This is a genomic window from Helicobacter pylori, assembly GCF_017594925.1.
In the GTDB taxonomy this organism is placed as follows: Bacteria; Campylobacterota; Campylobacteria; order Campylobacterales; family Helicobacteraceae; genus Helicobacter; species Helicobacter pylori_DP.
Window position 1 is genome coordinate 1 of sequence record NZ_JAALNT010000010.1, and the last position, 55,482, is coordinate 55,482.

Below are 55,482 nucleotides of genomic sequence, written 5' to 3' on the forward strand. Positions count from 1 at the left end.
GTGCTAAATTTAGGTTTTTTAGCATCTTTTTTGTCGTTTTGAGCCACGACTAATTCTGTGCTAAATTTAGGTTTTTTAGCATCTTTTTTGTCGTTTTGAGCCACGACTAATTCTGTGCTAAATTTAGGTTTTTTGGCGTCTTTTTTATCTTTGTGAGCCACTAATTGAGAGCTTAACTCAGGTTTTTTAGCGTCTTTTTTATCTTTGTGAGCCACTAATTGAGAGCTTAACTCAGGTTTTTTAGCGTCTTTTTTATCTTTGTGAGCGTATGCAGAACTCACTGCCAAAACTGATAATAAAACACCTGTCAAGATTTGCTTTTTCATACGAAACTCCTTGTGATGATCTTAAAAGCGAGAGAATTATATTTCTCAAAAGTAAACGAATAGAAACCAATCAAATTTTTGATTGGTTTGGTGGTTTTGCTACCCTAAAAAAACTATAATACAAAAAACTTGATAAATTATCTTTGGTTTTAGAAAGTTTGACAAAAATTAAGATTGCGGTTATACTGAAAAAACAATATGAAATCAAGGAGTTTGTATGCAACAGCGTCATTTAGGCCCTTTAAAAGTGAGCACATTAGCTCTAGGGTGCATGGGCATGACTTATGGGTATGGGGAAGTCCATGATAAAAAGCAGATGGTTAAACTTATCCATAAGGCTTTGGAATTGGGTATTAACTTTTTTGACACTGCAGAGGCTTATGGGGAAGATAATGAAAAGCTTTTAGGCGAAGCGATCAAGCCTTTTAAAGACAAGGTTGTGGTAGCGAGCAAGTTTGGGATTCACTACGCAGATCCTAATGACAAATACGCAACCATGTTTTTAGACTCCAGTCCTAACCGCATTAAGAGCGCCATTGAAGGGAGTTTGAAGCGCTTAAAAGTAGAATGCATTGATTTATACTACCAACACCGCATGGATACTAACACGCCCATAGAAGAAGTGGCAGAAGTTATGCAAGCTCTTATTAAAGAAGGAAAAATTAAAGCTTGGGGGATGAGTGAGGCAGGGTTATCTAGCATCCAAAAAGCCCATCAAATTTGCCCTTTAAGCGCGTTGCAGAGCGAATATTCCTTGTGGTGGCGCGAACCTGAAAAAGAGATTTTAGGTTTTTTAGAAAAAGAAAAAATTGGATTTGTCGCTTTTTCGCCTTTGGGTAAGGGGTTTTTAGGCGCGAAATTTGAAAAAAATGCCACCTTCGCTAGTGGGGATTTTAGAAGCGTTTCTCCTAGGTTTAATCAAGAAAATCTAGCCAAAAATTACGTCTTGGTGGAATTAATCCAAGATCATGCACACGCTAAAGGCGTTACACCAGCCCAACTGGCTCTCTCATGGATTTTGCACACGCAAAAAATCATTGTCCCTCTCTTTGGCACCACCAAAGAATCCAGGCTCATAGAAAATATAGGGGCTTTGCAGGTTTCTTGGAGTCAAAAAGAATTGGAGATTTTCCAAAAAGAATTGACTGCAATCAAAATAGAAGGGGCCCGCTACCCTGAAAGAATCAATGAAATGGTGAATCAATAAAAGTATTGGGTATTTATAATTGCATTGGCTCTTTTAAAAGAGATTGAGCGTTATTTTCTGTTTATCAGTGTGTTTTTATCCCCCTAACAAACTTTTTAAGGTATTTTAACAAGGCTTTGTTTTAATAAAAAATTGATTATAAAAATTTGAAAAATACCAAAAAGCGTTTTTTAAGATTGAATACAAAAGAGCTTGTCGTTAGTCAAGCAAAATTTCTTGTAAGGCGGTCTATGAATTAGGGGATTTTTAAAGAGCATTGCTACAAAACACCCCCCTAACCCCTTAAGAAAACGAATTCCACCATGAAATAAAATCTAAAACGATTAAACGAAGCAACCAAAACCCCATTTTTAAAAATCAAAAAGTTTTAGTTACCCCTATTTGACAAGAATAGAGCGAAAAATCAATTTCATAAGCAAACTAAAAACGAAAAAAGATAGCTAAAGGGATAAAAAGGGAGGATAAACCCACTCAAAAAGTCTTTTTAAACCCAAAAGAGAAAAAATTTAAACAGCACCTATAACACCCCCTAAAAATAAGAGAGCGTTATTACAAAATCAGCCCTTACGCTTTTCTACAATTTCCTTAGCGATATTGCTAGGCACTTCGCCATAATGATCAAACTCCATAGAGTAAGTCCCACGCCCTTGAGTGGCTGATCGTAAATCCGTAGAATAGCCAAACATTTCCACCAACGGCACAAAAGCATTCACGATTTTCAAACCTAATCTATCGTCCATAGAATTGATTTGCCCTCTTCTTCTATTCAAATCGCCAATCACATCGCCCATGTATTCTTCAGGGACTTCCACTTCCACTTTCATCATAGGCTCTAGTAAAACCGGGTTAGCCGCGCGACTCGCTTCTTTAAACGCCATAGAGCCAGCGATTTTAAACGCCATTTCTGAAGAATCCACATCATGGTAGCTCCCATCATAAAGGGTAACCTTAAAATCCACCACCGGATAGCCTGCCAAAACGCCATTTTGCATCGCTTCTTGGATACCTTTATCCACCGCAGGGATATATTCTTTAGGGATCACGCCCCCAGAAATTTCATTCACAAATTCATACCCACTGCCAGGCTCTTTAGGCTCAAGCTTGATAAACACATGCCCGTATTGCCCACGACCACCGCTTTGCTTAGCGTATTTATGTTCTTTGCTCACGCTGGAACGGATAGTCTCTCTAAAAGCGACTTGCGGCTGACCGATTTCAGCTTCCACCTTAAATTCTCTCTTCAATCTATCCACGATGATTTCTAGGTGCAATTCACCCATGCCACCGATGAGGGTTTGCCCGGTTTCTTCTTGAGTCATCACCCTAAAGCTTGGATCTTCTTCAGCGAGCTTGCCTAACGCCACGCCCATTTTTTCTTGGTCTGCTTTCGTTTTAGGCTCCACAGCGATATGAATGACTGGCTCAGGAAATTCCATCCTCTCTAAAACGACCGCATTCTTTTCATCGCAAAGCGTGTCCCCAGTTAGCGTGTCTTTTAAGCCCACAAACGCACAAATCTCACCCGCATAAACTTCTTTAATGTCTTCCCTCTTATTGGAGTGCATTTTAAGGAGTCTTCCCACGCGCTCTTTCTTGTCTTTGGTGGAGTTATATACATAGCTACCGGACTCTAGCTTGCCACGATACACGCGCACAAAAGTCAATTGCCCCACAAAAGGATCCGTCATGATTTTAAACGCCAAACCGGCAAACTCGCCATCATCGCTAGACTTCACAAAAACTTCTTCTTCGCTCTTTGGATCAATCCCCTTAATATCCACAACCTCTGTGGGCGCTGGCAAGTAATCAATGACTGCGTCTAATAAAGTCTGCACGCCTTTATTTTTAAAAGAAGAACCACAAAGCATAGGGATAAGGCTCATGTTCAAACAACCTGTTTTAATGCCTTTTTTGATTTCTTCAACGCTTAATTCCTCACCACCCAAATACTTTTCCATTAAGGCTTCATCTTGCTCAGCTACGGCTTCTACAAGCTTTTCTCGGTATTGTTTAGCCTTTTCTAACAAATCGCTAGGGATTTCTTCCACATCGTATTTGGCCCCCATGGTTTCATTATTCCAAACGATCGCTTTCATTTGGACTAAATCAATCACGCCAATGAAAGTGTCTTCAGCCCCAATAGGGATATTAATAGGCACAGGATTAGCTTTCAAGCGAAGCTTAATCTGGTTTTCTACATTATAGAAATTCGCCCCAATCCTATCCATTTTATTGACAAAAACAATCCTAGGCACGCCGTATTTATTCGCTTGACGCCACACAGTCTCGCTTTGAGGCTGCACGCCCCCAACCGAGCAAAACACCGAAACCGCGCCATCTAGCACGCGCATGGATCGTTCCACTTCAATAGTGAAATCCACATGCCCTGGGGTGTCAATCAAATTGATTTGGTGATCCTTCCAAAAGCAAGTCGTTGCCGCAGAAGTGATAGTGATCCCTCTTTCTTTTTCTTGCTCCATCCAATCCATTGTCGCCGCGCCATCATGCACTTCGCCAATCTTATGACTCACGCCTGTATAGAATAAAATCCTTTCAGAAGTGGTGGTTTTCCCAGCATCAATGTGAGCGGCGATACCGATATTCCTGATCCTATTTAATGGGGTTTTTCTAGCCATTCTAACTCCAATTACCAGCGATAGTGCGCGAACGCTTTATTCGCTTCTGCCATTTTATGCACATCTTCTTTTTTCTTAAAAGCCGCACCCTTATCGCTAGCCGCATCCATAAGCTCGTTAGCCAGTCTATCCACCATCATCCTTTCATTGCGTTTTCTGGTCGCTTCTAAAATCCAACGAATAGATAGCGACTGCTGGCGGCTCGCCCTCACTTCTACCGGCACTTGATAGGTAGCCCCACCCACTCTTCTGCTGCGCACTTCCACTAAAGGACGCACTCTTTCTAGGGCTTTTTCAAACACTTCAATCCCTTTTTCACCGCTTTTTTCTTCAATCTTATTAAAAGCTTTGTAGATGATTTTTTCCGCTACGCTTTTCTTGCCGTCGAACATCATCTTATTGATAAACTTGGTAACCACCTTGTTCCCATAAACAGGATCGCCCAAAACCTCCCTAACGGGTGCTTTTCTTCTTCTCATGTTTTTATTTTCCTCTTATTTTTTCTTGTTGTCTGTTGCTTTCTTGTCGGTTGCTTTAGCTTTTTTAGTCCCATATTTAGAGCGTGAAACCGTTCTTTTATTGACCCCTGCAGTGTCTAAAGCGCCACGAACGATGTGGTATTTCACACCGGGTAAATCCTTAACCCTACCCCCACGCACTAACACAATGGAGTGTTCTTGCAAGTTATGCCCTTCACCAGGGATATAACTGATCACTTCAAATTTACTTGTCAAACGGACCTTAGCGACCTTTCTTAAAGCCGAGTTAGGCTTTTTAGGGGTAGTCGTATAAACCCTAGTACAAACCCCTCTTCTTTGAGGGCATTCCACTAATGCAGGTGATTTCGTTTTTTTAACCACCTTTTTCCTTTCTTTTCTAATCAACTGATTGATAGTAGGCACTATTTTTCCTTATTCTAAAAATTTAAAACTAAAAGTTCCCCCATTTTACCCTAATTTTTCTTTTAAAAATCTTAACCGATTTTTTATATCAAAATTTAGAGTTATCCTCAAGCGCTCTTAACACGATTTTTTTATTCTTATACATGCCCGTTCCCACAGGGATCATCCTCCCCAACACCACATTCTCTTTCAAATCCTCTAAAAAGTCTTTTTTCATCGCAATACTGGCTTCTGTTAAAACTTTAGTCGTTTCTTGAAAAGAGGCCGCTGAAATGATGCTATCGCTCCCAATAGCCGCTCTGGTGATCCCTAAAAGCACCGGTTCAGCAATCGCCGGCTCGCCTTTTAAAGCGATCACACGAGCGTTTTCTTCTTTGAAGAGTTTTTTACTGACCAAATCCCCTTCAATAAACTTGCTATCCCCGCTGTCTAAAATACGCACTTGCCTTAACATTTGAGACACAATGATTTCAATGTGTTTGTCCGCAATGCTTACCCCCTGCCTGCGATACACTTGCTGGACTTCGCTCACAATGTATTTATAAAGCTCTTTTTCGCCGCTGATCCTTAAAATATCATGGCTTGAAACCACTCCGTCCGTCATCGCTTCTCCCGCATGCACAAATTCATCGGCATGCACTAAAATTTGCTTGCCCTTATCCACAAAATAATCTGTGAGACGACCATCTTTGGAAGTTACGATGATGTGTTCTTTATTACGGATAGATTTGCCAAAACTCACAATCCCATCAACCTCAGAAAGGATCGCCACATCTTTAGGTTTAGGCTTTCTCGCTTCAAAGAGTTCAGAAACCCTTGGGAGACCCCCGGTAATATCCCTGGATTTAACGGTCGCTTTAGGGATTTTCGCTAACACTTCAGCCTGCTCCACGCTAGAGCCATCGCTAATGGCAATAGAAGTTTTTGGCTCTAGGAAATAACGCACTTCTTCGCCATTAGCCCCCTCTAAAAACAAACTTGGTTTGTACCCGCTTGGAACGTAATCATTCACCACTAGGCTTGTGATACCGGTATTTTCGTCTTCTTTCTCAGCGACCGTAACCCCTGCGATAATATCCACAAAACTCACCTTACCCTTAAAGTCCGCAATGATAGGGGTGTTGTAAGGATCCCATGTGGCGATCGTTTTGAAAGTGTTAGTCGTGGGTTTAGAAATCACGCTATTAGCGCTCACTTCACTATTATCATCAATTAAAATCTCAGAACCCCTAGCGATATAATGGCGAGCGGCTTCCCTGCCATTATCATCAGCTACTACCGCAAACAAGCCTTTTTCGCTCACAATATCACCCTTTTTGATCCCATGGGTGCGCTCTAAATGGTTAGCCTCTAAAACATAGTATTTGATCACGCCTTTTTCTTTGGCATACACATCTTGTGCGATAGGGTCATTATCTTTAACCAGCAATTCGCTCGCATAAGGGATGCGATTAGGCACATTCCAACCCTCTTGGATAATATCAGCGATACTTCCCCCCTTATGCACCTTATGCCCATTAGCATAAGGCAAATACACTTTCCCTTCAATCTTACCGCCAACGCCGGCTAATTCGCTTGGCTTGACAATATCGCTTCTCCTTAAAACAAATTTAGCTTCTTGATCGCCATTTTTCACGCTCACAACGACTTCTTCATAGACCGTTTCAATGCGTAATTCCCCATCAAAAGGCGCTTTAATCTTAGGTTCTACCACTAAAATAGAAGCGTTACGGCGGTTGGCGATAATGTTTTTACCCTCTTTATTCGTGTAAGTCCTAAGGTTGTAGAAACGCACAAAACCTTCTTTGCTCGCCACGATCTCACGCTCATCCTGACTCCTGCTCGCTGTCCCGCCCACATGGAAAGTCCTTAAAGTGAGCTGCGTTCCAGGCTCCCCGATAGATTGTGCGGCTACCACGCCCACCGCTTCACCCGGATAGCTCATCTTGCCTTCGCCTAAATTCAAGCCATAGCATTTCGCGCACACGCCCTTTGGCGCTTTACAAGTTACTGGGGTGCGGATCGTAATGGATTTAATCCCAGCTTCAACCACCTTTTTAGCGCCCTCTTCATCAATCAAAGTGTCCGCATAAAGCAAAATTTCATTCGTAATGGGATCGATCACATCTTCTAATAAAACGCGCCCAAAAATACGCTCTTCTAAAGGTTCAATCAATTCACTCCCCACCGCAATATCCGTGATTTCAATCCCTTCATGCGTGCCGCAATCATCAGACACCACCTTAACATTTTGCGAAACATCAATGAGCTTTCTTGTCAAATACCCCGCATTGGCGGTTTTTAGTGCCGTATCCGCTAAGCCCTTTCTAGCGCCATGCGTAGAGTTAAAGTATTCTAAGACATTCAACCCCTCTTTAAAGTTAGAAATAATGGGCGTTTCAATGATACTGCCATCCGGCTTTGTCATAAGACCCCTCATCGCTGAGAGCTGACGGATTTGCGCCGCACTACCCCTTGCGCCGCTATCTGCCATCATGTAAATAGAGTTAAAGCCCTCTTTATCTTGTGCGATAGCGGTCATCATTTCTTTACTCATTCTGTCATTGACTTCAGTCCAAGTGTCAATGATTTTATTGTAACGCTCTTGGTCAGTAAGCAACCCTTGATCGTATTGTTGCTGGATTTTTTTAACCTCTACTTTGGCTTTTTCCACCATTTTTTGCTTGTCTTTTGGCGTGATAATATCTTCCATAGAGATAGAAATACCAGCCTTAGTCGCATACCTAAAGCCAAGCGTTTTCAAATGATCCAAAAAGGTTGCAGTAATGCCGATACCGCCGACTTTATGCACATAATCCACAAGCATGCCAATATCTTTTTTATTCATGGGTCTGTTCCACAAATCCGTAGGGATAAAATCAGGCAAAATGGACTTAATGATCATGCGCCCCGCGCTCGTAGCGATAATATTCCCTTGATCTAAAACCCTAATCTTTGCGTGGATGTCTAATTCTTTCGTATCAATAGCGGTGATGATTTCATTCACGCTAGAAAAAAGCTTATGCTCGCCCTTGACCCCACTCTTTTCTAAAGAAAGATAATAAAGCCCTAAAACCATATCCTGGCTAGGAATGGCTACGGCTTTACCGCTAGCGGGTAAAAGGATATTCATAGAGCTTAGCATGAGCACCTTGCATTCAGCGATCGCTTCTTGGCTTAAAGGCACATGCACCGCCATTTGGTCCCCGTCAAAATCGGCGTTAAACGCTGAGCACACTAACGGGTGCAATTGGATCGCTTTGCCGTCAATCAGCTTTGGATGGAACGCCTGAATGGATTGTTTGTGCAAGGTAGGAGCCCGGTTGAGCAGCACCGGATACCCCTCTGTGATTTCTTGCAAGCACTCCCACACTTCATTGCTCTTTTGTTCAATCATGCGTTTAGCTTGTTTGAGCGTGGTGGCATAACCTCTCTCTTCAAGCTTGGATAACAAATGCGGTTTGAATAACTCTAACGCCATGTTTTTAGGCAACCCGCATTCATCCATTTTAAGGTTAGGCCCCACCACAATCACGCTTCTGCCTGAAAAATCCACGCGCTTGCCTAAAAGGTTTTGCCTGAAACGCCCTTGCTTGCCTTTAATGATCTCGCTGAGCGATTTTAAAGGGCGTTTGTTAGCCCCTTTAACCGCATTGGTGCTGCGGCCGTTATCAAAAAGCACATCCACAGCTTCTTGCAACATCCTTTTTTCGTTGCGCACAATGATTTCTGGCGCCCCAAGCTCCATTAAGCGTTTCAAGCGTTGGTTACGATTGATGACACGACGATACAATTCATTCACATCGCTGACCGCAAACTTCCCGCCATCTAGCGCGACTAAAGGCCTTAAATCCGGTGGCAATACCGGTAAAACCGTGAGCATCATCCATTCAGGCCTGTTACCAGAATTTAAAAAGCTTTCTACCACTTTCAAACGCTTAATGAGTTTTTTCTTTTTCGCATCAGAATTGGTGTCTTTCACTTCTTCTTTCAAACTCTGCAATAAGGTGATCAAATCAATTTCTTCTAACAAATCCTTGATCGCTTCGCCGCCCATTTGCGCTACAAAGCCCCTGTCTTCGTATCTTCGTGAGATATTTTGATACTGCTCTTCATTCAAAATATCGTATTTCATCACAAGCTTAGTGCCTTCATTGTCATAAGCGGCTTCGCCTGGCTCTTTAACGATATAAGCTTCATAATACAACACGCGCTCTAAATCTTTCATCTTAACGCCCAAAAGCGTGCCGATACGGCTAGGCAAGGAATTGACATACCAGATGTGCGCTACAGGAGTGGCCAATTCAATATGCCCCATTCTAAAACGCCTGACTTTGGAGTGCGTGATCGCCACGCCGCATTTTTCGCATGTACCAATGTCTTTGAAGCGAGGCTTTTTGTATTTACCGCACAAGCATTCATAATCTTTAGTAGGGCCAAAGATTTTCATGCAAAACAAGCCGTCTCGTTCGGGTTTTAAGGTGCGATAATTGATCGTTTCTGGCTTTTTAACTTCCCCATAGCTCCAAGAATGGATTTTTTCAGGGCTGGCTAGCGTGAGCTGGAAAGAGCTAAAGTCTTTAGGCCTGTCATCTTCTTTAATGACAATGGGTTTAGGCGCTCCATCTTCATCCACATCGTCCCCAAAAATATTAATATCCAAAGCGAGCGATTGCAATTCTTTAGTCAAAACATAGAAAGTCTCAGGGATTTCGCTCTCGCCCACTTGCTCACCTTTAGCGATAGCCCTATAAGCGTTCTCTCTGCCTCTAATATCATCAGATTTAATGGTGAGCATTTCTTTTAGAGTGTGTGCTGCGCCATAAGCTTCTAGCGCCCATACTTCCATTTCCCCAAACCTTTGACCCCCAAAGAGCGCTTTACCCCCAACAGGCTGGTGCGTTACTAAGCTATAAGGGCCTGTGCTTCTGGCATGGACTTTTTCATCCACTAAGTGGTGGAGTTTGATCATATACATGTAGCCCACATTCACGCGCTCCCTCATTTTCTCGCCTGTGCGCCCATCATACAGATCCATTTTGCCATCCATAGCGATCTTGGCTAATTCAAACAGCTTGTAAAATTTTTCTTGCGAGATGCCTTCAAACACAGGGATAGCCATCTTAACGCCCTTGCTCCAATCTTTAGCGTATTCCAAAAGCTCTTCATCAGAGCAATTTTCAAGGACATGGATTGTCAAGGGGTCTTTTTCATTAATGGCGTTAGCGATTTCTAGCATTTTAGCGCGCAATTCTTTGGCAAAATCTCTGGTTTTATCCTCTAGCATGCTAGCGATTTGTTTCCCAAATTCTTTCCCCACTAAGCCTAAATGCATTTCTAAAATCTGCCCGATATTCATGCGGCTTGGCACGCCTAAAGGGTTTAAGACAATATCTACAGGCTCGCCATCAGCGGTATAAGGCATATCCGCAACCGGCACGATATTAGACACAATCCCTTTATTCCCATGCCTTCCTGCCATTTTATCGCCCACTTTAAGCTTCCGTTTTGTAGCGATATAGAGCTTGACTTTTTTGATCACGCCATTAGGCAAAATATCATCTTTTTCTAAAATAGAAAGCTTTTCTTCATGCTCTTCACCCAAAACTTTCTTTTGCTCTAAGAAATTATTTTTAGTGATTTCATAGTGGTTTTGCACTTCTTTAGAATACTTTTTGACCAAACTAGCCAAAGTGAAGCGGTTGATTGAAGCGATTTCTTCTTTGGGGATTTGATCGCCTTCTTTATAATCCTTACCATTATGGCTGAAAGGCTCTTCTAAAATCGCTTGAGAAAGGAGCGAACTAACGCGCAACAATTCTTCTCTATTGAGCATGGTCAAGCGGTCAAAATGCTCCATATCAAGCTTGGCTTTTTCTTCTTCATACGCGCTCAAAACCCGCGCGTCTTTCTCATAGCCTTTTTTAGTGAAAACTTTCACACCAATCACCGTGCCTTCCAAACTGGGGGGACAATACAAACTCTTATTGACCACATGACCGGCTTTATCCCCAAAAATAGCCCTTAAGAGCCGCTCTTCAGGCGTGCTTTTAATCTCGCCTTTAGGAGAAGTCTTGCCCACTAAAATCATGCCAGCGCTCACATAAGTGCCGACTTTAACGATCCCGCTTTCATCAAGATGAGCGAGCGCTTCTTCTTTCACATCAGGAATATCAGCGGTAAATTCTTCCACGCCATGCTTAAGCTCCCTAGCGTCCACTTCTTTTTCATAAATGTGGGTGGAAGTGAAAATATCATCTTTAGTGATGCGCTCACTCACCACGATCGCGTCTTCAAAGTTATAGCCATTCCAAGGCATGAACGCCACGTGCACATTTTTCCCTAACGCTAACTCGCCTCTGTCCATGCTAGGGCCATCAGCGATGATTTGCCCGGCTTCCACTTTATCGCCCACTTTAACGATAGGGACTTGATTGAAACTAGTGTTTTGGTTGGTACGCAAGTTTTTTTGCAAAGAATACGCATCAATATAGGCTTCTTCTTTGCCTTCGCCTAAAATGTAAATGTTTTTAGAATCAATTTTTTCTACAACGCCTGCGCGATTAGCCTTGATCGCTCCCCAAGAATCCCTAGCGATAATTTTTTCAATCCCTGTGCCTACAATGGGAGCGTCGCTTCTTAACAAAGGCACGGCTTGGCGCTGCATGTTAGTCCCCATTAAAGCGCGGTTGGCGTCATCATGCTCTAAGAAAGGAATGAGCGATGCGGCGACCCCTACTAGCATGCTAGAGCTTAAATCCATTAAGGTTACTTTGCTTTTTTCGTTTAAAACAATCTCGCCTTCCACGCGCGTTTCAATCAAATCGCCTAAAATATTACCCTCTTCATCAATGGGGGTGCTTGCGGGAGCGATGATGTGGCTGTCTTCTTGAATAGCGGTCAAATAAATCGTCTCGCCCACCACTTTGCCATCCACAACCTTTTTATAAGGGGCTTCAATAAAGCCTAAATCATTCACTCTTGTGAAAGTGGAAAGGGTGTTGATCAAACCGATATTTTGACCTTCTGGGGTTTCAATGGGACAGATTCGGCCATAATGCGTGGGGTGCACATCCCTGGCTTCAAATCCTACCCTATCTTTCACCAATCCCCCTTCACCGAGCGCTGAAAGGCGGCGCTTGTGCGTAACTTCACTCAAAGGGTTGGTTTGATCCATGAATTGCGAGAGCTGACCGCCCATGAAAAATTCCATGATGGTGCTGGTGATCATTTTAGAATTAACCAAGTCATGGGGCATGAGCGAATCAAAAGCCCCGCTCATGGTAGTGAGCTTGTCTTTAATGGTCTTTTGCATTTTCACTAAGCCTGAATGCAATTCATTGGCCAACAATTCCCCTACCGCCCTGATCCTACGATTGCCCAAGTGGTCCCTGTCATCAATCTTGCCCTGATTGTTTTTGATTTTCATGAGATATTTAACGGTAGTGATAATATCTTCATGCGTTAAAGTCGTGATGTAATCAGGCACATGCAAGCCTAACTTGTGATTCATTTTCATGCGCCCCACCATGGTCAAATCATAGCGTTCTGGATCAAAGAAAAGTTTTTTGACAAACTGCTTAGCCACTTCAGTCGTAACGGGATCGCCTGGTTTCATAACCTTATGGATACGAATCGCCGCTAGAGCGTTTTCATCATCAATTTTTTCCGTTTGCTTGAGCAATTTCAAAGACTCATAATCGGCCAAAAAAGAATGGATAATGGAAGCGTCATGCCCTAACGCTAGATCGTTGATGATCACAAATTCTTGCACGCCTAAATCGTGGATTTTTTCTAATTTGTTTTTATCTAGCTGAGTGAGCATGTCCAATAAGACTTCTTTCCCCACCATAACAGGCTCAGCTAAATGACGATTGAGTAAAATATCCATAGGGTATTCCACCCATTCTAGATGGTTTTCTTTAAGCTCTTTAATCTTTCTTGAAGTGAGCTTTTTTCCTGCTAAAAGAATAACCTTGCCTTGAGGATCTTTCAAGTCAAATTCCATTCTTTGATTGGCGTCTAATGAAGCAAATGGGATCAAATATTTATCGTTTTCATAACGCACTTTCACAAGCGGGTAGAACATTTTAATAATGTCTTGTTTTTGATAATCCATCGCCCTAAATAAAATAGTAACAGGCACTTTACGGCGTTTGTTGATACGAGCATACAAAACATCTTTAGAATCGTATTCAAAATACAGCCACGAACCCCTATCAGGGATGATTTGCCCTGTGTAAATGAGCTTGTTTAAAGAAGTGCTAGATTCTTCTTCTTTAAAAATCACACCGGGGCTTCTGTGGAGCTGATTGACGACCACGCGCTCCACCCCATTGATAATAAATGAAGTGCGTTCTGTCATCAAAGGGATCTCACGAATGAAAATGCTTTGCTCTTTAATATCCTTAATGCCGTTCTTTTCGCCACTTTTGGTGTCTTTTTCCCACAAGATCAAGCGCACTTTAATTTTGAGAGGGATAGAGTAGGTAATGCCCCTCTCCATCGCTTCTCTAACAGTGTATTTAGACTTGCCAAATTCGCAACCTGCGTATTCTAAAGTGATGCGGTTATGCTCATCTTGGATAGGGAAAATGGATTTAAAAACCTTTTCAATCCCGCTCTCTTTGCCATCTTTGGAATACAAGAAAGAATCATAGCTGTCTCGTTGTAATAATAATAAATTAGGGACTTCTAAATCTGTCGGGGTTTTTGTAAAATCAGCTCTCAAGCGGTTTTTTAGGGGAATTTTTTTTGACATATTTCAAGCCTTTGATCAAAAATTTTGAGTTATTTAATGCATTAATTCAAGTAAGCATTGCAAAAGGATCTTTAAAACTTAGAACCATCCATGATAAAAATACCAAAACCCACCTGCAATACTAACCACTTTAGGCCACACGCTCACAAACAAAATCATGGAGCAAAATCATCTGCCACGCTAGAGCAGAGAAAGGCGCAAAGGCCTTTCTGTTTTTAAGTCTTACTTGACTTCAACCTTAGCGCCTACTTCTTCAAGTTTCTTCTTGATGGTTTCAGCTTCTTCTTTATTCACGCCTTCTTTAAGCACATGAGGGGTTTTTTCGGTAGCATCTTTAGCTTCTTTCAGGCCAAGTCCGGTAATTTCACGAACCACTTTAATCACCTTGATTTTTTCAGCACCGCTATCAGCCAAAATCACATTAAATTCGGTTTTTTCTTCGCTCTCAGCCGCTGCACCGCCAGCTACAGCCGCACCCGCTACGACCGTTGGAGTCGCGCTCACGCCAAATTTTTCCTCAAACATTTTAACCAATTCAGAAAGCTCTAAAACGCTCAATGAACCAATATACTCTAACACTTCTTCTTTTGAAATTGCCATAATCCAATCCTTCAAATTTTTTTAAATTAAAGCCATCATAGGCTCTTAGTTTTCTTCTTTCGCTTTACGCAAATTGTCTAAACCGGTCACAAAATAACGCACCGGAGCCGTCCAAACAGAAAGCAACATTCCCATAAGCTCTTCTTTGCTTGGGAGTTTTGAAACCGCTTCCACATGAGCTACGCTAACGCTTTCTTTATCAAACAAGCCCGCTTTCAACACAAAGTGATCTTTATGCTCTTTTTGGAAGTCAAACACGAGTTTAGAGAGAGCGATTTGATCACCGCCCCACAAAAACACATTGGTTTCTTTCAAATCCAAATCAGAATAGCCAGCCTCTTTCATGGCAATATGAGCGAGAGTGTTCTTAATCACTTGCACTTTAATGCCTTGATTGCGAGCCTTATTCCTTAAAGCTTCCAACTTTTTCACGCTAAGACCCTTATAATCGCAAATTAAAAGGGCTTTGGCATCTGCAAATTGCGATTTTAAGTTAGCGACTAGCTCTACTTTATGCTGCCTTTGATGTTGTTTTTGCATCTTTTCCTCCTTTCTAGACTAGACCTCTGCAAGATTATCTTTTTAAAAAAGAAATTTTAAGCTTTTTAGCTCTTACGATCTTCAGCCTAAGATTAAAAACTCCTAACGCTATTTAATATCCATCAATTCCTGTGCGTCCAAACTCACTGAAGGCGACATGGTGAGTGAAAGAGCGGCGTTTCTAATATACTTGCCTTTCGCACTACTGGGTTTTAGGCGGTTGATCGTTTTAACCAACTCAAGCATGTTTTCTTTGATTTTTTCTTCAGGAAAACTCACCTTACCAATAGGGGCATGAACATTGCCCTTTTTATCCACCCTGAAATTCACTTGACCGCTTTTAGCGTTAGTAACCGCTTTAGCAATATCCATCGTAACGGTTCCGGTTTTAGGGTTTGGCATCAAACCTTTAGGGCCTAAAATCCTACCCACTTTACCGACAACCGCCATCATATCAGGCGTTGCAATCACCATGTCAAAATCAATACGACCATTTTTGATTTCTTCAGCCAAATCGTCTCCGCCAACGACATCAGCCCCGGCGTTTTTGGCTTCATCTTGCTTAATGTCTTTTGCAAAAACGGCCACTCTTACTTTTTTCCCTGTTCCATGAGGAAGCACCACCGCACCGCGCACCATTTGATCCGCATGCCTTGGATCAACCCCTAGCCTTAACGCTACTTCCACGGTTTCATCAAATTTGGCTGAAGCGAGGGATTTAACCACCTCTACGCCCTGCTCTACGCCATACGCTTTATCGTTTTGAATTTTAGAAAAAAGTTTTTCCAATCTTTTAAATACTTTTTTTGCCACGATTCTAATCCTTAAAAATTTCTTTCAATTCCAACAAAACCCAATCAATCCACAACTTCTACGCCCATGCTCCTAGCGCTGCCCATAACGATTTTTTTAGCCGCTTCCATGGTGCTTGTGTTTAAATCTTCCATTTTCAATTGCGCGATTTCTTCTACTTGCTTGTGGGTGAGCTTTGCAATTTTATTTTTGAGTGGGTTGTCAGAACCTTTTTCAACCCCAGAAGCTTTTTTGATCAAATCCGTTACCGGAGGCTTTTTAGTGATAAAGGTAAAACTCTTATCTTGATAAACCGTGATAATGACCGGGATATTAAAACTCCCCATGTCTTTAGTTCTCTCATTAAAAGCCTTACAAAATTCCATGATATTAACCCCTCTTTGACCCAACGCTGGCCCTACGGGAGGTGAAGGGTTTGCCTTACCGGCAGGGATTTGAAGCTTGATTTCTCCGACTACTTTTTTAGCCATGTTTTCTCCTTAAAGTTATATAATTTTTTCCACTTGCGAATGCAAAATCTCTATTGGAGTGTTCCTACCAAAAATAGAAACATTGAGCTTGAGCTTGCGGTGTTCCACATCATACTCTTCCACCGTAGCGGTAAAGTTCGCAAAAGGGCCTTCCACCACGCGCACCACTTCGCCTTGCTCAAAAAAGATTTTGGGCTTGGGGGCCGCTCGGTTATTCATTTTTTCTAAAATATGCCCAATATCCGCTTCACTCAATGGGGTTGGCTTTTTATTTTCTCCAATAAAACGGCTCACTCTTGGCAAAGATTGTATCTTATGCCACAAAACCGTATCCAAATCCACCTTAATAAAAACATACCCAGGATAAAGGCTTCGTTCCGTTACTTTCGTCTTGCTTTTTTTAGAAACCTCTATAATATCTTCAGTAGGCACAATGATCTCTTGTATCCTATCTCTTATATTATGATCGTTCGCTAGATTCTCAATCGCTTTCTTAACGGACTGCTCGCTCCCTGAATAAGTTTGTATAGCATACCAATCCATCATTATTCTCCTTATTTAAAGCCACCAACCTATAGAACACTAGAGATAAAAGCCCCCAGAGAAAAATCCAACAAAGCTAAAAACAGCGTGATAGCACTCACCACCACCAAAACAGAAACAAGCGCGTTGCGTATCTGCTCCTTAATAGGAAATATCACTTTAGAAAGCTCTTCTCTAGCTAACTTATATTGCATGAGCCATTTATCCATAGTTTCTTTTCGCCCTCACTTAAACTTAATACATTTATACATTAAAAGAATTTTCAATTTTATCCAAAATAGCTTAAACTAAAATTAAAAAATTCAAAAACAATCCAATTGAAACACAAATTTGATAGAATAAATTAGTAGATGGCAGGCCAGGAGGGACTCGAACCCCCAACAACCGGTTTTGGAGACCGACGCTCTACCATTGGAGCTACTGACCTAACCTCCCCTCCTTTTAAATCACAACACAAAAGAAAGAACTAGCTCTTCAATTTGATTTCTTTATGAAGAGTGTGTTTGTTTTCCCTTGGGCAGAACTTCTTAAGCTCCAGTTTTTCAGTGTTAGTTTTAGCGTTCTTGGTTGTGCTGTAATTGATGTCTTCACAATCAGAACACTTCAACCCTATTTTAACTTTCATAATGACCCTTTATGGTAACTCTTTTTGCTAATATTATTCAATAATATTGCTCACAACACCAGCACCAACGGTCCTACCGCCTTCACGAATCGCAAATTTAGTTCCCAACTCTAACGCAACAGGGCTAATCAATTCTACAGTGATTTTCACATTATCGCCAGGCATAACCATTTCTACGCCTTCAGGAAGGGTGATAGAGCCAGTCACATCAGTTGTGCGCACATAGAATTGCGGGCGGTAGTTGGTGAAAAATGGAGTGTGTCTCCCACCTTCTTCTTTAGAAAGGACATAAATTTCTCCCTCAAATTTCTTGTGCGGAGTGATAGAACCTGGTTTGCATAGAACCATACCGCGTTCTACTTCTTCTTTTTTAGTTCCTCTCAAAAGCACGCCCACATTATCGCCGGCTTCACCTTTTTCCAACTCTTTCCTAAACATTTCTACACCGGTTACAGTCGTTTTTTGTGTAGGTCTGATACCAACGATTTCCACTTCATCGCCTACTTTCACCACGCCTCTTTCAATCCTACCTGTAACCACAGTCCCTCTACCCGCAATAGAGAACACATCTTCAACCGGCATCAAGAAAGTTTTTTCAGTGTCTCTTTCCGGAGTAGGGATATAGGCATCCACTTCAGCCATAAGTTTAAGCACTTTTTCACCCCATTCACCCACATTACCAGCCTTTGCTTCTTCTAAAGCTCTTAAAGCTGAACCCGCTATGATAGGAGTGTCATCGCCAGGGAATTCATACGCGCTCAACAATTCGCGCACTTCCATTTCCACAAGCTCTAACAATTCTTGGTCATCTACCATGTCTTGTTTGTTTAAGAAAACAACGATGTGAGGCACGCCTACTTGACGAGACAATAAGATATGCTCTCTGGTTTGAGGCATAGGACCATCAGCTGCAGAAACAACCAAAATCGCTCCGTCCATTTGCGCCGCACCGGTGATCATGTTTTTTACATAGTCAGCATGTCCTGGGCAATCCACATGCGCATAGTGTCTGTTTTCAGTTTCATATTCAATGTGAGAAGTAGCGATAGTGATCCCTCTTTCTTTTTCTTCAGGGGCGTTATCAATATTGTCATAGTCTTTCATTTCTGCAAGACCTTTCAAAGAAAGCACCGCTGAAATCGCTGCACTCAAAGTCGTTTTACCATGGTCTACATGCCCAATGGTTCCAATATTAACATGCGGCTTAGTTCTATTAAACTTTTCTTTTGCCATTTGTATTTCTCCTTAATTTTTTGAAATGGATTTTAGAATTATACTAAACAAAATCCTAAGTATTCCTAAATGCTACTACAAAATTTAAGACATTTTTGTCTTATCGCCATTCAAGAGATTATAAACTGGAGCCTATAAGCGGAATTGAACCGCCGACCTCTTCCTTACCAAGGAAGTGCTCTGCCTCTGAGCTATATAGGCGTCTCAAAAACTAAAACGTTATCCTAAAAATGGAGCGGGAAACGGGACTCGAACCCGCGACCCTCAGCTTGGAAGGCTGATGCTCTAGCCAACTGAGCTATTCCCGCATCTAAAAAAACAAAATGGTGGTGAGACGTGGATTCGAACCACGGAAGACATAGTCAGCAGATTTACAGTCTGCCCTCGTTGGCCACTTGAGTATCTCACCAAAAACTTTACAAAATAACATTTTAACTGGAGCTGGCTAAGGGACTTGAACCCCCGACCTGCTGCTTACAAGGCAGCTGCTCTACCAACTGAGCTAAGCCAGCAACTAAAATAATCAAAGACTTGGGATTATAGCAGTTTTATACTTGACTTGTCAAGAAATGATGACAGAAAGCTAAATTATTCGTATGGCACAGAGCATGGTTAAAATTTAGCTATAATCTAGCTCAATTTGGCTTAACACAGCTCAAAGCTTATTACATATAAAAGAATTTATGGACACTTAAATTATGGCGAAAAAAAAACATAAAATTTCTACTTTAAAATACTTTTTGCGCTCTTTAAAGCAAATCTACATGCTCATCACTTTCAAGGAAAAAATGGTTTTTTTCCTGCTTGTGCTGATGGCGGTTTTTTCTTCTTTTGTGGAAGTGATGTCTCTAACCCTCCTAATGCCTTTTATCACTCTCGCTTCCGATCCTAATAGGGCTTTAGACGATAAAGACTGGAAAATGGTCTATGATTTTTTCCATTTTTCATCTCCCGTTCGCCTTATGTATTTCTTTAGTTTTTGCTTGGTGGGGATTTATTTGTTCAGGATGTTTTATGGGGTGTCTTTCACTTATTTGAAAGGGCGTTTTTCCAATAAGAAAGCTTATCAAATCAAGCAACAACTTTTTTTACAGCACATTAAAAGCAACTACCTCTCCCACCTTAACCACAACTTGGATTCTTTAAGAGACATTATCAATAATAAAGCGGACGGCATGTTTATGAGCTTTAACGCTTTTTTGAATCTACTCACTGAATTAACCGTGATCGTTTTTTTCTATTCCACGCTATTAATCACTAACTGGAAGTTAACGCTTGTATTCACTCTAATCATCTCTATACAAATTTTTATCATCACTAAAAAAATCACCATTCTTATTCAAAAAAAGGGCGAGATAGCGGCAAAATCTAGGGCGCAAACGCTTAAAGTTTTTTCAAAATTTTTCAGCAATTTCAAAATCACTAAACTCAAAGACAACCACGAAGAAGCCCACAAGCTTTTTGGAGAAAATAGCCGTAAAGCCCATGACACCGAGATCATTCACGCCACTTTACAAGTGGTCCCCAGGTATTCATTAGAAACGGTGGGCTTTAGCTTGTTGATTTTAGCTGTCGCTTACATCTTATTCAAATACGGCGAAGCTAAAATGGTGCTCCCTACCATTTCTATGTATGCTCTAGCGCTTTATCGCACACTCCCTTCTGTTACTGGCGTTTTGAATCAGTATAATGAAATCGCTTACAACCAGCTTGCGACTAACATTGTTTTTAAAAGCCTTACTAAAACCATCGTTGAAGAGGATTTAGTCCCTTTAGACTTTAATAAAAAAATCACTCTCCAAAACATCTCATTCGCTTATAAGTCAAAACACCCGGTTTTAAAGAATTTTAACCTCACCATTCAAAAAGGTCAAAAAGTCGCTCTCATAGGCCATAGCGGGTGCGGGAAATCCACGCTGGCGGATATTATTATGGGGCTTACCTACCCTAAAAGTGGGGAAATTTTTATTGACAACACCCTTTTAACCAACGAAAACAGGCGCTCATGGCGTAAAAAAATAGGCTATATCCCCCAAAATATTTACCTTTTTGATGGCACTGTGGGGGATAATATCGCTTTTGGGAGCGCTATAGATGAAAAACGCTTGATTAAGGTGTGCAAAATGGCTCATATTTATGATTTTTTATGCGAGCATGAGGGACTTAAAACCCAAGTGGGCGAAGGGGGCGCTAAGCTTAGCGGCGGTCAAAAACAGCGCATAGGCATTGCAAGAGCCTTATACGATAACCCTGAAATTTTGGTTTTAGATGAAGCCACTTCAGCCCTAGACAATGAAACCGAGAGTAAAATCATGGATGAAATCTATCAAATCGCTAAAAATAAAACCCTAATCGTTATCGCCCACCGCTTAAGCACGATTGAACGCTGTGAAGTCATCATTGACATGAGCCAACACAAAGACAATCTCGGCTAAAGCTGGCTTTACTCTTTTATAAAGTTTTGTAAATCAAACCCTTTAAAGCTCTCCAAATACTTCCCTTGATAGCCGTTTTGACCCACTAAATTTTTCAAAACCTTGCTGTTGTAACCCAAAAACGCCACTTTATTAGCTTGAGCGCTTTCATAGTCATTGACGCTATCGCCTATCATTAGCATGCGGCTTGGGTTATAGGCGTATTTTTGAATGATATTAGCGATAATCTTGGGTTTATTGGGCGGACTCCCTTCAACGCTCTTAAAATACTTAATGATCCCTAAAAACTCGCACAACACTTGCAATTCGCTATGCAAGGCCGCTGAAGCGATATGGAAAATATAATTTTTATAATGCTTATCAATAAACGCCATCACTTCGCTATTCAAATGCTCCCTATCAAAAAGCTTTTGCTCTATAATAGTGCCAAATTCTAGGGCTAATCTATCCACTTCTTCTTGAGCGATAGGGGTTTTTAAAATCTCGTTATAAAAATATTGGATTTTTTCATTCCTTGAAATCCCCCCACTTTGATAATGATAAACTTCAAATTGCTTCAAACTCTCTTGATTCTTGTTGCCATGCTTTTGAAACAACGCCTTAAACCCTTCATATTTTAAATGCATGCTGTCAAAAATCACGCCATCAAAATCCCATAAAACCACTTCAAGTGCCATGATTTCCCCTTTTTTATAGGCTTATTTTGGTTTCATTTTACCTTATTCAAGCGATATTTAAGCGATTATTTTTATCATTATTGGAGTATCTTGGATTGGTTTTAATCAAATACCGCCCGCTAAAGCCTTATTTAAAAACTCTAACGCTCTTTAGACTTTTAACTTAAAGCTCGTTTTTAAAGGTTGGGCTATTTTGACTCTTATTTGATAAGAATATGCAAACACTCTTTGGTGTGCGCGGCTTTGTGGGTGCGTTTGTTATCCGCTTTAAAACGCATGTAGGTTTTGGTCATTAAGGAGTAAGCGCCGTATTTTTTTAAAATATTTCCAATCTCTATCTCGCTCATAAGCCCTTCATTGTTATAGCTTAAAAAAATATATTTGAATCGTGCTTTTTTGATCAAGTTTTCAAAAGCGTTTAAGATTTGAGAACGAGAGCAAAAAGAGGATTTCTGATAACTGGGCAAGCCGGTTTTGCCTTTTGGAGCAAAGGGCGTATAAGCAGCAATCGTGTTTAATAAATGATAATTCGCCCCGTATTGCCTCGCATTATAAGGGGGGTCTAAATACAAAATATCCCCTGAAATCTTTCCAATCAACTCGCTAGCGTCTTGCTGATACACTTCATTAGTGCTTAAACTCACATCAAAATGAGCACCTTTTAAGATGAGTTCTTTTTGAGCGCTTTTTTTAAGGCGTTTTAAAAAAGCCCCATAAACTGAAGCGGTGTTAGCCACCTTGTCCGCGCTCTCTAATAGCGATGCGAGCAAAAAATAATACGCGCAATTATCAATGTTTTGAGAAAGTTTAAGCTCTTCAATTTTTAAACGCACCGCATCAATTTTTTGAGCGTTTGTTTCGCTAAAATACTGCCTTGAACTCCCCCCTAAAGAATAATGCGAATAAATAAAACCCTTTTTTAAAGCAACGCTATTGAGCCCATTAATAAGCTCTTCTTGATTAGGGATTTCTTGAATGTTGCCGATATAATTTTGATTCAAAACAAAGCTATAATATTCCAAATCATTAGAAATAACCTTATTGACGGCTTTTTTAAACGCACGCCCCACAATGCCCGTCCCAGCGAACAGATCACAAAAAATCGTGCCAGAGAGATCATTGCCCGCAACCGCATGGATATTTTCCTTAATAAAGGGAATGAGCTTGTATTTAGAGCCGATGTAGTTCATTACAACCGCTATAAAGTAGTTTTTTGATGGTATCCATTTTGATACCCCTCATAATAGCCTTTTTGATACCCTTCATTGTATATCCTATCATTACAAGTTTTCTTGTATTGTATGGGGTCATATTGATAATAGCCCACACAGCCGTCATATTCAGCCTCCCCTTCATAGAAAGAATAATGATTGCCAGGAATTTTTGTTGCATCAAATCTATAGCCAGTCTCTTTGCATTCTTTACAAATTTGGCGTTTCTTGTCATTACAAGCTTTGCATAAAGCCTGAAAATCATCAAAAGCTTGTGTGCTTAAATCAGAAACTCTTGAATCATCCTTGCGGCCGTCTTTATGATCCACTTCTATTTGAGTGTTTTCAGAGTTGCCACGCACACCACACATCGTGCAACATTGTTGCTTATAGTGGTTTTTAATGTCTTGACGGATATTTTGGTTAAAAACACATTCAGTATTATAGCCATTCAAGCGTATTCTATCAATAGAATTTCCTAGAGTTTGCCCTTTATCAAACTCCAAATTAAATTCTTTAGCTAAAGATGAGTTGTTCCTACACCAACTCCCCCCATTACCTAGCTGTAATCCTTGATATTTCCCTACAAATTCTCTAACGCTTACCCAACGACTCACCCCATTTTTATCAGGTTGTGCGAGTTCCAAAAATAATTCTTTTTTACTTTTACTCATTTTAAAAAACCTCTCTATAAAAAATTCTAATCAATTTACCTCAAAATAACCCGCATGGCGCAAACTCCAACCGCTTATTTAAAATTAACGATCCTTTGTGATGGTTTTGGCTTTAGCGCCTACAGCCGTAGAACCCGTAGGTAAATCTGAAAGCACCACCGCATTAGCCCCAATCCTCACATCATCGCCCACATAAATCGCGCCCAAGACCTTAGCCCCTGCCCCCACTACCACTCGGTTGCCTAAAGTAGGGTGGCGCTTGCCCTTGAACTTGCCCGTGCCACCCAGAGTTACGCCATGATAAATGGTAACATCATCTCCAATCTCTGTGGTCTCGCCAATCACCACACCCATGCCATGATCGATAAAAAGCCCTCTCCCAATCTTAGCGCCAGGGTGGATTTCTATCCCAGTGATAAAACGCGCTAACTGAGAAAGCGTGCGCGCAATGAAGTAAAACCTCCGCTTGTGCAACGCATGCGCTAGGCGGTGGCAAAGCAGTGCATGAATGCCCGGATAAAGCAAAAGAACCTCCCACTTATTCCTAGCTGCCGGGTCTTCTTGCAAGACACGCTCCAGGCTATAAGACAGATCTAGCATGACAGAGTCTCCGGTTAGAATATATTTGGATCAACATGACTTAAGCAGATTTTTCTCATCCATTCCAATAAAATTTGATGCAAATTTTTCTTGCCATTATACCCAAACTCACACTCCTTTTAATGGAGTAAAATTAATAGAGTAAAACGCTCTCTTTTTTAATTTTTTTAAATTCTTTTAACAACCCTTTAAAAAAGGTTTAAAGAACCCACTAATCCACATTGATTTGGTATTTATTTGGGATAAAACTATTTAAAATGAAAAAAATAAAAAGCAGATTGAAAAAAATTACTTAGTGGTGCCGAAGGTCGGACTCGAACCGACACGGGATTGCTCCCACCAGATTTTGAGTCTAGCGTGTCTACCAATTCCACCACTTCGGCGTGTATAAAGCAAAGAGTGAGATTATACCCACTTATTCCTTAAAAAAACTTAATGGTACACTGGGCGAGACTCGAACTCGCACGAGATTGCTCCCACCACCCCCTCAAGATGGCGTGTCTACCAATTCCACCACCAGTGCTAAAAATTTAAAACAGATATTATAGCTAAATCATGCTTTTTAAGCAATAATTTAGCCCATCAAAAAACCCTTAACTTAAGAATGGGTTACTATAAATAGCGATAATAGCAAACACTAGAGTATAAATCACTTGCGCTTCAATCATCGCCATGGCCACAAACATGGTTGTGAGCAATTTACCGCCCACTCCTGGGTTTCTCGCTGTGCCTGTAATGGTCGCTGCGGCCGCATTCCCCATGCCGATCGCCCCACCAAAAGCGGCAATCCCTAAACCGATCATCGCCCCTAAGATAGAATAAGATTTAATCATATCCATCCCACCCATTCCACCATCATGAGCGAAAGCAACGCCCGCTAAAGCCAGAAAAAATAACGCTAAAAATTTCATTTTCGCACTCCGTTTCAAAAATTGGGCTTGATTTTCATTTCGAATCGTTCCTCTACTTTCAAAAATACAAGCAAGGATTTATTTTAATATAAACTAGCTTAAAAACGCTTTTAAAATAATAAATTTTTATTAAATTATTAGAAATAAGGAAGTTTTTAAAAAACAAATTTGCTTTAAGCAATAAGTTATCCTTAAAAACTTAAAACAATCCATTAGTAGTATAATGATGTGGTCAATAAATTAGATACAACAAAGGATCACAATGCCAAAAGATAACAATAAAGAACTCACTCTACTTGAAAGGGTTTTGGGTAGCAGAATAGAAGTTCTGCCGACTTTGCCAAGAAAACAAACACTTGATAGCAATTATCAACGCATGATTTTAATTAAATCAAATGAGCTATACGATAAGCTAGGTCATATCATCAATCATGGCCTTAGCTCTTTGCCTATTTTTACAACAAGTGTTCCTTTAGATAAATTAGTGTTATATAAAGATGGAAAGGTTTCATCTATGTTAAAAGGTGTCAAAGGGTTTGGGGGCCATGAAGGTTTTGAGATAGTAGGTGCTATTGAGCTAACTACAGGGATTATGAACCATATTGCCCCTATTCTTAATTATAAACTAGCAGAAATCTATTATGAAGCATATGCCGAAACTAATCGTCTTTTTGACGAAAACCAAAGGCTACTCACACAACAAAACATCTTTGTTGCCCAACAAGTTAATGCCTTAAAAGCTAAAACTAAATTTCTCCAAGAAGTTTATAAGGATATTTCTCAAATTTCTAAAAGTGATATTTGGAGACAATCAACATGCACAAATTTACAAAGAATACACATTGAATTAAATGAAATTTTTTATAATTTTATATCCCAAATAAATCAAGGGCTAATATTAAAGAACTTTAATGATGTAAGTGGTAACCACATTTGTGCAAGATACGCTCTTTCTCATTATATTTTTGCGTTGGTTTTAGAATATGTTGCTGCAGGACTCATTGATAATGAGAGCATGAAATTTTTAAAAGCCAAAGTTGAAGAAGCTTTTGATAGTTTTAACAAAACAACAAGTGATTTGGAAAGAGAATTAAATTTTATCCAAAATAGCAATTTTCAAACACAAAAATATATTTGGAATAATCCGTTTCTTGGTTGGTGGTATGATAGCTGGAACAATCAACTACAACCACAACACAACCCTTATCAGCAAAACGAATTAAATAGGTTGAATAATGAAAATATAAATATAGAATATATTAAAAATAATGTTTTAAGTTATTTTGATATAAAAATGGATAGAGAAGCTCTCTTTAATTTAATTGAAGCTCCTAAACAATACCTTCAAAATATTGTTATCACCCACGAAGAGTAATAAAAAGAGTGTATATATTTTAGCCAAGTCCTATGTATTAGATTGGTTTTACATAGGACTATGGATAATTTAAGAGATGGATTAAGCCAAATCTAAAGCGATTTTACCCTTATTGAAACTAATCACCCTACACCGAATACTATCGCCTTCTTTTAAAACCACTTGACACCTGTCCATGTTTTGTTTTCTTAACAAGCCTTCGCCCCCCTTAGGCAAGCTTAAAAACGCCCCAAAATCCACAATTCTTTTCACTTGAGCTTCTAGCACCTCATCAATAGCGTATTGCTCCAATTCTTGATCTAAAGAATGCAAGTAGTTTAAAATAAATTCCTTAGTCTTTAAAACGCGCTCTTTATTCCCCATGATTTTCACTTCACCGCTTGGTTTATTCAAATCAATTTTAACCTCAAACTTTTCCACTATCTCTTTAATCACACGCCCCCCTTGACCGATAATTTCTACAATTTTATCGGGCACGACATTAAAAATCTCCGTTGCAGGTAAATGGGAAAAATTGATCACAATCTTTTCTTTCGCTTCATGCATGATTTTTAAAATATGTTTCCGCGCTTCTTTAGCTTGAAGTAAGGCTTGGTATAAAATTTCTAGCTTGATACCGCTCATTTTGGTATCCATTTGCATGGCCGTAATGCCTTCTAAATTCCCAGCAATCTTAAAATCCATATCGCCTTCGGCGTCTTCTAATCCGCTAATATCGCTTAAAATAGCGTGATCTTGCCCTTCGCTCACCATGCCCATAGCCACCCCAGCGACTAAATCATAAATTTCCACACCGCTTGCATAAAGGGCTAAAGACCCTGCACACACGCTCGCCATTGAGCTTGAACCATTGCTTTCTAAAATCTCAGAAACCAATCGTATCACCTGCTCTTTATTTTTAATACTCGTTTCTAAGGCCCTTTTAGCCAAATTCCCATGCCCTAATTCGCGCCTTGAAGTCGCGCCAATAGAACTCGCTTCGCCCACGCAAAAAGGAGGGAAATTGTAATGGAACATGAAGCGCTCTTTGATAGGGGCTTTATGCTCCAAACTCTCATGGGTTTGAGCGTCATTATCCGTGCCTAAAACCCCTACCACTAAGCTTTGAGTTTGCCCCCTAGTGAATAAAATGGAGCTATGCGCCATAGGGAGTAAATCGCTCTCTATCAAAATGGGCCGCACTTCTTCTAACGCGCGCTTATCCGGGCGGATTTTATCTTGAATAATCATGCGTCTTATCTCAGTTTTTTTCACTTTTTCTAAAGACCATTCAATTTCTTCTAAACTGAATTCTGAGTGGGCTTCGCTGATTTTTTTAGCAATTTCATTGAAAACATTTTCTCGCTCGCTCAAAGCAGAACTTTCAATGCCTTTGATGATTTCATCAAAATACTGATTTTTCAATAAATCTAACAGCCTTTCATTAAAGACTATTCCTTGGCTCTCTTTGAAAAGCAGCTCGTTTTGGTGGGGCGTGAAAATCTCTTCATAAAGCGTGCAAGTTTCTTTCAAACTTTTTTGAGCCAATTCTAAAGCTTTTAGCATTAAAGGCTCTTCTAAAGCGTTTAATTTTTGCCCCAAAGAGCGCATTTCTATCATGTTCAAACTCTCTTTTGTGCCAGACACAAACAGATCCAAACTGGATTGATTCAAAAGGCTTGTGTTAGGGTTAATGATAAATTCGTTATCCACCCTAGCGATCCTGCAAGCGCTCACGCTTTTAATAGGAGCGATATGGGCCAAAAAGAGAGCGGCTGAAGCGGCGTTTAAAGCAGAGACTTGCAAATCGTTTTCAATATCATGGCTTAAAACCATTAAAGTGATTTGGGTAGGGTAGCGGTAATCTTTAGGGAATAAAGGGCGTAAAGTCCTGTCTATGAGCCTAGAGGTTAAGATTTCAAAATCTTGCGCCCTGCCTTCTCTTTTGACAAAACCGCCCGGGATCTTTCCGGCTGCATAAGATTTTTCTAAAAACTGCACCACTAAAGGCAGAAAATCTTCACTCACAGGCTCTCTTTCTGTGCACACGCTCGCTAAAATGATGGTTTTTCCTAAGCGATACATTAGAGAGCTAGTGGCTTGTTTGGCCACTTGTTTGAGAGCGAACTCTTCGGTTTTGTTACTAGAATTGATGGTGATAAAATCCATATTTAATGTTCCTTTTTTAAATTAGGCGCGTTGTTAGCACCTAAGTATTTTTCAATTTCTTCATTGCTCAATCGCTTGAGTTCTTTATAATGATGCTCCACAGAGACAAAACATTCAGGGCGATACACGCTAATCACCCCATCGCACAAGCTTTCTAAGCCTTGAGCGACATTTTGCGCGAGAATGGGGGTTAAAATGTAAATGTCTTGGCATTCTTTTTTCAAGCAAGTTTGCACGCCTAACCCTGCTCTAAACCCGGTTTCAATCCCCCTATCTACGATAAAAATATTTTTATCTTTTAAGCTTTTGATCGCGTTGCCTTTGCGATACTGATAGATGTGAGACAAAATGTCTTCTTCATAAGCTCGCCTGGCTTCCCCATAAACATAATCTAAAGTGATGTCAAAGGAATTGATTAAGCTTTCATTCATCACTATATCCATGCTTTCACTCACTAAAGCGATTTCACACTTTGAGTTTAAAGGGGCTAGGATAGGTTCTAAAAAAAGTATATCATAAGTCGCTCCAAATTTTTGCGCTAAAGCGTGAGCTAGATACAGAGCGTTAAAACTCAAAGCGAGCATGATGGAATCTTTTAAATCAATGTGGCGCGTGTGGATTTCATTAATCAATTTGTTTAAAGCGTCTTCTTCATTGATAAAACGCATGCCCTCTATATCGGTGATATGGCTAAAATCCGTATTCAAATCTGTTCCTTTTCTTACTTACGCTGTAAAGAGCGGTAAGTTACATTGGTTTTAGTGATCGGTGAAAAGTCTAATTCTAGCTTAACATAGTTATTTTCAAACACTCTTATAGGTTGGTTGGGATCGCCGGTGAGAATGGGGCGTCGTTGGTTGACGAATTGAAAGCCAATCCCAAAACAACGGATTTTTTTGTAAATCCCCACATTCCAATTTAAAACCACGTTATTTCTAATATCATAACCCACATCCGCGCTCATGGAAAAGTAACCAAAGTCGTTGCTAAAACCCGCCTTTAAATAATCCGCAGGATTTTCTATAATGCTATTAATCCCACTGCTAAAATTGTTTCTTAAAAAATAAGAGAGGTTAAAGCTTAAAAACTTGCGTTGGTAATTGGCGTTCACGGAGATTTCTTCTAAGCGGTTTTGATAAAACGAATAAAAGACATTCCCAAAAATATTCAATCCCGTTAAGGGCGAAAACCCGATCTTGCTCTCTAGGGGCATTCTAAAGGGCGAAACTTTATCGTCAAGATTGATGAGTTGCGATATTTTAAAATACAACAACTCTTGCCCCCCTAAGCCATAAAGGTATTGCGTTAGGGTTAAATCCACCGTCTTGTTGCTCGCATTGATAGGTAAAATACTGCTAGGATTCCACACCGAGTCATACAAACGCCCTTGATAATCATAATCTCTCAATAAAGGCGAAGTGTAGCTGTTTAAAGCTTGCGCGCTTAAAGCATACATGTTTTGAGAAAATAAGCCATTTTTAAAGGTGTAATAAGGGATGTTGAAAATCGCTTCCAATTGGATCGTGTGGAAAAGCTTGTTGTATTCTCTGGCTAAATCCATATTGACATACATGGAAAAATTTGAAGACACAAAGTTCCCAAATTCCCTTGATTCATTAGGGATCGTAGGCACGAAGGAATTTTTAGATTGCATTAAAGCCACATTAGATAGTTGGAGATCGTTCCAAAGCCCTAAAGACAAATATTTTTTAAACAAAGAAAATTGCAAGCCCACCGGCACATTCAAAGCGTTTTGCACATAGCCATAACCAATCTCTCTTGCGGTGTTTCTAAACTGATAATCCACTGAATACAATAAATTCCTAAAATACAAAGAATTTAAATATTTATGGTACTGCAAATTAGGGACAGATTGGAAAGTGCGGTTGTTGTTGATTTTATTCAGGTTTAAAAAATACTTGATATTCAAGCCGTAATAATTGTTTTCTGTTTGCAAATAGTAATTCGCCCTAGACATGTGCGTGGCGTCTGTGATGCGCTTATTGACCTTTTCAAAACGCACATAGTCCAAATCGTTCATGTATAAAAAGTCAATGTAATGCCCGTTGTCAATATTAGATTTAAGATGGAAGTATTTTTGTAAAGTGTCCCTACTGGAGCTTAAAAATTCAAAACCATAGATATTTTGATTCCTCAAATCATAGCGTTTGACGTATTGGGTGTAATTCCTAAAATAGCGCGCATTGAATAAAAACCTGTCGTCTTTAGAGTTGATGTAGCGCACTTCAAAATTCAAGCCAAACCCCCTTTTATAGCGGATTTGTGGGGTAAAGGTCATATCCCATGAGTTTTTGGGGGCTAAATAAAAGGGTTGCAAATAAATAAAGCCGTCTAAGTTGGAAGTGCCAAATTCAGGGTATAAAAACCCGGTAGTTCTTTTATTGCTAGTGGACATGAAAATATAGGGCAAATACAATACAGGAATATCGCCGACATAGATCTTAGGATTCCACATAGACAAATGCGATTTTTGCATGTTGAATGAGCCTGAAGTCGCATTGACATGCCAAATGGGGTTATCAATACTGCACCCTGAAGCACTCATGTTTTTAATCTTATATTTTTGATCCTTCCCGCTAGCAATATCCGCACTCACCCAAATCCCGCTCACGCTGTCTTGGACATAAAAGGGGAAAATGATCTCATATTTTTCATTCAAACTCAATTTCACATAATCGGTTTTAACGAGCAAACCCTCGCCCCTATAAACCTTGATATTGCCTTCTAATAACGCTTCTTTAGTTTTGGTGTCATAACGCACCTTGTCCGCTAGAATATACACGTCATAATTCAATAAGATCGCATTCCCTGAGGCGGTTATCACATTGTCTTTGGCGCTCACTTTATCCGCAAGGATTTCAAAAATCTTATGGTTTTGTTTGTCAAATCGTTGCATGGCGATTTCTTTAGCGTCTGATACGCTCAATAACAAAAAAAACACCAAATAAAACCAACGAATCATTTTAAAACAACACCAAAAGACTTTTGCTTTTTTCTTCATGCCACGCCCTATGATAGGGGTTTTTAAACACCACAAACCATAAAAAGGGGCATAGAAAAACCACGATTTTTAACCCTAAACGCTTCAATAAAATAGCCCTACTGGGGCAATCTGCTAAATAAATATCAATAATTTTAATCCTAAAAACCAGTTTAGCCAAACTCATCTTGCACAAACACACAAAAAAGATTTCATAAACGCCATACAAGACGATAAAACCCATCGCAACAAACGCGCTGTGATAAATGGGGTTAGTCAGCCAATATAAAGAATGCAAGAAATCGCACGCGCCTAAAAGATCGCTCAATAAAAACGCCACTAACAAACTATCGGTTAAAAACGCTAAGATGCGCCAATACAAGGGGCATAAACGCATTTTTTCACGCATAAGGAGTGTTTCTATGATTTCAGTTTCTTCTTTTTCTAAATTTGGAGGGCGCATTCAAAAACAAACAGGACAAACTCTTTGGTTTGTCTTAAACTTTAACCTTTAAGAATATTCTTTCAAATCTAACACCTTAAAACCAATATCCTTGCGATAAAACATGCCTTCAAAATGCACCTTTTGAGCGATCTCGTAAGCATGGTTTCTGGCCTCTAATAACGATTTTCCTCTACCAATGGCAAAGATCACCCTCCCCCCACTGCTTTCAAACACGCCATTATCCTGCTCCACCTCCCCTAAAATCAAATGGCCCTTTTTTTCATCAACCGGATCAATATAAAGGGTTTGTTTGGGCGAAGAGCTAGTGGGGTAATTCCTAGAAACAAGCGCCACACTCATCACAAATTCTTTAGAAAACACCAATTCAAGAGAATGTAATTCCCCTTTGGCTGTAGCCAAACACAAATCTAAAAGCGAGCTTTCTAAAAGGGGTAAAATCGTCTGGCATTCAATATCTTTAAAACGCACGCTAAAATCCAATAAATACGGCTCTAAAACGCCCTTTTCTTCTATGATTACAATTTCAGCGAGTAAAACCCCTTTAAAAGGCGTGTTGTCAGCCTGAAGTTTCTCTAAAGTGGGTTTAAAGATATGATTTTTTATTTTCTCTTCTAATTCATTAGAGAAAAAGTTTGCAGGAGCGATGGCCCCCATACCTCCTGTATTGACCCCATTATCCCCTTCTAGTAAGCGTTTGTAGTTTTGGCAAAAGGGCAACAAGATAAAATCATCGTTGGCTATGAGCGCTGTAACTGAAAGCTCAAACCCCTCTAAAAAAGGCTCTATGATCACAGGTTCATTGCTTTGTTTGAAAGCGTCTTCAAGGATTTTTAGCGCTTCTTCTTCTTGATGGACAATGCTTGTGTTTTTATTCAACGCTTTAATCACTAAGGGGAAAGAAGCGTTTTGAATGTGATTGAGAGCTTCTTTTAAATCGTTTGTTTCAAAGTAAGACGCGCTTTTGATACCGCACTCTTTAACAAAAGCTTTCATGTAGCTTTTAGAAGCTTCTAACTTAGCCGCTTCTTTAGAAGCCCCAAACACTAAAATCCCCGCTTTTTCTAACCTCTCTGTAAGCCCTAAAATCAAAGGCTCTTCTTCTGAAATGATAGCTAAATGGATCTGTTTTTTAAGGGCTAATTCCACGATATGCTCGTAATGTTCGCATTCCAGATTCTCGCCTAAATCTTGAGTGCCACCATTACCCAAACAAAAATACAAAGCATTCACTCGCTCATCTTGCTGAAGCCTTTGAGCCAAAGCATACTCTCGCCCCTTATTCCCCACAATTAAAACATTATAGTTATTGTTATCTTTCATGTCTTCCCTAAAATGTGGTTGTTTTTAAACCCAGATGACCGCTACTTTTACATGTGCATAAGTTCAACAAACCTACACTAATAAGGCTAGGAGGATCTTCTTAGGGGCAGATTTAAAAAATGCCATCACACAAAAACCACTACCTTAGCCTAACTTACTTTTTCAACGAACTTGCCATCAAATAAGAAACACGAATCATCCAGGCGATTCTTAAAATTATACTTAAATTTTAAAGAAATTCCATGCAAAAATATTCAAGCGATCCGTGATAGTTTTAATTGACGTTTAGGCACTTTAAGAGAAACTGACTGATTTATTTCAACCTTTCTTTATACGCTACCTCCAAACTGCTATACCCTTTTTTCAATTCTCCCACACCCCCAAAAGCCACCACTTTAGCTTCTTTTAAAAAAATCGCGCTGTCTAAATACTTTTCCACATCCACCACCAAATGCGTAGAGACTAACAAGCTTGCGTTTTGGCTAAATTCCTTAGCGATGAGTTCAAAAATCTCTTCTCTTGCGATAGGGTCAATCCCAGCCACCGGCTCATCAAAAAGATACAAAGAAGCGTTTCGCGATAGGGTTAAAATCAGTTGCAATTTTTCCCTCATGCCTTTTGAAAGGGCCTTGAACTCTCTTTTTAAAGGCACGCTGAAGCGTTTTAGCAAATTTAGGGCTTTTGATGAATCAAAATCGCTGAAAAAATCCTTGTAAAAAGCGATCGCTTTTAGAGGCGTTAATTTAGGGTCTAAAAAATCGCCATCGCTTAAAAACGCTACGCTTTTTTTCGTCTCTATGCCGATCTTTTGATCTAAAATTTTCACTTCCCCTTGATAGTTCAAATTCAATCCGGCTAAAATCTTTAACAGAGTGGTTTTACCCGCCCCATTAGGCCCTAAAAGCCCTATAAATTGCTGTTTGGGTAGTTTCAAATTGATATTGTCTAACGCTTTTAAACTCCCATAGGTTTTAGTCAAATTCTCTATTTCTACTAGCATTTTAATTCCCCGAATTTGCGCACTCTTTTGTAAAAATCGCTAATGATGTTTTCTAAATCTTTAGGGGTGAAATCAGGCCATAAAATCGGCGTGAAAAACAATTCCGCATAGCTGGACTGCCACAATAAAAAATTAGACAAGCGCATTTCCCCCCCTGTTCGTAATAATAGATCCACTTCAGGCAAATCATGCGTGTCTAAACGATTGGAAATTTCATTTTCTAGGCTTTCTATATTATTTATATGGCTAGGCGGGCTTTCTAATAAGCTTTTAAACGCCCTTGAAAGTTCGTTTTTAGATCCGTAATTGAGGGCTAAAACTTGCGTAAAATCCTTAAAATGCCTGGTATCGTTTTCAAGCTGCAAGATCATGTCTCTCAATTCTTTAGAAAAGCCCTCTAAATCCCCTATCGCCCTAAAGCGTATGTTATTATCCAAGTAAGTGGATCGCTCATCTTTAAGGTATTTTTTAAGCATTTTCATTAAAAAATCCACTTCACTTTTGGGGCGTTTCCAATTTTCCGTAGAAAAAGCGTATAAAGTCAAGCATTCTAACTTATGATTAGCGCACCAGATCGTAATGTCTTTTAGGGTTTTTACGCCTTTTTTATGCCCATAAGCCCTAGCTTTATTCTTTAATTTAGCCCACCTGCCATTACCATCCATAATAATGGCAAGATGTTTGAGAGTGTTATCCAATGCCTTTACCCTTTAAAGAAAGTCTTTAATTATACACCATTAAAGCGTGCAAGCATCCACTAAATAAGCGATATGCTGCCAAGCGAATTGGGTTTTTTCACTCAAACCAATTTCGCAAGTGCTAGAAGTGGAAAAGCCCCTTTTAAGATCATAGGATTGGTAAAACGCTTGAAAGCCGTTTAAAGCACTCTCGTTTAGTTCAGGGGTGAAAAAGCCCTTATTCCCCGCAAAGCCGCAACAACCCGTCTCTTTATGGATAACAATCTCGCCCAAAGTGCATTTTTTAGCCAAATTGAATAACAACTCTTCTTTATTTTCTAGCTTTAAAGCGCACATCGTGTATAACCCTATGTCTTCGTTAATGGGGTTGAATTTTAATTTTGGGCTCAGAACTTCTTCAATATAGACGCTCAAATCATAGACTTTCAAATCTTTATAAGCTTTCATTTGCTTGAAAAAATGCGTCGAACATGCGCTATGGTCTAAAACAATGGGGATTTTTCCCTCATCGCTTAATTGTAAAAAAATCGCATGGTTTTTTTCATTGTTTTGTTTGGTTAAGTCGGTGTAATTGATAAAGGCTTTCCCGCAACAAAGCGCATCCAATCCATTAGGATACACCACCGAAACTTTGGCTTTTTGGCATAAGGATTCAAACACTTCTTGAATGCATCTTTTATCCGCCATTTTTGTTGATGGAGCGAACGAGCGGTTGATGCAGGTGCTGAAATAAATGACTTTTTCTCCACCCTTAAGCGTTTTATTTTCTAAAGGATAGGCGTTGTTTTTGGGCATGTAATGAAAGGCTTTAGGGAAGGGTTTGATGAACTTTTTAATCCCTTTGGTTAGGCTCACCAAGTTGTGAGGGCCTATGAGTTTTTGAACCACGAAAGCGCTTTTTAAAGAAAAACGAGCCGCGCTTGTGGTCGTTTGCATGTTATTTAAGATCTTTGAAGCGATCTTCTCGCCTTTAGGGTTCTTTTGATAATGATTTAGGGCGATCTTTCCGGTATCAATTTCTAAAGGGCATAGCATAGAGCACATATGGCACACCGCGCAAGTGGCGTGGGCTAAGTATTCAGACTCTTTTAAAAGCTCATCTAATAAAACTTGATCTTCATCATGACCATGACTCACCCTTTCTTTCAAACGCTCTACCTCTCTGTGGATAACGATTCGTTGTCGTGGCGTTAAAGATAAATCTTTACTGGGGCAAATCCTTTCACAAAACCCGCATTCCATGCACATGTCCAAATGCTCTTCAATAGGGTAAATGCTCTTTAAATTTTTAGTGTGGATTTCTTTATCGTTTGTGATGATCACATCAGGGTTTAAAAGGCCATTAGGATCAAACAATTCTTTGATTTGTCTGTGGATCTTATAGGCTTTTTCTCCCCACTCCATTTCCACAAAGGGGGCTACCATCCTGCCTGTGCCATGCTCGGCTTTAATAGAGCCAGAGCTTTTGCTCACCATTAAAAACATCTCAGAAACCAAATTTTCAAACGCTTTTCTTTCAGCTTCATTTTCTAAAATCGGCGTAACGACAAAGTGCAAATTCCCGCTTAACGCATGCCCAAAAATAATGCCATTATCCTTAAAGCCATGTTTTTTTAAAAGCCCTTCAATCGCTTTTGCCCCTTCTACAAAATCCTCTTGACTGAAACACACGTCTTCAATGATCACAGAGCTTTGGCTTTTCCTTTTTGACGCTGCGATAGGGAAAATGCCTTTTCTGATCTTCCACCACGATTGATAAACATTAGGATCACTGCTGATTTGAGAATCTAAAACGACCGGTATCGCGTTCAAGGCGTTTAAAATCGTTTGCATGTTGTTTTCTAAAATTAAAGGGTCATCGCTTTCGCTTTGAATGAGTAAGCATGCGTTAGGCTCTTTGATTTCTAAAATCACGCTAGGCATGCCCTCTAAATTTTTCACGCTCTTTAAGGACGCATAATCCATAAGCTCTGCTGAAGAAATCATTTCAGGTTGTTTGGCTTTTAAAGCGGCTAAGATTTGAGCGGCTTTGGCGCATTGCTCTAAATTTTCATAAAACAATAACGCGCAAGTTTTGTAAGCGTAGTCTTTCACGCATTCTAATCCCACGCTTGAAATAAAGCCTAAAGTCCCCTCAGAGCCTATGAATAAATGGCTAATGATTTCAATAGGATCTTCAAAATCAATGAGAGCGTTTAAGCTATAGCCGGTGGTGTTTTTGATCTCGTATTTTTTCTTAATTAAAGCGTGCAATTCTTCATCTTTTAAAATCTCTTTTCTTAAATTCAAAACCCCTTCAATCAAATCTTTGTGTGCGTTTTTGAAATTCTCAATACTCTTTTGATTGGCCGTGTCTAAAAGCGTGCCATCAGCTAAAATGACTCTTAAGGATTTTAGGGTTTTATAGCTGTTTTGCTCCACCCCGCAACACATCCCGCTAGCGTTATTAGCGACAATCCCCCCTATCATAGCGGTGTTTATCGTAGCGGGATCCGGGCCTATTTTTTTATGGTAAGGTTTTAATAAAGCGTTCGCATGGCTTCCTATGACTCCGCATGAAAGCTGAATGCTTTGAGCGTTGTCTAAAATGTGAGCGTCTTTGAAAAAATGCGCCACCACCACTAGCACCCCATCACAGCTCGCCTGCCCTGATAAGGAACTCCCAGCCGCTCTAAAAGTCAATGTAACGCCATGCTTTTTAGCTAAAACACAAAGCTTTTGAATTTCTTCTTCATTTTTCACCCAAGCGACTATTTTAGGGATATAACGATAACATGACGCGTCAGTGCCATAAGCCAAACGGCGTAAATAATCCTTAAAGATCCGTTCGTTTAAAAACCCGCTCGCTTCGGTAAAAAAAGCATGATAATTTTCTTCCATGTGCACTCCTTAAACATGCCTATTTATCAAATCATTGTAACATAACCTTACTTTAAAAATTAAGGATAAACATGCTTGAAGATTATGCGATCAGTTTAGAAGAAGTCAATTTCAATGATTTTATCGTCGTAGATGTGCGCGAGTTGGACGAATATGAAAAATTGCATTTGCCTAACGCTACGCTCATTAGCGTCAATGACCAAGAAAAGCTCGCTGATTTTTTATCTCAGCACAAAGATAAAAAAGTGTTGCTCCACTGCAGGGCTGGTCGCAGGGCTTTAGATGCGGCTAAAAGCATGCATGAATTAGGCTATACGCCCTATTATTTGGAGGGCAATGTCTATGATTTTGAAAAATATGGCTTTAGAATGGTCTATGATGATACCTCTTTGAGCGGCAAAAAAAACTAGGCATGAGGGAGATTGTATGGGTGCATTCTCAAAGAATCGCCCCTTATAAGACTCTCATTTTAAACGAATTGCGCTACTATCCCTTAGAATTGGATTTAACCCCTTTTAACGCCCTGATTTTCACTTCTAAAAATGCGGTGTTTTCCTTGCTAGAAACCCTAAAAAACAGCCCCAAACTCAAAACGTTACAAAACATTCCTGCTTACGCTTTGAGCGAACCCACCGCCAAAACTCTACAAGATCACCATTTTAAAGTCGCCTTTATAGGGGAAAAAGCCCATGGCAAGGAGTTCGCCAAAGAAATCCTTCCTTTATTGGAAAAAAAAAGCGTTTTGTATCTCAGGGCAAAAGAAATTGCCTCTTCTTTAGACACCATTCTTTTAAAGCATGGCATCAATTTCCAACAAGCCGTTGTTTATGAAAACAAGCTCAAACATTTGACCTTAAGCGAACAAAACGCCCTAAAGCCCAAAGAAAAGAGCGTTCTCATTTTCACCGCTATAAGCCACGCAAAAGCCTTTTTGCACTATTTTGAATTTTTAGAAAATTACACCGCTATCAGCATTGGCAACACGACCGCTTCTTACCTACAAGAGCGAGGCATTCCAAGCTATATTGCTAAAAAGCCTTCCTTAGAAGCGTGTTTAGAACTGGCTTTAAATTTGAGGGTTAAGGAATATTAAAAATATCTTATTATAATGCTCTCCATTGATTTTTAAAGGATGATACATGAATCTTGTCTTTTTATGGGCCGCTTTAGGGGGGGCTATAGGGAGTTCGTTGAGGTATTTTGTGGGCAAAATAATGCCCAGTAAATTTTTAATGTTTGAAAGTTTCCCTTTAGGGACTTTTAGCGTGAATCTCATAGGGTGTTTTGTCATCGGCTTTATGGGGCATTTGGCCGCCAAAAAAGTTTTTGGTGATGATTTTGGGATTTTCTTTGTAACCGGGGTTTTAGGGGGTTTTACAACCTTTTCTTCTTATGGATTAGACACTTTAAAACTCTTGCAAAAATCCCAATACCTTGAAGCCATTTCTTATGTCTTAGGCACTAACCTTTTAGGGCTTATTGGGGTGGCTATCGGTTGGTTTTTGGCTAAAAATTTTGTAGGCATTCATTAAAAAACGCTTTCTAGCGTTTTATTAACGCTTGATTAAAGCAGAGCCTACAATCACAACAGCCACAAAGCTATTTCATCGGCCATGAAAAAATCGCTCGCTATCAATCGGTTATCTTTAATGAAAGCCTTATTTTCTTCAATCAAAAACTTTACTTTATTTCCATCTAACAAACTAAGCTCAACCCCCAATTCACACCTTAAGCCTAAAAACAGCTTTTCTAAGCACTTGTCTTGTTTATTAAGCGTCTCAACTTGGCGTTTTAAGGGGTCTTTGATGTAGTTTTCTATGAGTTTTTTTGCAAAAAAACGCTCATTCGCCACGCAGCCTACAGCCCCAGCCCCACACCCTAAATAATCTTTAGCCCCCCAGTAAGCTAAGTTGTGCTTGACTTGATAATTTCTAGCGTAATTAGACACTTCGTATTGCTTGAAAGAAAAGCCCTCTAAAATCTCTCTCACCACATTGTCAAAATTCACGCATGAGGGTTTTTTGGCGTTTTTTTCTAAATTCGTGTTTTTTTCAATACTCAAAGCGTAAGCGCTCAAGTGGTTGATAGGGAGTTCTTTAGCGAGCTTTAATTCTTCTTTTAAGGAGTTTTCATTGTCTAATGGGGTGTTATAAATCAAATCAATGCTGATATTTTCAATCCCGCTTTTTAAAATAGTTTCTATCACGGGGGCGATATTTTTGGAATGTTGGCGCTCTAAAAACAACAATTTATCTTCCCTAAAACTTTGCACCCCTAAACTCAAACGGTTGATCCCTAAATCTTTTAAGCCTTGACACCAAGCTTTAGAAATCAATTCAGGGTTAGCTTCAGTGGTGATCTCACAATCCAAGCTCAAGCGCGCATTGCGATAAATGCTTTCAAAAATCCTTTCAAAAGCCTTCACGCTTAAAGTGTTAGGCGTACCGCCGCCAATAAAAATACTTTCAATTGGTTCGTCAGTTTGGCTTAAGGCATGCTTTAAATCCAGGCATAACGCTTGCGTGTATTCTTCTTTTAACCCATGCTTGTTTTCATAGGAATTGAAAGCGCAATAACCGCATTTATTTTCACAAAAGGGGATATGAATGTATAAAATCATATTTATTTCTCCCATTTTCATTTTATTTTTTAAGCAAAACTTAAACTTGTAATTGTATCATTTTAAGATCATTTTGATAAGTAGAGGAGACAAACGATGAAAAAGGTTATTATGGCTTTAGGCGTTTTAGCGTTCGCAAACAACTTAATGGCAACCGATGTTAAAGCTCTTGTAAAAGGTTGTGCCGCTTGCCATGGGGTTAAATTTGAAAAGAAAGCTTTAGGTAAAAGCAAAATCGTCAACATGATGACTGAAGCAGAAATTGAAAAAGATCTTATGGATTTCAAAAGCGGTGCTAATAAGAATCCTGTCATGACCGCGCAAGCTAAAAAATTAAGCGATGAAGACATCAAAGCTTTAGCCAAATACATCCCCACTCTCAAATAAACCCTCTTAATTTTAATAGCGTTATTTGGGCGCTATTAAAATGGGTTTCAAGCCCTTTTTTCTTAATTTTTGATTTTAATGGCATTCTTAACCCTACTTAAAGCCAGCATACACTATAATACCATCTTAATCAAACAAGAAAGAGCTAAAATAAAGACCTATGCTACATAAAAAATATCGTCCTAACGTTGCGGCCATTATCATGTCGCCAGACTACCCTAATACATGCGAAGTTTTTATCGCTGAGCGCATAGATATTGAAGGGGCGTGGCAGTTCCCCCAAGGGGGCATTGATGAGGGAGAAACCCCTTTAGAAGCGCTTTATAGAGAATTACTAGAAGAAATTGGCACGAATGAAATAGAGATTTTGGCGCAATACCCTAGATGGATCGCCTATGATTTCCCAAGCAATATGGAGCATAAATTCTATTCGTTTGATGGGCAAAAGCAACGCTATTTTTTAGTGCGCCTAAAGCATGCGAACAACATTGATTTGAACAAACACACGCCAGAATTTAGGGCTTATCGATTCATCCATCTTAAGGATTTGCTTAAAAAAATCGTTCCTTTCAAACGCCAAGTGTACCGCCAAGTCATTGCTTATTTCAAAAGAGAGGGGTATTTATAGGGTGTTAATCGTTCAAAAATACGGCGGCACGAGCATGGGCAGCATAGAAAGGATCCACAATGTCGCTCAAAGGGTTTTAGAAAGCGTTAAATTAGGGCATCAGGTGGTGGTGGTGGTTTCAGCGATGAGCGGCGAAACCGATAGGCTTTTAGAATTTGGCAAGAATTTTAGCCATAACCCTAATAAGCGGGAAATGGATAGGATTGTGAGTGCTGGGGAATGGATTTCAAGCGCGGCTTTGAGCATGGCGTTAGAGAGGTATGGGCATAGAGCTATTTCCTTGAGCGGGAAAGAAGCGGGCATTTTAACCAGCTCGCATTTTCAAAACGCTGTGATCCAATCCATTGACACCCAACGCATCACAGGGCTTTTAGAGAAAAACTACATTGTGGTGATCGCTGGGTTTCAAGGCGCTGATATTCAAGGTGAAACAACGACTTTAGGGCGTGGGGGGAGCGATTTGAGCGCGGTCGCTTTGGCCGGGGCTTTAAAAGCGGATCTGTGCGAAATCTATACGGATGTGGATGGCGTTTATACCACCGATCCGCGCATTGAAGAAAAGGCTCAAAAAATCGCGCAAATCAGCTATGATGAAATGCTTGAACTGGCTTCTATGGGGGCTAAAGTTTTATTAAACCGCTCGGTGGAATTAGCCAAAAAACTCAGCGTGAAGTTAGTGACTCGCAATTCGTTTAACCATAGCGAAGGCACGCTCATTGTCGCTGAAAAAGACTTTAAAGGAGAACGCATGGAAACCCCTATAGTGAGTGGGATCGCATTGGATAAGAATCAGGCTCGTGTGAGCATGGAGGGCGTGGAAGATCGGCCTGGCATTGCCGCTGAAATCTTTGGCGCTTTAGCGGAGTATCGCATTAACGTGGATATGATAGTCCAAACGATCGGCAGAGACGGCAAAACCGATTTGGATTTTACGATCGTTAAAACCCAAATAGAAGAAACCAAGCAAGCCTTAAAGCCTTTTTTAGTGCAAATGGATTCCATTGATTATGATGAAAATATCGCTAAAGTTTCCATAGTGGGCGTGGGCATGAAGTCGCATTCTGGGGTAGCGAGTATCGCTTTTAAAGCCCTAGCCAAAGACAATATCAATATCATGATGATTTCTACAAGCGAGATTAAAATTTCGGTTTTGATTGACATTAAATACGCTGAATTAGCCGTTAGAACTTTGCATGCGGTGTATCAATTAGATCAATGAAAAATTTCTACGACTGGATCAAGGAATTTGTGCGTGATCAGGGGGAATTTATCGCCCAGCAAAGCGGGTGGTTGGAATTAGAACGATCAAGTTATGCCAAACTCATCGCGCAAACCATCTCGCATGTGCTTAATGGCGGATCGCTGTTAGTGAGCGCGGATTCTTCTAGACACTGGTTTTTAAATTACATTCTTTCTAACTTAAACCCTAAAGATTTAAAAGAGCGCCCCTTATTGTCCGTCATTGATTTTAACGCTTCTTCTTTCTACCCCAAAAACGATGCGAATCTCTCTCTAGCCACCATAGAGATGACTTATCAAAACCCCATGTTTTGGCATGTTGGGAAAATTGAAAATGAAGGCTTGAAAACCTTACTATTGAGTAAAATCCCTAGTTTTTTATGGCTTTTTGAAGAGCTTAAAGAAGATTGCTTGCTTTTAAAAGAGCATGATAGTTTGTTAGATTATAAATTATTGCAACTCTTCAAACTCTTTGAAAACGCTCTTTTTAGCGTGCTATACAATAAGGTTACTTTGTGAAAAACCTCAACCGCCTTATTTATACAGACAATCTTGAAGAGAGCCTAGAAGAGACCGCAAGCCTTTTTGAACACCACATTAAATTCTACACGGAGATTATTGAAAAAGACAAAAAAGTGATCAAAACTTTTAATAAGGATTTTAAAATTGAGCATGCTAAAGAAGTCCTATCCAAAGCCCATCTCAAACACAGCGAACTGAACGCCTTTTTAATCGCCGCTCCCAGTTATGGTATAGAAGCCCAAAACGCGCTCTTAAAAATCTTAGAAGAACCCCCGAATAACGTTTGTTTTATCATGTTTGCTAAAAGCCCAAACCATGTTTTAGCCACCATTAAATCCCGCCTGATCAAAGAAGACAAGCGCCAGAAAATCCCCCTAAAACCTTTAGATTTGGATTTATCAAGGCTGGATTTGAAAGATATTTATGCGTTTTTAAAAAATTTAGACAAAGAAAATTTTGATTCCAGAGAAAATCAGAGGGAAAAAATTGAAAGCCTGTTAGAGAGCGTTAACAGACATAAGATCCCCTTAAACGAGCAAGAATTGCAAGCCTTTGATTTAGCGATCAAGTCTAACAGCTCTTATTACAAACTCAGCTACAATCTTTTACCCCTACTTTTAAGCCTTTTATCCAAAAAGAAAACGCCATGATTGTAAAACGCCTTAACCCTGATGCGCTCAAAAACGCTCTGCAAAAAATAGGCCCAGAAAAGATCGCACAAAACCATATGCACCAAAAAGGCGTTAGCTTTGTTTTTGAAATCCAACACCTGCCCTTAAGCGCTGCGCTCATTTTAAAGCAAGAGGCCATAAGCGTTGGGGGCGATTTTGCCACGCCAAGAGATTGTATTTTAGCTAAAGAGCCTTTTTATGATGGGGTGCTGATTGTGAGCGCTAAGCAATTAGAACGCCTTATTGTTAAGTGCCATTCCCAACCCTTTGGGCTTAAACATTTAGCGCAAGAATTAAAAAGCCACCTCAAAGCTAAAAAGCCTAACGCCCCACAGATCATGGCAATCTTGAATCTCACGCCGGATAGCTTCTATGAAAAGAGCCAGTTTGATAGTAAAAAAGCGCTTGAAGAAATCTACCAATTGCTAGAAAAGGGTATCACGCTCATTGATATAGGCGCGGCCAGTTCAAGACCGCAGAGTGAAATCATTGATCCAAAAATAGAGCAAGATCGCTTAAAAGAAATTTTATTAGAAATCAAATCCCAAAAACTCTACCAATGCGCTCAATTCAGCATAGACACCTACCATGCCACAACCGCCCAAATGGCTTTAGAGCATTATTTTTCTATCCTTAATGATGTGAGCGGTTTTAATAGCATTGAAATGCTAGAAGTCGCAAAAGATTACAAGCCTACTTGCATTTTAATGCACGCTCAAAAAACCCCCAAAGACATGCAAGAAAATGTTTTTTACCACAATTTATTTGATGAAATGGATCGCTTCTTTAAGGAAAAATTAGAGGTTTTAGAAAAATACGCATTACAAGATATTATTTTAGATATTGGGTTTGGATTCGCTAAATTAAAAGAGCATAATTTAGCCTTAATCAAGCATTTAAGCCACTTCCTCAAATTCAAAAAACCCTTATTGGTGGGAGCGAGTCGTAAAAACACGATCGGGCTTATCACCGGGCGTGAAGTTCAAAACCGGCTCGCTGGCACTTTGAGTTTGCATTTAATGGCGTTGCAAAATGGGGCGAGTATTTTAAGAGTGCATGATATTGATGAGCATATAGATTTAATCAAGGTGTTTAAGAGTTTGGAAGAAGCGGATTGAACCCAATTTTTGGTTTTGATCCTGCTGAGTGTTGGTGATAAAAAACGCTCAAAAGCGTTTTTGATGATTAATGCCCCATTTAGCCCTAGCATTCAAAGAACCACATCCATAGACGAAGGGTTGTTGTAAGCGTTTTGGTAGCGTTGCAAAAAAGCGTTATGGTTGGTGGCGTTAAAGGTTTGAAAGGCTTTTTTGTGCAAGCCATTCACCGGTTGCTTGGGGGCGCTTTCCACTTCTTTAGAGAATTTCCCGTTATAAAAATCCGTCAAGCTATAAAGCGACTGGGCGGCAAGGCGTTTTTGGCTCTCATCCATTCCGGCCGTAGCCCTTAAAAAAGCCTCATACTCTCTATCGCTCATCAATTCTAACACCAAAAAGCCGTAAGTCTCTCGCTTGTCAGGGTTAAAGGGGAGGTTTTCTGTTGGAGCGTCCTTTTTTTCTCGCTCTATTTTTTCTGCGCCTTCAATAGGAGCTAGGTCTTCTTTAGGAGCGCTTTTAGCGTTTAAAAGCCCATAGAGGTTAGAATCAAACTGATTGATAGAAGAAACAGCCATGTGAATTTCCTAAAATTGGATTTTACGCTAATGTTAAGCAAAATCCATTCCCTAATGAGACTCATAAAATTTAAAAAGCTTAAAAGAGTTTTCTAATGGTGGCATTCAAACCCTTTAAAAAGGGTCTAGGAGTTTATTTTCAAAAAGGATTCGTGTTTTTTGTGTTTTCATATTTCTATAAGGAGCTTAAATGGATAAACAAAAGGTAAAACTCCTAGAGCATTGTTATACCATGATTTTATCAATCAATGCAACTTTTATGCTTTTAGGGCTTAAAAACTTTAATCCTTAATTAGAGATTTTAGGTTAAACTACCCTAAAAATCTTTATTGATGGGTAAAAAGCATGCGCAATACCATTTTATTTGGCGTTTCAATGATACTCTTGGCGAATTTATGCTTTGGGATCATGAGCGCGTTTGTTAAAATCACAGCGGATTATTTTTCCCCTATGGAAAATGTGTTTTACCGCTCCATTACCATGACGCTTTTGCTCTTGCTTATTTATCCTTTCAAACCCTACCGCTTGAAGAGTTACAAACAAGGCGGTTTTAAAAAACTCGCCTTTAGGGTCGTTGTGGGGGGCTTAGCCATGCTAGCGTTTTTTTATAATATTGAAAAAATTTCGCTCGCCACAGCGACGGCTTTCTCGCAATGCGCGCCCATTTATACGGTACTCCTTTCCCCTTTGCTTTTGAAAGAAAAGCTCAAAAGAAGCGCGTTAATTTCTGCATGCATTGGGCTAGTGGGGGTGGTGTTGATCTCCGATCCTAGCGTGGAAAATGTAGGACTAGTTGAAATTATTATGGGAATATTGAGCGGGATCTTTGTGTCTTTAGCGTATATCACTTTAAGGGATTTGAGGGAATATTACGACAAGCAGGCCGTGATTTTAGCGTTCGCCTTTGGCATGAGCCTTCTTGGGTTAGCGGGCATGTTTGTTGATATTCCTTTTTTATCCACAGGCATTCATATCCCTAGAAAAGAGGATATTTTATGGATTTCTTTAATAGGGATTAGCGGGACTTTAGGGCAGTATTTCTTAACTTATGCTTACATGAACGCGCCCGCTGGGATCATCGCCCCCATTGAATACACCCGCATTGTTTGGGGGCTATTGTTCGGGCTGTATTTAGGCGATACATTTTTGGATCTTAAAAGCTCTTTGGGGGTGGCTTTGATCTTGTGTTCAGGCTTACTCATTGCTTTGCCCGCTCTTTTAAAAGAATTAAAAAAAATTTAAGTCATGCAACTAAGCCCCCTACAAAGCGCTCTGTTATATTTCCGCTATTTTATTTATCCGGAAAAAAAAACAAGGAGCTTTGATTTAAGCGATTTAATTTTTATTGTCATGGCTTTTTTAGTCCTAGCTTTGGGGCTGTTGATGAGCGAAGAAATTTCTATCAGTTACAATGAAGCGAAAGACTTTTTTTATAGCAACGCATGGTTTGTTCAAATCGCTCAAAAAAGCACCGCCATTTTAGGCCAAAACGATTTGGCTTTGAGATTGCCTTTTTTGATCGCTCACGTCATCAACATGTTTTTATTCTACATCATAGGGCGAAAGATTTTAAAAAAGCCTAAAGACGCTCTTTATGTGGTATTGACTTACGCTTTATTGCCTGGGGTGAATCTCTTTGCGATTTTACTAGCTAAAAGCGTGCTGGTGTTAAGCCTTGGGCTTTTGATTAGCTATTTGTATATCAAAACCCAAAAAATCCCTTATTTGATCCTTATCGCTTGCGCGTTTTTAGACGGTGCGTTCATCCCGCTTTTACTAGGGGTTTTTGCCTACGCTTTAAGAAAACGCTATTTTAAGAGCGCGATCTTTGCTTTGGTGGGTTTAGGCGTGAATATCGCTCTTTTTAGTGGGGATTTTAATAAGGGCTTGCCTAGCGGGTATTTTATAGACACATGCTTAGAACTCATGCTTTTGTATTCGCCCTTATTGTTCCTCTACTACCCTTATACGCTCTATAAAGCCCTTTTGGATAAAAAGCCATCGTTACTAGCCTTTATGAGCGCGAGCGGCTGGCTTTTCCCTTTGCTTTTGAGCATGCGCCAAGAGATAGATTTAAGAACTTTCGCCCCCTTAGCGTTAATCGGCTTACCCTTGTTCATTAAAAGCGTTTTGAATAGCCTTAGGGTGCGTTTAAAGGAATTTAGGGGGCAGTATTATTTGCGCGTTTTCAGTCTGTATCTTTTAATGCTCACTGAAACGCTTTTTTTATGGGGGAGTAAGATTTCTGGAGCTAATGAAAAATTATTAAACCGGCATTTCTTAGCCAAAGAAGTCGCTACAGCCTTGCAATTAAGGGGCATCCATCAAATCCGCACTAACGATAAACAACTCGCTTTAAGACTCCAATTCTATGGCATTAAAGAAGGGGGGAGGTTAAGACTGATTAACACTAAAATTTCTAAAAAACGCCCTGATATTACAATCATCTACGCTGATAAAATTCTACAATCCTATAGTTTGGTGCGTCATTAAATTAATTCTTTAAAAAGCGTTTTATCTAAAAAACGATAAAATACACTCTAAAAATAAATAAAATATGCGAGAAAAATCATGAGACTCAAACTAACCCATATAAACCATATAAGCCATAAGATTGCTAACGACTTTATCCATTCAAAACTATTAGAATTAAAAGCCCCTAGAGAATTATTGTGCGAATTGATAGAAGGGATTTTGGAAAAAAGCGTTAAAAAAGAAAACGCCATAGATGAGCAAGCCAGAGAGCTTTTAGAAGAAAACACCGATGAGATAGAATTCATGCGGATGGATGAAAGGCAGCTTTTTTGGATGATTAAAAGACAGATCGCTCAAAAAGAGGGCTTCCATTTGTTTTGGGAGGAAAGGTGTAACGATTTATCGCACCAGATTTTGAATAAAATCTTAGATGAAGATTTGATCATGTTTAGCGTGTCAGAGAATTTGATAAGAAACTTGATTTACAAATCCATTGACACCTATTCTAAAGCGTATGAAAGCATTGAAAATGAAGTGCATGAAAAAATCAAGCATTACAAACGCAAACTCCCCGTAGGGAGCGATGAATACGAGTTGGTGTTTGAAAGGCTCTATGAAGAAGAATTAAGGCGCAAAGGCTTTTTATAATGGTCTCTCTCTATTTAGAAAACGGGCTTTTTTTGCAAGCGCAAAGTTTTGGGGCTAGCGGCACGCAAGTGGGCGAGCTTGTTTTTAACACTTCTATGAGCGGCTATCAAGAAGTCATTAGCGACCCTAGCTATAAGGGGCAATTCGTGGTTTTTAGCATGCCTGAAATTGGGGTTGTGGGCGCTAATTCTAAAGATGATGAATCCTTTTTTTCATGCGCAGGGGTTTTAGCGCGCCATTACAACGAATTTTTTTCTAACTCAAGGGCGGATTTTAGCTTGAGCCTTTATTTGAAAGAGCGTGGCGTTTTAGGGATTTGTGGCGTTGATACTAGGAGTTTGATTAAAACCTTACGCCATTATGGGTGCTTGATGATGGTCGCTTCCACAATAGAGCATGACAGAAACAAGCTTGAAGAAATTTTAAAAAACGCCCCTAGAATCTCTCATTCCCCCCTAGTGTCTAGCGTTTCTACGCCAAAAATCATCACGCACCAGCACGCTACTTTTGATTTCAAAACCCTAGATTACAAGCCTTTTGATGAAAAAACCTCTCATAAAATTATCGCTGTGTTAGATTTTGGGGCTAAGGGCAACATTTTAAACGAGCTTCAAAATGTGGGGTTAAAAGCCCTTATTTACCCGCACCACACTAAGGCTAGCGATCTGATTAAAGCCTATGAAAAAAAAGAAATTAGCGGTATTTTTCTTTCTAATGGGCCAGGCGATCCTTTGAGCTTGCGGCAAGAAATTGGAGAAATCAAGCGACTCATTAACGCTAAAATCCCCATGTTTGGCATTTGCTTAGGGCATCAATTGCTCTCTATCGCGCAAGGCTACCCTACTTACAAGCTCAAATTTGGCCATCATGGGAGCAACCACCCCGTTAAAAACCTAAAAACAAACGCCGTTGAAATCACCGCACAAAACCACAACTATTGCGTCCCTGAAGAAATTGAAGAAATCGCTATCATCACGCACCGCAATCTTTTTGACAACACCATTGAGGGCGTGCGCTATAAAAACGCTCCCATTATTTCTGTCCAACACCACCCAGAAAGCAGCCCAGGTCCCAAAGAGAGCCATTATATTTTTAAAGAATTTGTGGAATTGTTAAAGGATTTTTAGGGGTTTTTAAAACAGCGCTTATAGAGGCTGAAAAGTGCTTTAAAAATAGATTTAAATCTTTTTATCAAAAAATCTCACATTTACTCTAAATTAGTTCTCTTGCAATAGCATTCTCTCGCAATAATTATTATTGTTATTGCGACAAAACTTTTAGAAGGAGTTATTATGGGAAGTATCGGTAGTATGGGCAAACCTATTGAAGGGTTTTTAGTGGCAGCCATTCAGTTTCCTGTGCCAATTGTCAATAGCCGTAAGGATATTGATCACAATATTGAAAGCATTATCAGAACCTTGCATGCGACTAAAGCGGGGTATCCGGGAGTGGAACTTATCATTTTCCCTGAGTATAGCACGCAAGGTTTGAATACCGCTAAGTGGCTTAGCGAAGAGTTTTTATTAGATGTCCCGGGTAAAGAGACAGAGTTATACGCTCAAGCGTGTAAAGAGGCGAAAGTTTATGGTGTTTTTTCAATCATGGAACGCAATCCTGATTCTAACAAAAACCCCTACAACACCGCCATTATCATCAATCCGCAAGGTGAAATCATTTTAAAATACCGCAAACTATTCCCATGGAATCCCATTGAACCATGGTATCCTGGGGATTTAGGAATGCCTGTGTGCGAGGGTCCGGGCGGATCAAAATTAGCCGTGTGCATTTGCCATGACGGCATGATTCCAGAGCTCGCTAGAGAAGCAGCCTATAAAGGGTGCAATGTGTATATCCGCATTTCAGGCTATAGCACTCAAGTCAATGATCAGTGGATTTTGACCAACCGCTCCAACGCGTGGCACAATTTGATGTATACCGTGAGCGTGAATTTAGCCGGCTATGACAATGTCTTTTACTACTTTGGTGAGGGGCAAATCTGTAACTTTGATGGCACGACTCTCGTTCAAGGGCATCGCAACCCTTGGGAAATTGTAACCGGGGAAATCTATCCTAAAATGGCAGATAACGCCCGCTTAAGCTGGGGCTTAGAAAACAACATTTACAACCTAGGCCATAGAGGGTATGTGGCTAAGCCGGGCGGAGAACATGACGCAGGCTTAACCTATATCAAAGACTTAGCCGCTGGCAAATACAAATTGCCTTGGGAAGATCACATGAAAATCAAAGATGGCTCTATTTATGGCTACCCTACCACCGGTGGGCGTTTTGGGAAATAATCCCTAACCTTGTATTTTTGCTAGAACCTGTTTTTAAAGGTTCTGGTTTTTCCCCTATTTTAATTTTTTCAATCAATTTTTACGAATAGTCTTCTATTGTAGAGCATGTAAGACAACCCATAATAAGCACAAGCGACCAAAAAAGCGCATAGCCTATGCAAAAACCATGTTATTTTTGATAAAGACCACCACCACATTGCGGCTGATAGAGCGTTAAAATCTGTAATAATGCCATAGCCACAATAGATCATTCCCGCTAAACATGCCAATTTATGAGCATGGCAGTAAGCGCTAATCCCAAAACCACCACCAAGATTGATAAAAGAATACGAGACCAAGACCCCATGACAACTCCTTAAACATCAAATGTTGTATTATATCGTTTTTTTTTTTTTGTTTGTCAAGGGGGTTTATCAGTCAGTGGATAGTGTTTTAATATTTATAAAACAATAGCGTTTATAACGATGCAATTTTAGCCCCTAATTTTAGCGCCCCTAACAAGCCTTCCACATTCAGCCCCAACCCCACGCTTAAATTCTTGCTTGAGCTTTTAATATAGAGCCTATGAAAGTCTTCTAACCGCACACAGCCTGCACTTTCTCGCCACAAACCGCTCTCTAAATATTTTTCTATTTCATTCCAATCAAACGCCTTTAAACGCGCTCTAAAAACCGATAGATCCAGCCATTCTAGTTCGGGAGAAATCAATGCAGAGCAGGTTAAAACCTCTATTTCATTGCCATTTTGGAGTTTTAAAAATTCAAGGGCTTCTTGTCTGTTTTTAGCTTTTCGTTGCATGCGATTACCCACGCTCACCACGCTATCAGCCACCACGATAGCGCGGTTGTTTGCGAGCAATTCTTTAGCTTTTTCTAATTTCCCCTTGCACGCTAAATAGACAAACTCCCTAGGGTCTGTGGTTTTTAGGCTTTCTTCATCAAAATAGAGCGCTTTTTGTTCAAACCTAATCCCATGCTCTTTTAAAAGATTCGCCCTAGCGCCAGATTGAGAGCCTAAAATAAGCTCCATGCTATCCCTCTAAAGCTTTAAGAGCGGTATTTTTCGCCAAACTGAGCGCGGCTTGCAAATTTTCAATATCCTTGCCTCCAGCGCTCGCAAAATCGCCTCTTCCGCCCCCTTTGCCCCCTAAAATTTGCGCCACTTCATTAGCCCACACATTCGCTTTTATGGGCGCGTTTTTCACCCCGCATGCGAGAGTTATTCGCTCATTTTCTTTTTTAAACACCATAGCGAGCAATCTTTCATGCTTACTTTTCAATCGATCAATCATTTCTTTAATGTCGCCTTGTTCCACTACGCCTACCACTAAATTCACGCCATGGATTTTTTCAACCGGTAAATCCATAGAAACGGGGGCTTTTTGGCTGTTTTTCACGCTCTCTTTAAGCTTGTTAATGCCGGCTATCACATCGTTATTTTTCAATAAAGTCTTAGCGTTTTTAAGCTCTTTATTCTCTTCTTTAGCCAGTTGGTAAAAGGCTTTCCCACACACCGCTTCAATGCGTCTGACCCCACTACTCACCCCGCTCTCTTTTACAATCCTAAACCCCCCAATCAGCCCGGTATTTTCCACATGAATGCCCCCACACAATTCAATGGACGCTTCTTTAAAGCTCACCACCCGCACATTTTCAGCGTATTTTTCACTAAATAACGCTAACGCTCCCTTATCTTTGGCCTGATTTAAGGGCATATGCTCCACCTGGCTAGTTAGGTGCTTGAAAATTTGAGCATTGATTAAATCTTCTACTTTTTCTAACTCTTCATCATTGAGCGCTTTAGCATGCGAAAAGTCAAAGCGCAATCGTTTGGATTCCACTAAACTCCCTGCTTGACTCACATGCGAGCCTAAAACTTCTCTTAAAGCGCTCTGCAATAAATGCGTCGCGCTGTGGTGTTTGGCGATTTCAAAGCGTTCATCGCTCACTTGCGCGATCACTTGATCGCCTTTTTTTAGCGCTTTTTTGATTTCAAGAAGCGAAAAATTAAGCCCAAAAAAGTTTTTTGTATCTAGCACCAAAGCCGCTTCTTCATTGTCTTTTAAAAGCGTGCCCCTATCGCCTATAGCCCCCCCACCTTCTGCATAAAAAGGGGTTTTTTCTAGCAACACCCAGACTTCTTGGTTAGGGTTTGCTTCTGTTATTTCTTTAAAATCGCTATCAAAAAACCCTAAAACTTTAGCAGAACATTCCGTCGTTTCATACCCCACAAAAACATTAGGCGCATAAGCGTTTAAAATAGCGCTAAAATCAGCGTTGTTTTGTTTGCCTTTCCATGAAGCTTTAGAGCGTTTCACTTGCTCTTGCATGCAATTTTCAAAGCCTTGCATATCCACGCACGCCCCATGACTTCTTAACATGTCGTTTGTCAAGTCTAAAGGGAAACCAAAAGTGTCATAAAGCTTGAAAGCGATCTTGCCATCAAAGATTTTATTTTCATTCAAATGCGTTAAAGACAAGTTAAACAATTCCATGCCCGATTCCAAAGTCTCTAAAAAGCGCTCTTCTTCTTCACAGCATTCTTTCATTACCATTTCTTTAGATTCTTTCAAATACGCATGCGTGTTAGAAAATTGCTCGCACACCACGCCCACGACTTTGTATAAAAACGCTTCTTTCAAGCCCATTAAATACCCATGCCTTAAGGCTCGCCTTAAAATGCGCCTTAAAACATAACCACGGCCTTCCTTATTGAAATGCACCCCTTGAGCGAGCAAAAACGCTACCGCCCTTGCGTGATCGGCCACCACCCTAAAACTTGGTTGGAAATCGCTCGCATAATCCAGGCTTGTAAGCTCACTGATTTCTTCCATTAAGGGTGCAAATAATGAAGAATCAAAATTATTGAGCTTGTGTTCTAATAATGCTTGCACCCTTTCTAATCCCATGCCTGTATCAATGCTAGGCTTTGGCAAGGGGGACAAAACGCCATCATTAGAGCGTTCGTATTGCATGAACACCAAATTCCAAATTTCTAAAAACCTATCGCCCTCGCCCCCAAAATAATCCTCGCTCCCCTTAAAGTGTTTTTCGCCCTGATCAATGTAGATTTCACTGCAAGGCCCGCAAGGCCCGCTATCGCCCATTTGCCAGAAATTATCTTTATCGCCCATTTTTTTAATCCTATCAAAAGGCACAAACTTTTCCCATAGCTTGACGGCTTCATCGTCTTTTTCATGCACGCTGATATATAAATCTTTAGGCTTAAACCCTAAATTTTTGGTTACAAATTCCCACGCAAACAAAATCGCTTCTTCTTTGAAATAATCCCCAAAAGAGAAATTCCCTAGCATTTCAAAAAGCGTGTGGTGTCTTGCGGTATAACCGACATTTTCCAAATCGTTATGCTTGCCACCCGCTCGCATGCACAATTGCGAACTTGCCGCTCTAGGAATGCTAGGGCGTGGCACAATCCCGGTAAAAATATCTTTAAATTGCACCATACCGGCATTAGTGAAAAGCAAGGTAGCGTCATTAGGCACTAAAGGCATGCTAGGATAAACGGCATGCCCCTTATTGTGGAAAAATTGTAAAAATTCGTTGCGAATATCCATGGGTATTCCTTTTTGTTGTTTTATCGCGCATTTTAAGGCTATTTTATAGCTCTTTTAAGTTGTTTTTTTAAAAAGATAGTTTATTATACTTTAAACATCCAAACTTAAAGGAGAAAACCATGTTCCATGAATTTAGAGATGAAATCAGCGTGTTAAAAGCGAATAATCCGCATTTTGATAAGATTTTTGAAAAACACAACCAGCTTGATGATGACATCAAAACCGCTGAACAACAAAACGCTAGCGATGCTGAAGTCAGCCACATGAAAAAACAAAAATTAAAATTAAAAGATGAAATCCACAGCATGATCATAGAGTATAGAGAAAAACAAAAATCTGAGCGTGCTTAAGGTTTAGTCATCTTTGTGAAAACACGCTAAAACGCTTTTTGAGGGGCGTTTTCGCTTTACCGCTTAGTTAGACTTATTAGTTAAACTTAACGCTTTGATTTTGATTAAAGCATTAGGTTGCTTTCAGCTTTATTCCCACCATAAGCTTTATTAATTTTTAATGTTCTTTACATTTTTGAAAAATGGGTTTTTAAAACTTTAGTTTTATCGTTTTGGCTCTCATTTTATAATAAAACTCATTTTATTGAGTTTTATTTTATTCTCTTAAAAAGATAGGAAGTATTTGAAACCATTCTCCCCCTTTTAATCTCCAACTTAAACCCCCTATATAAAGAAGCGCTTTTTAA

At 39.9% G+C, this 55,482-nt stretch carries 48 protein-coding genes, 7 tRNA genes and 1 pseudogene; 18 read left to right on the plus strand and 38 right to left on the minus strand.

The genetic code is table 11. The features are described from left to right. Positions 1-326 (minus strand): flagellar protein (locus tag G6069_RS04735; RefSeq protein WP_197293543.1); only part of this gene is annotated, 326 nt, incomplete at its 3' end. Positions 327-543: 217 nt separating this feature from the next. Between G6069_RS04735 and G6069_RS04740 the strand changes: the two genes are divergently transcribed. Further along, the gene (locus G6069_RS04740; RefSeq protein WP_197293544.1) at positions 544-1,533 is read left to right on the plus strand and encodes an aldo/keto reductase; all 990 of its coding nucleotides are present in this window, start codon (positions 544-546) and stop codon (positions 1,531-1,533) included. A gap of 557 nt (positions 1,534-2,090) precedes the next feature. Here G6069_RS04740 and fusA read toward each other — a convergent pair. From fusA to G6069_RS04825, 17 genes are all read right to left on the minus strand, one after another. Beyond that, on the minus strand, positions 2,091-4,169 hold the full coding sequence (gene fusA, locus G6069_RS04745) for an elongation factor G (protein ID WP_079369656.1): 2,079 nt from the start codon (positions 4,167-4,169) through the stop codon (positions 2,091-2,093). A gap of 11 nt (positions 4,170-4,180) precedes the next feature. Further along, entirely contained in the window at positions 4,181-4,648 is a 468-nt protein-coding gene (gene rpsG / locus G6069_RS04750) for a 30S ribosomal protein S7 (protein ID WP_001254357.1), read from the minus strand. Positions 4,649-4,663: 15 nt separating this feature from the next. After that, a complete protein-coding gene (rpsL, locus tag G6069_RS04755) occupies positions 4,664-5,071 on the minus strand; it encodes a 30S ribosomal protein S12 (RefSeq protein ID WP_001142321.1) in 408 nt (135 codons plus the stop codon). Positions 5,072-5,159: 88 nt separating this feature from the next. After that, a complete protein-coding gene (locus G6069_RS04760) occupies positions 5,160-13,832 on the minus strand; it encodes a DNA-directed RNA polymerase subunit beta/beta' (protein ID WP_197293545.1) in 8,673 nt (2,890 codons plus the stop codon). Between the two features lie 222 nt (positions 13,833-14,054). Then, positions 14,055-14,432 (minus strand): 50S ribosomal protein L7/L12, encoded by a 378-nt coding sequence (gene rplL, locus G6069_RS04765; protein ID WP_001018228.1) that lies wholly within the window; start codon positions 14,430-14,432, stop codon positions 14,055-14,057. A gap of 45 nt (positions 14,433-14,477) precedes the next feature. Beyond that, entirely contained in the window at positions 14,478-14,972 is a 495-nt protein-coding gene (gene rplJ / locus G6069_RS04770) for a 50S ribosomal protein L10 (protein ID WP_050852588.1), read from the minus strand. A 108-nt stretch (positions 14,973-15,080) separates the two neighbouring features. Further along, positions 15,081-15,785 carry a 50S ribosomal protein L1 gene (rplA, locus tag G6069_RS04775; protein WP_120899220.1) on the minus strand — a complete coding sequence of 235 codons (705 nt, stop codon included), beginning with the start codon at positions 15,783-15,785 and terminating at the stop codon, positions 15,081-15,083. Between the two features lie 44 nt (positions 15,786-15,829). Beyond that, positions 15,830-16,255 (minus strand): 50S ribosomal protein L11, encoded by a 426-nt coding sequence (gene rplK, locus G6069_RS04780; protein ID WP_001085997.1) that lies wholly within the window; start codon positions 16,253-16,255, stop codon positions 15,830-15,832. Positions 16,256-16,270: 15 nt separating this feature from the next. Next, positions 16,271-16,798 carry a transcription termination/antitermination protein NusG gene (nusG, locus tag G6069_RS04785; protein WP_001846772.1) on the minus strand — a complete coding sequence of 176 codons (528 nt, stop codon included), beginning with the start codon at positions 16,796-16,798 and terminating at the stop codon, positions 16,271-16,273. A 29-nt stretch (positions 16,799-16,827) separates the two neighbouring features. Next, positions 16,828-17,007, minus strand: coding sequence for a preprotein translocase subunit SecE (gene secE, locus G6069_RS04790; RefSeq protein WP_000362123.1), 180 nt, complete (start codon positions 17,005-17,007; stop codon positions 16,828-16,830). A 142-nt stretch (positions 17,008-17,149) separates the two neighbouring features. Continuing rightward, positions 17,150-17,225: transfer RNA gene (locus G6069_RS04795), tRNA-Trp, on the minus strand. Positions 17,226-17,264: 39 nt separating this feature from the next. Next, positions 17,265-17,423, minus strand: coding sequence for a 50S ribosomal protein L33 (gene rpmG / locus G6069_RS04800; protein ID WP_000865159.1), 159 nt, complete (start codon positions 17,421-17,423; stop codon positions 17,265-17,267). Positions 17,424-17,456: 33 nt separating this feature from the next. Further along, positions 17,457-18,656: an elongation factor Tu gene (gene tuf / locus G6069_RS04805; protein ID WP_001040574.1), complete on the minus strand. Its 1,200-nt coding sequence runs from the start codon at positions 18,654-18,656 to the stop codon at positions 17,457-17,459. Positions 18,657-18,782: 126 nt separating this feature from the next. Then, positions 18,783-18,857 (minus strand) — tRNA-Thr (locus tag G6069_RS04810). Between the two features lie 30 nt (positions 18,858-18,887). Next, positions 18,888-18,964 (minus strand) — tRNA-Gly (locus G6069_RS04815). A 16-nt stretch (positions 18,965-18,980) separates the two neighbouring features. Beyond that, positions 18,981-19,065 (minus strand) — tRNA-Tyr (locus G6069_RS04820). Positions 19,066-19,092: 27 nt separating this feature from the next. Next, positions 19,093-19,168 (minus strand) — tRNA-Thr (locus G6069_RS04825). Positions 19,169-19,354: 186 nt separating this feature from the next. On the opposite strand from G6069_RS04825, the gene G6069_RS04830 reads away from it, so the two are divergent. Beyond that, positions 19,355-21,091 carry an ABC transporter ATP-binding protein/permease gene (locus tag G6069_RS04830; protein WP_197293546.1) on the plus strand — a complete coding sequence of 579 codons (1,737 nt, stop codon included), beginning with the start codon at positions 19,355-19,357 and terminating at the stop codon, positions 21,089-21,091. A gap of 8 nt (positions 21,092-21,099) precedes the next feature. Here the strand turns inward: G6069_RS04830 and G6069_RS04835 are convergent, their stop codons facing one another. The 7 genes from G6069_RS04835 to G6069_RS04865 form a co-directional block, all read right to left on the minus strand. Further along, entirely contained in the window at positions 21,100-21,768 is a 669-nt protein-coding gene (locus tag G6069_RS04835) for an HAD family hydrolase (RefSeq protein ID WP_197293547.1), read from the minus strand. Between the two features lie 200 nt (positions 21,769-21,968). Beyond that, entirely contained in the window at positions 21,969-22,958 is a 990-nt protein-coding gene (locus tag G6069_RS04840; protein ID WP_197293548.1) for a DNA adenine methylase, read from the minus strand. An 8-nt stretch (positions 22,959-22,966) separates the two neighbouring features. Further along, entirely contained in the window at positions 22,967-23,653 is a 687-nt protein-coding gene (locus G6069_RS04845) for an NlaIII/IceA1 family type II restriction endonuclease (RefSeq protein WP_197293549.1), read from the minus strand. Between the two features lie 84 nt (positions 23,654-23,737). Then, entirely contained in the window at positions 23,738-24,253 is a 516-nt protein-coding gene (epsC, locus tag G6069_RS04850; RefSeq protein ID WP_120848902.1) for a serine O-acetyltransferase, read from the minus strand. 296 nt (positions 24,254-24,549) lie between these two features. After that, positions 24,550-24,636 (minus strand) — tRNA-Leu (locus G6069_RS04855). 53 nt (positions 24,637-24,689) lie between these two features. Continuing rightward, a tRNA-Leu gene (locus G6069_RS04860) sits at positions 24,690-24,776 on the minus strand. A gap of 70 nt (positions 24,777-24,846) precedes the next feature. Further along, the gene (locus G6069_RS04865) at positions 24,847-25,164 is read right to left on the minus strand and encodes a F0F1 ATP synthase subunit C (protein WP_000669961.1); all 318 of its coding nucleotides are present in this window, start codon (positions 25,162-25,164) and stop codon (positions 24,847-24,849) included. Between the two features lie 262 nt (positions 25,165-25,426). On the opposite strand from G6069_RS04865, the gene G6069_RS04870 reads away from it, so the two are divergent. Then, positions 25,427-26,539: a hypothetical protein gene (locus tag G6069_RS04870; RefSeq protein ID WP_197293550.1), complete on the plus strand. Its 1,113-nt coding sequence runs from the start codon at positions 25,427-25,429 to the stop codon at positions 26,537-26,539. 81 nt (positions 26,540-26,620) lie between these two features. Here the strand turns inward: G6069_RS04870 and G6069_RS04875 are convergent, their stop codons facing one another. The 8 genes from G6069_RS04875 to G6069_RS04910 form a co-directional block, all read right to left on the minus strand. Next, the gene (locus tag G6069_RS04875; protein ID WP_197293551.1) at positions 26,621-28,687 is read right to left on the minus strand and encodes a polyribonucleotide nucleotidyltransferase; all 2,067 of its coding nucleotides are present in this window, start codon (positions 28,685-28,687) and stop codon (positions 26,621-26,623) included. Between the two features lie 2 nt (positions 28,688-28,689). Further along, positions 28,690-29,394, minus strand: a complete 705-nt coding sequence (locus tag G6069_RS04880; protein WP_197293552.1) for a phosphoribosyltransferase — start codon at positions 29,392-29,394, stop codon at positions 28,690-28,692. 14 nt (positions 29,395-29,408) lie between these two features. Continuing rightward, positions 29,409-31,670, minus strand: a complete 2,262-nt coding sequence (locus G6069_RS04885; protein WP_197293568.1) for an LPS-assembly protein LptD — start codon at positions 31,668-31,670, stop codon at positions 29,409-29,411. Position 31,671: 1 nt separating this feature from the next. Beyond that, on the minus strand, positions 31,672-32,151 hold the full coding sequence (locus tag G6069_RS04890; RefSeq protein ID WP_197293553.1) for an RDD family protein: 480 nt from the start codon (positions 32,149-32,151) through the stop codon (positions 31,672-31,674). Between the two features lie 48 nt (positions 32,152-32,199). Further along, complete coding sequence (purD, locus tag G6069_RS04895; RefSeq protein ID WP_197293554.1) at positions 32,200-33,474, minus strand: phosphoribosylamine--glycine ligase; 1,275 nt, start codon at positions 33,472-33,474, stop codon at positions 32,200-32,202. A gap of 313 nt (positions 33,475-33,787) precedes the next feature. After that, positions 33,788-34,474: an ABC transporter ATP-binding protein gene (locus G6069_RS04900; RefSeq protein ID WP_197293555.1), complete on the minus strand. Its 687-nt coding sequence runs from the start codon at positions 34,472-34,474 to the stop codon at positions 33,788-33,790. Continuing rightward, complete coding sequence (locus tag G6069_RS04905; protein ID WP_197293556.1) at positions 34,468-35,172, minus strand: di-trans,poly-cis-decaprenylcistransferase; 705 nt, start codon at positions 35,170-35,172, stop codon at positions 34,468-34,470. The genes G6069_RS04900 and G6069_RS04905 overlap by 7 nt, the downstream gene beginning before the upstream one ends. Positions 35,173-35,211: 39 nt before the next feature. Then, complete coding sequence (locus G6069_RS04910) at positions 35,212-38,052, minus strand: FAD-binding and (Fe-S)-binding domain-containing protein (protein ID WP_197293557.1); 2,841 nt, start codon at positions 38,050-38,052, stop codon at positions 35,212-35,214. Positions 38,053-38,123: 71 nt separating this feature from the next. On the opposite strand from G6069_RS04910, the gene G6069_RS04915 reads away from it, so the two are divergent. From G6069_RS04915 to crcB, 3 genes are read left to right on the plus strand one after another with little or no spacing between them, the layout of a single operon-like run. After that, positions 38,124-38,462, plus strand: coding sequence for a rhodanese-like domain-containing protein (locus tag G6069_RS04915; RefSeq protein WP_197293558.1), 339 nt, complete (start codon positions 38,124-38,126; stop codon positions 38,460-38,462). A gap of 2 nt (positions 38,463-38,464) precedes the next feature. After that, positions 38,465-39,145, plus strand: coding sequence for a uroporphyrinogen-III synthase (locus tag G6069_RS04920; RefSeq protein ID WP_197293559.1), 681 nt, complete (start codon positions 38,465-38,467; stop codon positions 39,143-39,145). 46 nt (positions 39,146-39,191) lie between these two features. After that, positions 39,192-39,584: a fluoride efflux transporter CrcB gene (gene crcB / locus G6069_RS04925; RefSeq protein WP_097709346.1), complete on the plus strand. Its 393-nt coding sequence runs from the start codon at positions 39,192-39,194 to the stop codon at positions 39,582-39,584. Positions 39,585-39,634: 50 nt separating this feature from the next. Here the strand turns inward: crcB and hemW are convergent, their stop codons facing one another. Then, positions 39,635-40,672, minus strand: a complete 1,038-nt coding sequence (hemW, locus tag G6069_RS04930) for a radical SAM family heme chaperone HemW (protein ID WP_197293560.1) — start codon at positions 40,670-40,672, stop codon at positions 39,635-39,637. Positions 40,673-40,768: 96 nt separating this feature from the next. Here hemW and G6069_RS04935 point away from each other — a divergent pair, with 96 nt between their 5' ends. The 6 genes from G6069_RS04935 (at position 40,769) to folP (ending at position 45,237) form a co-directional block, all read left to right on the plus strand. Continuing rightward, positions 40,769-41,059, plus strand: a complete 291-nt coding sequence (locus G6069_RS04935; RefSeq protein ID WP_187943606.1) for a c-type cytochrome — start codon at positions 40,769-40,771, stop codon at positions 41,057-41,059. A gap of 160 nt (positions 41,060-41,219) precedes the next feature. Beyond that, positions 41,220-41,687, plus strand: a complete 468-nt coding sequence (locus tag G6069_RS04940; protein WP_000902600.1) for an RNA pyrophosphohydrolase — start codon at positions 41,220-41,222, stop codon at positions 41,685-41,687. A gap of 1 nt (position 41,688) precedes the next feature. Further along, a complete protein-coding gene (locus tag G6069_RS04945) occupies positions 41,689-42,906 on the plus strand; it encodes an aspartate kinase (RefSeq protein ID WP_079373298.1) in 1,218 nt (405 codons plus the stop codon). Continuing rightward, positions 42,903-43,445: a DNA replication regulator HobA gene (gene hobA, locus G6069_RS04950; RefSeq protein WP_000788235.1), complete on the plus strand. Its 543-nt coding sequence runs from the start codon at positions 42,903-42,905 to the stop codon at positions 43,443-43,445. Before G6069_RS04945 ends, hobA begins: the two co-directional genes overlap by 4 nt. Further along, positions 43,442-44,098 carry a DNA polymerase III subunit delta' gene (locus tag G6069_RS04955; RefSeq protein ID WP_000793470.1) on the plus strand — a complete coding sequence of 219 codons (657 nt, stop codon included), beginning with the start codon at positions 43,442-43,444 and terminating at the stop codon, positions 44,096-44,098. The genes hobA and G6069_RS04955 overlap by 4 nt, the downstream gene beginning before the upstream one ends. Further along, positions 44,095-45,237 (plus strand): dihydropteroate synthase, encoded by a 1,143-nt coding sequence (folP, locus tag G6069_RS04960; RefSeq protein WP_197293561.1) that lies wholly within the window; start codon positions 44,095-44,097, stop codon positions 45,235-45,237. The genes G6069_RS04955 and folP overlap by 4 nt, the downstream gene beginning before the upstream one ends. Before the next feature lie 92 nt (positions 45,238-45,329). On the opposite strand, the gene G6069_RS04965 is transcribed toward folP, so the two are convergent. Then, entirely contained in the window at positions 45,330-45,791 is a 462-nt protein-coding gene (locus G6069_RS04965) for an HP1233 family protein (RefSeq protein ID WP_000301268.1), read from the minus strand. Between the two features lie 345 nt (positions 45,792-46,136). Here G6069_RS04965 and G6069_RS04970 point away from each other — a divergent pair, with 345 nt between their 5' ends. From G6069_RS04970 to G6069_RS04990, 5 genes are all read left to right on the plus strand, one after another. Then, positions 46,137-47,033: a DMT family transporter gene (locus tag G6069_RS04970; RefSeq protein ID WP_197293562.1), complete on the plus strand. Its 897-nt coding sequence runs from the start codon at positions 46,137-46,139 to the stop codon at positions 47,031-47,033. 3 nt (positions 47,034-47,036) lie between these two features. Beyond that, the gene (locus G6069_RS04975; RefSeq protein ID WP_197293563.1) at positions 47,037-48,284 is read left to right on the plus strand and encodes a glycosyltransferase family 39 protein; all 1,248 of its coding nucleotides are present in this window, start codon (positions 47,037-47,039) and stop codon (positions 48,282-48,284) included. Between the two features lie 78 nt (positions 48,285-48,362). Then, complete coding sequence (locus tag G6069_RS04980) at positions 48,363-48,914, plus strand: DUF507 family protein (protein ID WP_001237418.1); 552 nt, start codon at positions 48,363-48,365, stop codon at positions 48,912-48,914. After that, positions 48,914-50,041, plus strand: a complete 1,128-nt coding sequence (gene carA / locus G6069_RS04985; RefSeq protein ID WP_197293564.1) for a glutamine-hydrolyzing carbamoyl-phosphate synthase small subunit — start codon at positions 48,914-48,916, stop codon at positions 50,039-50,041. The genes G6069_RS04980 and carA overlap by 1 nt, the downstream gene beginning before the upstream one ends. Positions 50,042-50,206: 165 nt before the next feature. Further along, positions 50,207-51,211 (plus strand): formamidase, encoded by a 1,005-nt coding sequence (locus G6069_RS04990; protein WP_000534794.1) that lies wholly within the window; start codon positions 50,207-50,209, stop codon positions 51,209-51,211. A gap of 79 nt (positions 51,212-51,290) precedes the next feature. Here the strand turns inward: G6069_RS04990 and G6069_RS04995 are convergent. The 3 genes and pseudogenes from G6069_RS04995 to alaS form a co-directional block, all read right to left on the minus strand. Further along, positions 51,291-51,549, minus strand: a pseudogene (locus G6069_RS04995) (hypothetical protein). A 118-nt stretch (positions 51,550-51,667) separates the two neighbouring features. Next, entirely contained in the window at positions 51,668-52,240 is a 573-nt protein-coding gene (gene maf / locus G6069_RS05000) for a septum formation inhibitor Maf (RefSeq protein WP_197293566.1), read from the minus strand. Between the two features lies 1 nt (position 52,241). Then, a complete protein-coding gene (alaS, locus tag G6069_RS05005; RefSeq protein WP_197293567.1) occupies positions 52,242-54,785 on the minus strand; it encodes an alanine--tRNA ligase in 2,544 nt (847 codons plus the stop codon). Between the two features lie 119 nt (positions 54,786-54,904). Between alaS and G6069_RS05010 the strand changes: the two genes are divergently transcribed. Beyond that, positions 54,905-55,135, plus strand: a complete 231-nt coding sequence (locus G6069_RS05010; RefSeq protein ID WP_000468330.1) for an HP1242/YdcH family protein — start codon at positions 54,905-54,907, stop codon at positions 55,133-55,135. Positions 55,136-55,482 lie beyond the last annotated feature (347 nt).

Bases quoted from the DNA above. Each gene is read 5' to 3' on its own strand.
- G6069_RS04740 (WP_197293544.1), top strand. From the start codon at position 544: ATGCAACAGCGTCATTTAGGCCCTTTAAAAGTGAGCACATTAGCTCTA.
- fusA (WP_079369656.1), bottom strand. From the start codon at position 4,169: ATGGCTAGAAAAACCCCATTAAATAGGATCAGGAATATCGGTATCGCC.
- rpsG (WP_001254357.1), bottom strand. From the start codon at position 4,648: ATGAGAAGAAGAAAAGCACCCGTTAGGGAGGTTTTGGGCGATCCTGTT.
- G6069_RS04760 (WP_197293545.1), bottom strand. From the start codon at position 13,832: ATGTCAAAAAAAATTCCCCTAAAAAACCGCTTGAGAGCTGATTTTACA.
- rplL (WP_001018228.1), bottom strand. From the start codon at position 14,432: ATGGCAATTTCAAAAGAAGAAGTGTTAGAGTATATTGGTTCATTGAGC.
- rplJ (WP_050852588.1), bottom strand. From the start codon at position 14,972: ATGCAAAAACAACATCAAAGGCAGCATAAAGTAGAGCTAGTCGCTAAC.
- rplK (WP_001085997.1), bottom strand. From the start codon at position 16,255: ATGGCTAAAAAAGTAGTCGGAGAAATCAAGCTTCAAATCCCTGCCGGT.
- nusG (WP_001846772.1), bottom strand. From the start codon at position 16,798: ATGGATTGGTATGCTATACAAACTTATTCAGGGAGCGAGCAGTCCGTT.
- secE (WP_000362123.1), bottom strand. From the start codon at position 17,007: ATGGATAAATGGCTCATGCAATATAAGTTAGCTAGAGAAGAGCTTTCT.
- rpmG (WP_000865159.1), bottom strand. From the start codon at position 17,423: ATGAAAGTTAAAATAGGGTTGAAGTGTTCTGATTGTGAAGACATCAAT.
- tuf (WP_001040574.1), bottom strand. From the start codon at position 18,656: ATGGCAAAAGAAAAGTTTAATAGAACTAAGCCGCATGTTAATATTGGA.
- G6069_RS04830 (WP_197293546.1), top strand. From the start codon at position 19,355: ATGGCGAAAAAAAAACATAAAATTTCTACTTTAAAATACTTTTTGCGC.
- G6069_RS04835 (WP_197293547.1), bottom strand. From the start codon at position 21,768: ATGGCACTTGAAGTGGTTTTATGGGATTTTGATGGCGTGATTTTTGAC.
- G6069_RS04840 (WP_197293548.1), bottom strand. From the start codon at position 22,958: ATGAACTACATCGGCTCTAAATACAAGCTCATTCCCTTTATTAAGGAA.
- G6069_RS04845 (WP_197293549.1), bottom strand. From the start codon at position 23,653: ATGAGTAAAAGTAAAAAAGAATTATTTTTGGAACTCGCACAACCTGAT.
- epsC (WP_120848902.1), bottom strand. From the start codon at position 24,253: ATGCTAGATCTGTCTTATAGCCTGGAGCGTGTCTTGCAAGAAGACCCG.
- G6069_RS04865 (WP_000669961.1), bottom strand. From the start codon at position 25,164: ATGAAATTTTTAGCGTTATTTTTTCTGGCTTTAGCGGGCGTTGCTTTC.
- G6069_RS04870 (WP_197293550.1), top strand. From the start codon at position 25,427: ATGCCAAAAGATAACAATAAAGAACTCACTCTACTTGAAAGGGTTTTG.
- G6069_RS04875 (WP_197293551.1), bottom strand. From the start codon at position 28,687: ATGGATTTTATCACCATCAATTCTAGTAACAAAACCGAAGAGTTCGCT.
- G6069_RS04885 (WP_197293568.1), bottom strand. From the start codon at position 31,670: ATGATTCGTTGGTTTTATTTGGTGTTTTTTTTGTTATTGAGCGTATCA.
- G6069_RS04890 (WP_197293553.1), bottom strand. From the start codon at position 32,151: ATGCGCCCTCCAAATTTAGAAAAAGAAGAAACTGAAATCATAGAAACA.
- purD (WP_197293554.1), bottom strand. From the start codon at position 33,474: ATGAAAGATAACAATAACTATAATGTTTTAATTGTGGGGAATAAGGGG.
- G6069_RS04900 (WP_197293555.1), bottom strand. From the start codon at position 34,474: ATGCTAGTAGAAATAGAGAATTTGACTAAAACCTATGGGAGTTTAAAA.
- G6069_RS04910 (WP_197293557.1), bottom strand. From the start codon at position 38,052: ATGGAAGAAAATTATCATGCTTTTTTTACCGAAGCGAGCGGGTTTTTA.
- G6069_RS04915 (WP_197293558.1), top strand. From the start codon at position 38,124: ATGCTTGAAGATTATGCGATCAGTTTAGAAGAAGTCAATTTCAATGAT.
- G6069_RS04920 (WP_197293559.1), top strand. From the start codon at position 38,465: ATGAGGGAGATTGTATGGGTGCATTCTCAAAGAATCGCCCCTTATAAG.
- crcB (WP_097709346.1), top strand. From the start codon at position 39,192: ATGAATCTTGTCTTTTTATGGGCCGCTTTAGGGGGGGCTATAGGGAGT.
- hemW (WP_197293560.1), bottom strand. From the start codon at position 40,672: ATGATTTTATACATTCATATCCCCTTTTGTGAAAATAAATGCGGTTAT.
- G6069_RS04935 (WP_187943606.1), top strand. From the start codon at position 40,769: ATGAAAAAGGTTATTATGGCTTTAGGCGTTTTAGCGTTCGCAAACAAC.
- G6069_RS04940 (WP_000902600.1), top strand. From the start codon at position 41,220: ATGCTACATAAAAAATATCGTCCTAACGTTGCGGCCATTATCATGTCG.
- hobA (WP_000788235.1), top strand. From the start codon at position 42,903: ATGAAAAATTTCTACGACTGGATCAAGGAATTTGTGCGTGATCAGGGG.
- folP (WP_197293561.1), top strand. From the start codon at position 44,095: ATGATTGTAAAACGCCTTAACCCTGATGCGCTCAAAAACGCTCTGCAA.
- G6069_RS04965 (WP_000301268.1), bottom strand. From the start codon at position 45,791: ATGGCTGTTTCTTCTATCAATCAGTTTGATTCTAACCTCTATGGGCTT.
- G6069_RS04970 (WP_197293562.1), top strand. From the start codon at position 46,137: ATGCGCAATACCATTTTATTTGGCGTTTCAATGATACTCTTGGCGAAT.
- G6069_RS04975 (WP_197293563.1), top strand. From the start codon at position 47,037: ATGCAACTAAGCCCCCTACAAAGCGCTCTGTTATATTTCCGCTATTTT.
- G6069_RS04980 (WP_001237418.1), top strand. From the start codon at position 48,363: ATGAGACTCAAACTAACCCATATAAACCATATAAGCCATAAGATTGCT.
- carA (WP_197293564.1), top strand. From the start codon at position 48,914: ATGGTCTCTCTCTATTTAGAAAACGGGCTTTTTTTGCAAGCGCAAAGT.
- G6069_RS04990 (WP_000534794.1), top strand. From the start codon at position 50,207: ATGGGAAGTATCGGTAGTATGGGCAAACCTATTGAAGGGTTTTTAGTG.
- maf (WP_197293566.1), bottom strand. From the start codon at position 52,240: ATGGAGCTTATTTTAGGCTCTCAATCTGGCGCTAGGGCGAATCTTTTA.
- alaS (WP_197293567.1), bottom strand. From the start codon at position 54,785: ATGGATATTCGCAACGAATTTTTACAATTTTTCCACAATAAGGGGCAT.
- G6069_RS05010 (WP_000468330.1), top strand. From the start codon at position 54,905: ATGTTCCATGAATTTAGAGATGAAATCAGCGTGTTAAAAGCGAATAAT.